General features: G+C 48.6%; 56 protein-coding genes, 4 tRNA genes and 1 pseudogene (2 of these 61 running past the window's edge). 39 read left to right on the plus strand and 22 right to left on the minus strand.

What is annotated here, in order from left to right; genetic code table 11:
- From EAO38_RS01015 to acnB, 4 genes are all read right to left on the minus strand, one after another.
- Positions 1–12: the 5' portion of an amino acid ABC transporter ATP-binding protein gene (locus EAO38_RS01015; protein ID WP_121020385.1), read on the minus strand. 732 nt of this gene lie to the left of the window's left edge; only the first 12 of its 744 coding nucleotides appear in the window; the start codon lies at positions 10–12; its stop codon lies off the left edge, out of view.
- Complete coding sequence (locus EAO38_RS01020) at positions 13–693, minus strand: amino acid ABC transporter permease (RefSeq protein WP_121020386.1); 681 nt, start codon at positions 691–693, stop codon at positions 13–15.
- Entirely contained in the window at positions 687–1,343 is a 657-nt protein-coding gene (locus tag EAO38_RS01025; protein WP_121020387.1) for an amino acid ABC transporter permease, read from the minus strand. Before EAO38_RS01025 ends, EAO38_RS01020 begins: the two co-directional genes overlap by 7 nt.
- Positions 1,344–1,409: 66 nt before the next feature.
- Entirely contained in the window at positions 1,410–3,968 is a 2,559-nt protein-coding gene (acnB, locus tag EAO38_RS01030; RefSeq protein ID WP_121020388.1) for a bifunctional aconitate hydratase 2/2-methylisocitrate dehydratase, read from the minus strand.
- An 83-nt stretch (positions 3,969–4,051) separates the two neighbouring features.
- On the opposite strand from acnB, the gene EAO38_RS01035 reads away from it, so the two are divergent.
- The 14 genes from EAO38_RS01035 to EAO38_RS01100 all read left to right on the plus strand — a co-directional run bounded on the left by EAO38_RS01035 (position 4,052) and on the right by EAO38_RS01100 (position 17,636).
- Positions 4,052–4,789 carry a hypothetical protein gene (locus EAO38_RS01035; protein ID WP_121020389.1) on the plus strand — a complete coding sequence of 246 codons (738 nt, stop codon included), beginning with the start codon at positions 4,052–4,054 and terminating at the stop codon, positions 4,787–4,789.
- Positions 4,790–4,798: 9 nt separating this feature from the next.
- Complete coding sequence (locus EAO38_RS01040; RefSeq protein WP_121020390.1) at positions 4,799–5,926, plus strand: hypothetical protein; 1,128 nt, start codon at positions 4,799–4,801, stop codon at positions 5,924–5,926.
- 49 nt (positions 5,927–5,975) lie between these two features.
- Positions 5,976–6,665: an MqnA/MqnD/SBP family protein gene (locus EAO38_RS01045; protein WP_121020391.1), complete on the plus strand. Its 690-nt coding sequence runs from the start codon at positions 5,976–5,978 to the stop codon at positions 6,663–6,665.
- Positions 6,666–6,836: 171 nt separating this feature from the next.
- Complete coding sequence (locus tag EAO38_RS01050; RefSeq protein WP_235852449.1) at positions 6,837–7,868, plus strand: SurA N-terminal domain-containing protein; 1,032 nt, start codon at positions 6,837–6,839, stop codon at positions 7,866–7,868.
- Positions 7,869–7,874: 6 nt separating this feature from the next.
- Positions 7,875–8,927, plus strand: a complete 1,053-nt coding sequence (locus EAO38_RS01055; RefSeq protein ID WP_121020392.1) for a tetratricopeptide repeat protein — start codon at positions 7,875–7,877, stop codon at positions 8,925–8,927.
- Positions 8,928–8,935: 8 nt separating this feature from the next.
- Complete coding sequence (gene rnhA, locus EAO38_RS01060) at positions 8,936–9,379, plus strand: ribonuclease HI (RefSeq protein WP_104752564.1); 444 nt, start codon at positions 8,936–8,938, stop codon at positions 9,377–9,379.
- Positions 9,373–10,050 (plus strand): ribonuclease III, encoded by a 678-nt coding sequence (rnc, locus tag EAO38_RS01065; RefSeq protein WP_121020393.1) that lies wholly within the window; start codon positions 9,373–9,375, stop codon positions 10,048–10,050. The genes rnhA and rnc overlap by 7 nt, the downstream gene beginning before the upstream one ends.
- A complete protein-coding gene (aroC, locus tag EAO38_RS01070) occupies positions 10,047–11,102 on the plus strand; it encodes a chorismate synthase (RefSeq protein WP_121020394.1) in 1,056 nt (351 codons plus the stop codon). Before rnc ends, aroC begins: the two co-directional genes overlap by 4 nt.
- Positions 11,092–11,646 carry a DUF2603 domain-containing protein gene (locus tag EAO38_RS01075; RefSeq protein ID WP_121020395.1) on the plus strand — a complete coding sequence of 185 codons (555 nt, stop codon included), beginning with the start codon at positions 11,092–11,094 and terminating at the stop codon, positions 11,644–11,646. Before aroC ends, EAO38_RS01075 begins: the two co-directional genes overlap by 11 nt.
- A gap of 2 nt (positions 11,647–11,648) precedes the next feature.
- Positions 11,649–13,016 carry an oxygen-independent coproporphyrinogen III oxidase gene (gene hemN, locus EAO38_RS01080; protein ID WP_121020396.1) on the plus strand — a complete coding sequence of 456 codons (1,368 nt, stop codon included), beginning with the start codon at positions 11,649–11,651 and terminating at the stop codon, positions 13,014–13,016.
- Entirely contained in the window at positions 12,985–14,337 is a 1,353-nt protein-coding gene (locus EAO38_RS01085; RefSeq protein WP_121020397.1) for a (Fe-S)-binding protein, read from the plus strand. Before hemN ends, EAO38_RS01085 begins: the two co-directional genes overlap by 32 nt.
- 57 nt (positions 14,338–14,394) lie before the next feature.
- Entirely contained in the window at positions 14,395–15,105 is a 711-nt protein-coding gene (locus EAO38_RS01090) for an outer membrane protein (protein WP_121020398.1), read from the plus strand.
- Between the two features lie 12 nt (positions 15,106–15,117).
- Entirely contained in the window at positions 15,118–16,176 is a 1,059-nt protein-coding gene (locus tag EAO38_RS01095) for an NAD(P)-dependent alcohol dehydrogenase (RefSeq protein WP_121020399.1), read from the plus strand.
- Positions 16,177–16,202: 26 nt separating this feature from the next.
- Positions 16,203–17,636, plus strand: a complete 1,434-nt coding sequence (locus tag EAO38_RS01100; RefSeq protein WP_121020400.1) for an outer membrane family protein — start codon at positions 16,203–16,205, stop codon at positions 17,634–17,636.
- On the opposite strand, the gene EAO38_RS01105 is transcribed toward EAO38_RS01100, so the two are convergent.
- The 8 genes and pseudogenes from EAO38_RS01105 to EAO38_RS01140 form a co-directional block, all read right to left on the minus strand.
- The gene (locus tag EAO38_RS01105; RefSeq protein WP_121020401.1) at positions 17,633–17,995 is read right to left on the minus strand and encodes a DUF779 domain-containing protein; all 363 of its coding nucleotides are present in this window, start codon (positions 17,993–17,995) and stop codon (positions 17,633–17,635) included. The two genes, EAO38_RS01100 and EAO38_RS01105, sit on opposite strands and share 4 nt — an antisense overlap.
- On the minus strand, positions 17,995–19,500 hold the full coding sequence (locus EAO38_RS01110; protein ID WP_121020402.1) for an aldehyde dehydrogenase family protein: 1,506 nt from the start codon (positions 19,498–19,500) through the stop codon (positions 17,995–17,997). The genes EAO38_RS01105 and EAO38_RS01110 overlap by 1 nt, the downstream gene beginning before the upstream one ends.
- A 112-nt stretch (positions 19,501–19,612) precedes the next feature.
- Positions 19,613–21,084, minus strand: a pseudogene (locus EAO38_RS01115) (Na+/H+ antiporter NhaC family protein).
- A gap of 29 nt (positions 21,085–21,113) precedes the next feature.
- A tRNA-Ser gene (locus EAO38_RS01120) sits at positions 21,114–21,201 on the minus strand.
- Between the two features lie 29 nt (positions 21,202–21,230).
- Positions 21,231–21,303 (minus strand) — tRNA-Cys (locus EAO38_RS01125).
- Position 21,304: 1 nt separating this feature from the next.
- Positions 21,305–21,391: transfer RNA gene (locus EAO38_RS01130), tRNA-Leu, on the minus strand.
- Between the two features lie 49 nt (positions 21,392–21,440).
- Complete coding sequence (locus EAO38_RS01135; protein ID WP_121020403.1) at positions 21,441–21,752, minus strand: TRL-like family protein; 312 nt, start codon at positions 21,750–21,752, stop codon at positions 21,441–21,443.
- A gap of 24 nt (positions 21,753–21,776) precedes the next feature.
- Positions 21,777–21,851 (minus strand) — tRNA-Gly (locus tag EAO38_RS01140).
- 167 nt (positions 21,852–22,018) lie between these two features.
- Here EAO38_RS01140 and EAO38_RS01145 point away from each other — a divergent pair.
- The 4 genes from EAO38_RS01145 to EAO38_RS01160 all read left to right on the plus strand — a co-directional run bounded on the left by EAO38_RS01145 (position 22,019) and on the right by EAO38_RS01160 (position 24,337).
- On the plus strand, positions 22,019–22,777 hold the full coding sequence (locus tag EAO38_RS01145) for a 3-hydroxybutyrate dehydrogenase (protein WP_121020404.1): 759 nt from the start codon (positions 22,019–22,021) through the stop codon (positions 22,775–22,777).
- Positions 22,778–22,785: 8 nt separating this feature from the next.
- On the plus strand, positions 22,786–23,241 hold the full coding sequence (locus EAO38_RS01150) for a GntT/GntP/DsdX family permease (protein WP_121020405.1): 456 nt from the start codon (positions 22,786–22,788) through the stop codon (positions 23,239–23,241).
- Positions 23,242–23,493: 252 nt separating this feature from the next.
- Positions 23,494–23,793, plus strand: coding sequence for a type II toxin-antitoxin system RelE/ParE family toxin (locus EAO38_RS01155; protein ID WP_121020406.1), 300 nt, complete (start codon positions 23,494–23,496; stop codon positions 23,791–23,793).
- Between the two features lie 76 nt (positions 23,794–23,869).
- Positions 23,870–24,337, plus strand: a complete 468-nt coding sequence (locus EAO38_RS01160) for a hypothetical protein (RefSeq protein ID WP_121020407.1) — start codon at positions 23,870–23,872, stop codon at positions 24,335–24,337.
- Positions 24,338–24,521: 184 nt separating this feature from the next.
- Here EAO38_RS01160 and EAO38_RS01165 read toward each other — a convergent pair whose 3' ends face one another.
- The 7 genes from EAO38_RS01165 to mraY all read right to left on the minus strand — a co-directional run bounded on the left by EAO38_RS01165 (position 24,522) and on the right by mraY (position 35,696).
- Positions 24,522–26,090, minus strand: a complete 1,569-nt coding sequence (locus EAO38_RS01165; RefSeq protein WP_121020408.1) for a dipeptide ABC transporter ATP-binding protein — start codon at positions 26,088–26,090, stop codon at positions 24,522–24,524.
- Complete coding sequence (locus EAO38_RS01170; protein WP_121020409.1) at positions 26,062–27,078, minus strand: ABC transporter permease; 1,017 nt, start codon at positions 27,076–27,078, stop codon at positions 26,062–26,064. Before EAO38_RS01170 ends, EAO38_RS01165 begins: the two co-directional genes overlap by 29 nt.
- An 83-nt stretch (positions 27,079–27,161) precedes the next feature.
- Positions 27,162–29,228: a methyl-accepting chemotaxis protein gene (locus EAO38_RS09390; RefSeq protein ID WP_121020410.1), complete on the minus strand. Its 2,067-nt coding sequence runs from the start codon at positions 29,226–29,228 to the stop codon at positions 27,162–27,164.
- 153 nt (positions 29,229–29,381) lie between these two features.
- Positions 29,382–31,439 (minus strand): methyl-accepting chemotaxis protein, encoded by a 2,058-nt coding sequence (locus EAO38_RS09395; protein WP_328588078.1) that lies wholly within the window; start codon positions 31,437–31,439, stop codon positions 29,382–29,384.
- Positions 31,440–31,448: 9 nt separating this feature from the next.
- Entirely contained in the window at positions 31,449–33,332 is a 1,884-nt protein-coding gene (locus tag EAO38_RS01185; RefSeq protein WP_205588318.1) for a mechanosensitive ion channel family protein, read from the minus strand.
- Complete coding sequence (murD, locus tag EAO38_RS01190) at positions 33,332–34,567, minus strand: UDP-N-acetylmuramoyl-L-alanine--D-glutamate ligase (RefSeq protein ID WP_121020411.1); 1,236 nt, start codon at positions 34,565–34,567, stop codon at positions 33,332–33,334. Before murD ends, EAO38_RS01185 begins: the two co-directional genes overlap by 1 nt.
- A 67-nt stretch (positions 34,568–34,634) precedes the next feature.
- The gene (gene mraY / locus EAO38_RS01195; protein WP_121020412.1) at positions 34,635–35,696 is read right to left on the minus strand and encodes a phospho-N-acetylmuramoyl-pentapeptide-transferase; all 1,062 of its coding nucleotides are present in this window, start codon (positions 35,694–35,696) and stop codon (positions 34,635–34,637) included.
- 157 nt (positions 35,697–35,853) lie between these two features.
- On the opposite strand from mraY, the gene EAO38_RS01200 reads away from it, so the two are divergent.
- The 8 genes from EAO38_RS01200 to asd all read left to right on the plus strand — a co-directional run bounded on the left by EAO38_RS01200 (position 35,854) and on the right by asd (position 43,650).
- The gene (locus EAO38_RS01200) at positions 35,854–36,807 is read left to right on the plus strand and encodes a TrbG/VirB9 family P-type conjugative transfer protein (protein WP_235852450.1); all 954 of its coding nucleotides are present in this window, start codon (positions 35,854–35,856) and stop codon (positions 36,805–36,807) included.
- The gene (locus EAO38_RS01205; RefSeq protein WP_121020413.1) at positions 36,804–37,910 is read left to right on the plus strand and encodes a DNA type IV secretion system protein ComB10; all 1,107 of its coding nucleotides are present in this window, start codon (positions 36,804–36,806) and stop codon (positions 37,908–37,910) included. The genes EAO38_RS01200 and EAO38_RS01205 overlap by 4 nt, the downstream gene beginning before the upstream one ends.
- Positions 37,911–37,960: 50 nt before the next feature.
- Positions 37,961–38,698, plus strand: a complete 738-nt coding sequence (locus EAO38_RS01210; RefSeq protein ID WP_121020414.1) for a (Fe-S)-binding protein — start codon at positions 37,961–37,963, stop codon at positions 38,696–38,698.
- Positions 38,695–40,146: a LutB/LldF family L-lactate oxidation iron-sulfur protein gene (locus EAO38_RS01215; protein WP_121020415.1), complete on the plus strand. Its 1,452-nt coding sequence runs from the start codon at positions 38,695–38,697 to the stop codon at positions 40,144–40,146. Before EAO38_RS01210 ends, EAO38_RS01215 begins: the two co-directional genes overlap by 4 nt.
- The gene (locus EAO38_RS01220; RefSeq protein WP_121020416.1) at positions 40,139–40,783 is read left to right on the plus strand and encodes a LutC/YkgG family protein; all 645 of its coding nucleotides are present in this window, start codon (positions 40,139–40,141) and stop codon (positions 40,781–40,783) included. The genes EAO38_RS01215 and EAO38_RS01220 overlap by 8 nt, the downstream gene beginning before the upstream one ends.
- Before the next feature lie 15 nt (positions 40,784–40,798).
- Positions 40,799–41,254: a peroxiredoxin gene (locus tag EAO38_RS01225; protein ID WP_121020417.1), complete on the plus strand. Its 456-nt coding sequence runs from the start codon at positions 40,799–40,801 to the stop codon at positions 41,252–41,254.
- Between the two features lie 90 nt (positions 41,255–41,344).
- A complete protein-coding gene (hisS, locus tag EAO38_RS01230; RefSeq protein ID WP_121020418.1) occupies positions 41,345–42,655 on the plus strand; it encodes a histidine--tRNA ligase in 1,311 nt (436 codons plus the stop codon).
- A complete protein-coding gene (asd, locus tag EAO38_RS01235) occupies positions 42,652–43,650 on the plus strand; it encodes an aspartate-semialdehyde dehydrogenase (protein ID WP_121020419.1) in 999 nt (332 codons plus the stop codon). The genes hisS and asd overlap by 4 nt, the downstream gene beginning before the upstream one ends.
- Here the strand turns inward: asd and EAO38_RS01240 are convergent.
- Positions 43,647–44,153 (minus strand): DUF2147 domain-containing protein, encoded by a 507-nt coding sequence (locus EAO38_RS01240; RefSeq protein ID WP_121020420.1) that lies wholly within the window; start codon positions 44,151–44,153, stop codon positions 43,647–43,649. The two genes, asd and EAO38_RS01240, sit on opposite strands and share 4 nt — an antisense overlap.
- A gap of 9 nt (positions 44,154–44,162) precedes the next feature.
- Positions 44,163–44,657: a YhcH/YjgK/YiaL family protein gene (locus EAO38_RS01245; RefSeq protein ID WP_121020421.1), complete on the minus strand. Its 495-nt coding sequence runs from the start codon at positions 44,655–44,657 to the stop codon at positions 44,163–44,165.
- A 127-nt stretch (positions 44,658–44,784) separates the two neighbouring features.
- Here EAO38_RS01245 and EAO38_RS01250 point away from each other — a divergent pair, with 127 nt between their 5' ends.
- The 8 genes from EAO38_RS01250 to EAO38_RS01285 are packed head-to-tail and all read left to right on the plus strand — an operon-like array spanning position 44,785 to position 50,566.
- Entirely contained in the window at positions 44,785–45,360 is a 576-nt protein-coding gene (locus EAO38_RS01250) for a DUF3943 domain-containing protein (RefSeq protein WP_121020422.1), read from the plus strand.
- 58 nt (positions 45,361–45,418) lie between these two features.
- Positions 45,419–46,009 carry a GTP cyclohydrolase II gene (gene ribA, locus EAO38_RS01255; protein ID WP_121020423.1) on the plus strand — a complete coding sequence of 197 codons (591 nt, stop codon included), beginning with the start codon at positions 45,419–45,421 and terminating at the stop codon, positions 46,007–46,009.
- A complete protein-coding gene (locus EAO38_RS01260) occupies positions 46,009–46,230 on the plus strand; it encodes a MoaD/ThiS family protein (RefSeq protein WP_121020424.1) in 222 nt (73 codons plus the stop codon). Before ribA ends, EAO38_RS01260 begins: the two co-directional genes overlap by 1 nt.
- Before the next feature lies 1 nt (position 46,231).
- Positions 46,232–46,672, plus strand: coding sequence for a molybdenum cofactor biosynthesis protein MoaE (locus tag EAO38_RS01265; protein ID WP_104752559.1), 441 nt, complete (start codon positions 46,232–46,234; stop codon positions 46,670–46,672).
- A gap of 9 nt (positions 46,673–46,681) precedes the next feature.
- The gene (gene mog, locus EAO38_RS01270; RefSeq protein ID WP_121020425.1) at positions 46,682–47,212 is read left to right on the plus strand and encodes a molybdopterin adenylyltransferase; all 531 of its coding nucleotides are present in this window, start codon (positions 46,682–46,684) and stop codon (positions 47,210–47,212) included.
- A complete protein-coding gene (moaC, locus tag EAO38_RS01275; RefSeq protein ID WP_121020426.1) occupies positions 47,209–47,688 on the plus strand; it encodes a cyclic pyranopterin monophosphate synthase MoaC in 480 nt (159 codons plus the stop codon). Before mog ends, moaC begins: the two co-directional genes overlap by 4 nt.
- Before the next feature lie 2 nt (positions 47,689–47,690).
- Complete coding sequence (locus tag EAO38_RS01280) at positions 47,691–48,443, plus strand: HpaA family protein (protein WP_121020427.1); 753 nt, start codon at positions 47,691–47,693, stop codon at positions 48,441–48,443.
- 5 nt (positions 48,444–48,448) lie between these two features.
- Entirely contained in the window at positions 48,449–50,566 is a 2,118-nt protein-coding gene (locus tag EAO38_RS01285) for an LTA synthase family protein (protein ID WP_235852451.1), read from the plus strand.
- Here EAO38_RS01285 and flgL read toward each other — a convergent pair.
- Positions 50,557–53,088 carry a flagellar hook-associated protein FlgL gene (gene flgL, locus EAO38_RS01290; RefSeq protein WP_121020429.1) on the minus strand — a complete coding sequence of 844 codons (2,532 nt, stop codon included), beginning with the start codon at positions 53,086–53,088 and terminating at the stop codon, positions 50,557–50,559. The genes EAO38_RS01285 and flgL overlap by 10 nt on opposite strands.
- 118 nt (positions 53,089–53,206) lie before the next feature.
- On the opposite strand from flgL, the gene rplU reads away from it, so the two are divergent.
- The 5 genes in view from rplU to EAO38_RS01315 are tightly spaced (at most 30 nt apart) and all read left to right on the plus strand, a layout consistent with a single transcriptional unit that may run on beyond the window.
- Positions 53,207–53,518 carry a 50S ribosomal protein L21 gene (gene rplU / locus EAO38_RS01295; RefSeq protein ID WP_121020430.1) on the plus strand — a complete coding sequence of 104 codons (312 nt, stop codon included), beginning with the start codon at positions 53,207–53,209 and terminating at the stop codon, positions 53,516–53,518.
- A 9-nt stretch (positions 53,519–53,527) separates the two neighbouring features.
- On the plus strand, positions 53,528–53,791 hold the full coding sequence (gene rpmA / locus EAO38_RS01300) for a 50S ribosomal protein L27 (RefSeq protein WP_121020431.1): 264 nt from the start codon (positions 53,528–53,530) through the stop codon (positions 53,789–53,791).
- A gap of 30 nt (positions 53,792–53,821) precedes the next feature.
- The gene (locus EAO38_RS01305; RefSeq protein WP_121020432.1) at positions 53,822–55,402 is read left to right on the plus strand and encodes an ABC transporter substrate-binding protein; all 1,581 of its coding nucleotides are present in this window, start codon (positions 53,822–53,824) and stop codon (positions 55,400–55,402) included.
- Between the two features lie 12 nt (positions 55,403–55,414).
- A complete protein-coding gene (locus EAO38_RS01310) occupies positions 55,415–56,419 on the plus strand; it encodes an ABC transporter permease (RefSeq protein WP_121020433.1) in 1,005 nt (334 codons plus the stop codon).
- A protein-coding gene (locus tag EAO38_RS01315; protein WP_121020434.1) for an ABC transporter permease crosses the window boundary here: on the plus strand, positions 56,419–56,695 show its start. It continues 581 nt past the right edge of the window; the window shows 277 of its 858 coding nt (coding positions 1–277); the start codon lies at positions 56,419–56,421; its stop codon lies off the right edge, out of view. The genes EAO38_RS01310 and EAO38_RS01315 overlap by 1 nt, the downstream gene beginning before the upstream one ends.

The raw sequence follows: 56,695 nt of genomic DNA on the forward strand, positions 1-56,695 counted from the left end.
CAAAATTGCCATTTAGCCTCGATGGTGTTGGTATTTTCTCTCTAGGCGTTGGCTCAAATAAGAGAGGGGATAGCAAAGCACAAAGTAGAGTACAAAGATCAAGCCATAGACATAAAAACTCGCGCTAGGGATTTTCAACAAATTGATCTCAATGAGCTGTTGGCCTACCTTGAGCAACTCCACTGCCCCAATGAGCGACATTAAGGCGGTGGTTTTGATGATACGGCTAAATAAGTTAATGCTAGCAGGCATTAGGGCTAAGAAAGCTTGGGGGAAGATAACTAGCCAAATTATCTGGGTTTGGCTTAAACCTAGTGCGCGCGCGCTCTGGATCTGGTGCATGCTTACAGAAGTGAGCGCGCCTCTGGTTAAATCCATCATCTCAGCCACTCCCCATGCCCCAAAGACAATAATACTTGCCCAAAGCGCATGTAAATGCCAGCCAAACAAAGTCGCCGATCCAAAAAAAACTAAGAAGAGCCACACCAAAAGCGGAACAACGCGCACACTCTCCAAGTACACCCGGCACAAGAATTTCACCCAACGCCCCCCAAAAGCCATCAACACCCCTAAAGCGACCCCTCCCACCATAGAAATCATAATGGAGATCAGCGCCACCTCTAAGGTGGTGAGCAACCCTGCGCCCAAGCGGGCTAGATTGTCTAAATCTAAAAGTATCAATCCCTCTAGCACACCCGCCTCTTATAATATTTCTCCAACCCCACAAAAAGCGCGCTCAAGGGCAAGATCGCGAGCAAATAAGCCAACACCAATAAGATCAACGCCTCATTGGTTTTATAATAAATGCCTATCACATCTTTAGCTACAAACATCACATCCACCAAAGCGATCGCGCTCACGACAGAACTTTCTTTGAGTAAAAAAATCACATTAGCCCCCAAAGAGGGCAAAGAGATCGCTAGACTTTGGGCAAAGAGCACATGTTTTAATGCCTGCAAACGGGTTAGCCCTAAACTGAGCGCGGATTCTAATTGTACTTTAGGCAGCGCCTTTAGCCCCAGTAAAAAGCTTTCTGCCATATACCCCCCGCCCAAAAACGCGATCCCTACCACCGCGCAAGTCTTCGCGCTTAAAGAAAAACCTATTTCATTGAGCCCATAATAAAGGAAGAAAAGTTGGATGAGTAAGGGTGTGTTGCGCGCGATCTGCACATACGCGCCCAAGGGTTTGCTCCAAAAACCCGGAAAGTAAAGCCCCAATGCGCTTAAAAAACCCACCCCCAGCGCGCCCACAATGCCAGCCAAAGAAATATACAAGGTGAGCCAAAGCCCCCACCCAAAGGCGGGCAGGACATGGTACATAAATTGCCAATCCAAATCCACAACGCAACCCTTTCATAAAAACCCCCTATCTTAGGGAAAATAGCTAAGGTTGCGCTTAAAGGCTCTTTAAAGTGCCATGGGCTCCATGAGGTGAAAATTCATATAGCGATAAATCTCCTCGCGGCGCGCTTCTAGCTTTTCAGCCACTAATCCTAGATACTCGCTAGGGGTAGGGATTTTACCCAAAAGCGCACACACCGCCCCCAGCTCCGCACTGCCCAAATACACCTGCGCGCCCTTGCCCATGCGGTTGTCAAAATTGCGCGTAGAAGTGGAGAACACCACGGCATTATCGCGCACCCGTGCTTGATTGCCCATGCACAAGCTACACCCCGGCACCTCTGTGCGCGCCCCAGCAGCCCCAAAGATGGAAAAATAGCCCTCTTTGATGAGTTGTTGCTCGTCCATCTTAGTGGGGGGCACCACCCAAAGGCGAATAGGGGATGCCCCTGCCCCCTTGACGATTTCGCCAAAGGCTCTAAAATGCCCAATATTGGTCATACAACTCCCAATAAAGACCTCATCAATCTTTTGGGGGCGTTTGGGGTTATTGAGCACTTCACTTAAAGTCGCCACATCGTCCGGGTCGTTAGGGCATGCCAAAATGGGCTCTGTGATCTCATTAAGATCGATCTCAATCACGGCGGCGTACTCCGCATCTGGATCGGGCTCTAATAACACGGGGTTATCAATCCACGCCTGCATTTTTTGCGCCCGCCTTTTGAGGGTTTCTTTGTGCTCGTAGCCACTGGCAATCATCTGCTCAATGAGCTGAATGTTTGAGCTCAAATACTCAATGATAGGCTCTTTATTGAGTCGCACGGTGCAGGCGGCAGCACTCCTCTCGGCGCTCGCATCGCTAAACTCAAAAGCCTGTTCAATCTTGATATTGCCCAAGCCCTCGATCTCTAAAATCTTGCCATTGAAGATATTTTTCTTGCCCTTTTTCTCCACAGTGAGTAAGCCCTGCTTAATGGCGTAGTAGGGGATGGCATTGACCAAGTCTCTTAGGGTGATGCCCGGTTGCATTTCTCCCTTAAAGCGCACCAACACGGATTGGGGCATATTCAAGGGCATGGTGCCTGTAACCGCAGCAAAAGCCACTAATCCACTCCCAGCAGGGAAACTAATCCCAATGGGGAAACGCGTATGGCTATCCCCCCCCGTGCCTAGTGTATCGGGCAAGCCCATGCGATTGAGCCAAGAGTGAATAATCCCATCTTTAGGCTTGAGCGCCACCCCGCCTCTACTGGTAAAAAACTCCGGCAAAGTGGCTTGCAAACTCACATCGGAGGGTTTAGGATAGGCAGCCGTGTGGCAGAAAGATTGCAAGACAAAATCGGCTTCAAAGCTAAGGCTGGCAAGTTCTTTAACCTCATCGCGAGTCATCGCCCCCGTGGTGTCTTGACTGCCCACAGTGGTGGTGATGGGCTCGCAATAAGCCCCGGGGCGCACACCCTCAAGGGCGCACGCACGCCCGACCATTTTTTGGGCTAGGGTGTAGCCTTTATGACTCTCTGCGGGTTGTTGGGGTTTGGCAAAGACTTCTGAGGGACCTAGCCCTAAGGATTTGCGCGCCTTGTTGGTCAAGCCCCGCCCAATGATCAAGGCGATACGCCCCCCGGCGCGGTATTCATCGGCTAGGGTGGTGGGCTCGAGTTTAAAGGTGCTCACCACCTGCCCCTGCTTGTAAATCTCACCCTTGTAAGGATACACCTCAATAATGTCGCCCTCATGCAAGTCTTTCACATCGGCAACTAGGGGCAGTGCGCCACTATCTTCACAAGTGGCAAAGAAAATCGGGGCAATGACCCCCCCAATCACCACGCTCCCCGTGCGCTTATTGGGCACATAGGGAATATCTTGTCCAAAATGCCACATGATGGAGTTAGTCGCGCTCTTGCGGGAGCTCCCCGTGCCCACCACATCGCCCACATACACTACCGGCACGCCCTTAGACTTGATATTGGCTAACCTCTCTTGGTAATTCTCTATGCGGTTTTTGAGCATGGCATTAGCGTGTAGGGGGATGTCGCTACGGGTAAAGGCATCGCTAGCCGGACTCAAATCGTCCGTATTGGTCTCCCCATCAATTTTAAGCACGCACAGCTCCAGCTTTTCAGGCAGGGCGGGTTTATTCAAAAACCACTCGGCATTTGCCCACGACTCTAAAACCTCTTTGGCTAGAGCGTTGCTCTTACTTAAGTTAGCGATGGTTTCAAAAGAGTTATAGACTAAAAGCGTGGATTTTAACGCCTTGCAGGCTTGCTTGGCGATTGCAACATCGCTACTTTGCAGGGCTTCTATTAGGGGCGCAACATTATAGCCCCCTAGCATGGTGCCTAGATACTCCACCGCCTCTAAGGGGCTAAAGTGCGCGCACTCTATTTTTTTAAGCGCAATCTGACCTAGAAACTGCGCCTTGACTTGTGCGCCCTCATCCACGCCCGGGCTCACGCGCTGAATCAATAAATCCTTAGCTAAGGCGCATTCTTGCATGTCTTTAGAGTGCAAAAGAATGTCTAGCACGCTTTTAACCTGTTTGGCATTCAAGGGTAGGGGGGGGATATTCTCTTGTGCGCGCTCCTGCTCGATGGTTTTGTATTCTTGGATGAATGTTTGCATACAACTCCTTGATAAAATAATGTCCGTCATAGTATATAATAATTTGAAACACTTGTAGAGTGCATGGCTTTAAGGATGATTTGATGTCTAATCTAGTTAAAATGCTCCCTCTAACTTGGCTAGCTTGCCAAATCCTCTTGGCTGACCCCCTAGATTTTAACACCCAATTTGAAATTCTAAAACAGGTGCGCTTGCACGCCCCCCTCCCCTTTCAAGCTCTCTTGGTGCAAGATCGCCACACAAAAATCCAGCAAGTGTTCTTAGCCGATTTGAAGAGCCCTTTAAAGGTGCAACTAAGCGAGGGCTTCATTTTGCCTAATAAAGAGGACAGCGCGCGGCTCAGGCAAATGCGCCGCCTAGCCATCAAACATAATTTTTTCACCAAACACAGCAAAGATTTTAAGACCTTGATCAAGACATTGCCCTATAACAATGTCATCACCCTAGAACCTCTATCCGAACATGCCTCTAAGGAGTTTGTCTTGATTGTGAAGGGAGGGTTAAATGAAAAGTTGGTTTCTAAGCTAGCAGATAGGCTTAAAAACGCGCGGGTGTATCTGGTGTTGTTGGGCGCATTTCCAAACGAGGAGGGGCAGGAGGACGACTCCTTTGATGCCGCCGCCTACCTCAAAGGCTTGCACATCACTGCTAGCACGCTAAAAAAACTCGCGCTCTTGAAGTTAGGTCTGCAAAATGTGAGTATAGACCCTCTAAAAGAGCCCTTTTTGGATCGCATCCAAGAGAATGTAGGTGTAGCGTCCGAACTGGGTTTGTTAGAGGGCATTGGTCCCTATTTGCCTTTATTTTATGAAATCCACTAAAGGAGTCTGATGCGTCTTGTCTGGTTATGCGTATGCGCTTTTGCTCTCTTAAGAAGTGCGGATTTAAGCGATGCACGCCTCTTAGAGATGACCCGTTTAGACAGCGCGTTTAATGTGCGTATTTTGCAAAACAAAGAGAAAATTTTCACCGTTGTAGCTAATAGCAAGAGCGACAAAGTTTATGCTGTTGAGGATTTTTTAAAGCGCGCCACACCCAAACAAAAAGCCTTTATCCAAGCGCGTATGCAAGAGGCGCGCGCTCTAGCTGCTACGCCCCCTAAAATCAAGCACCTCTTCAACGAAAGAATGAGTGAGAGTCAATATAATGATGAAGATGATGTGTTCATTCCTATGCATGTGGCTCTTTTATCCTTAAAGCCCCTACCCGGGACCAATTTTCAGATCGCCACCATCAAGGATTATGCACTAGCGCATAACGCTGAATTTTATGGGCAACAAACCCCCACCTACAGCACATGGCTTTTAGATCAAAACTTGAGTTTTGCCATCCGCCTTGAGCGCGCTTTTGGACCCAAGCAAGCCCTTGAAGAGATGACAAAAAGTATCCAATGGGCAAAAGAAGCCAGTGACCGCTATTACACCCATGATTTTAACACCCTCTTTGATCGCATCCCCAAGTCTAGTATCATCACTTTGCGCTCCAAAAACCCCCATGCTAAGCAACTCTACATCCTTTTAGCCACTGATAACGGCAAGAGTCTTAGCAGCGAAATGCGCGCCTACAAGCACAGCCTAGAGATCGTGAAGAACTTACCCCAAATGCTCAAAAACGCGACCCTCCACCTAGTGCCCACACAGAGCAAATGGACTTACGATACTCAGTACATAGAAGTTATGATTCAAAAAGCCCATTGTCTCAAGGACAACCACGCAAAAATCGCGTGGATTCAAGAGGTTTATAACGCCTTGACCCGTAGCGGTGAATACAGGGGTTGTTGGGACAGAGCAACTTATCTTGGAGACAAGTTTTGTAGCATTGCACCCAGTTGCCCCGCTTTAAAAGATTATGCAGAACAACAAGAATGGCTAGAGATCTTTTTTGGGCAGGGGGCTTGTGGGGATGGCGTGAAAGATTGGCATCCCCTGCCCATCGTCTATGAATACAAAGAGGATTGAGGGGTTTAAGCGTGGGCTTTTGGGGTAGAATAGGGTAAAAAGGTTTGGCATGCGTTTTGGTAAGATCGCGTATTTGAATCTACTCCCCTTTGATGTGTTCATCAAAGCCTATCCCCTCCCTCTCTCAGGCTTTAAAACCTTTTTGCACTTGAGAAAAACCTATCCTGCCAAACTCAACCGGGATTTTCTCTTTAGGCGCATTGATGCGGGCTTTATCTCTTCTATTGCCAGCTTGCGCGCCCCACACGCCCTAGATTGTGGGATCATCGCTTCTAAGCAGGTGCGCAGTGTGCTCTGTGTGCTAGAATCTAACACTCCCGATCATGAGTCGGCCACCTCTAACGCGCTCACGCAAGTTTTGGGGCTCAAGGGACGAGTTTTGATCGGAGATAAGGCTTTGCGCTTTTATCACCACAGCGCGCGTAAGGATTTTGTAGATTTGGCTTCGTTGTGGTGGGCTAAAACCCATCTCCCCTTTGTCTTTGGGCGGCTGTGTGCCAATCGCCACCGCGCCCTTTACCAGCGCATTGCCCGGGGGTTTGTGCGCCAAAAAGTCAAAATCCCCCACTACATCCTAGAACAACACGCCCTAAAAAGCGCGCTTTCTAGAGGACAAATTTTAGACTATCTCAAAGACATTAGCTACAAAATTGGGAGCAAAGAGAGGCGATCCCTCTTTTTATTTGGTCGCGCCCTGCGCTTTAAACACCTCAACCCTCCCCAACGATTCAAGGGCTAGTCTATAGAATCTTTCGGCCTTCTTTGGGCATTTGCTCTTGATAGCCACGTGAATCGCGTTCCCACGCCAAAAGCTAACTAGGACTTTATTGGTTTGAGGGATAACCTTGCTTAATCTTATTCTTAGGGCTATTATATTACACTGCTAGAAAATCCATATTAGAGAAAGAGATTGTTACAAACACGTTTTTCCCCCCTTGTGCTGTCTATGATGGTTGCGCTTATGTGTACCAGCATACAGGCAGCAGGTTCTAAAGTGGAGTCTGTGAGTGGCGAGCAGGGGTCTGGGAGCAAAAATCTAGACAAACAGATTCGCCAATCCATCAGCCAAACCCCCAACAACCCCAAAGAAGTACCTCCCAAAGAAGAAAATCCTCAAAGCAAGTCCCCCCAAACAGATGATTTTGTAGAAGATCGCAAAGATGGCATTGTGGGCGGGATTGCTATCACGGTCAATAACGCCCCCATCACTCTTTATCAAATCGAGATGCAGGAAAAAGAGCACCATGTCAGCCGCCAACAGGCCATTAACACGCTCATTTTGCAACGCATCCAAGCCCAAGAAATTAAGCGGCTTAAAATTGATATTGAGGACGATAAAATCGATGCCGAGATCGAGAACATCGCCAAACACAATGGCATGAGTGTGAATGACTTCATGCGCACCTTGGCAAGTGAGGGGATTAACCCAGTAACTTATAAGGAACAATTGAAAAAACAACTAGAAACTAGGGAATTGCTGAGGAATATCTTGCTCTTCAATGTCAATACCCGCAACGAGACAAAAATGCGCGAGTATTACAACTCCCATAAAAGTGAATTCAGCGTACCTAGTGAGATTCTCACCACACGCTACACCGCTCAAGACACCCAAACCCTCACCAAAGCTCTAGAAAATAGGGATTTAGATGTACCCGGGGTTACTAAAGTGGAAGAGAAGATCAATGTCAAGGCCTTAAACCCCCAAATCGCCCAAATGTTCTTGAGTACCAAGGAGCACACTTTTACGCCTATCTTGAACGCGGGAGGGGGGAATTTTGTCTCTTTCTACATCAAAGAAAAATTAGGAAAAGAGGAGGTTTCTTTCAATCAGGCGCGCAATTTCATCGCTAACAAGCTCATCGAAGAACAACAGGATAAAATCTTAGCGGAGTATTACGAAAAATTACGCGTCAAGGCAAAAATCAAATTTTTGCGCCAGTAGCCTCGCGTGGAGCAATTAGCCTATGTCTACAAGGATTCGCTCTTCAGTGTGGCGATTCTCATCGCTGTGATCGGGGCGGTGATCTTGATCGATCATTTCCGCTCTCTATTCAAGCATAAAAAGAATCTCAAGGCACTCAACGCCCTTTCTCTCTCTTATGCGCCCATTGATCTAGCCTTTGAGGTGCAACAACTTCTAGCCAAAGAACAAGAGAGCGCCTCAGAAGTGTTGGGGATCAAAACTTGGCTTTTTCTAGCCAAGCACTATAGCAGCCATGGCAGTGGGGAACAGGCCATCACCATTTACCTTGCCTTACTCTCCAAATACCCCAAAGATCGCGTCACGCTTTTAAAGAATTTAGCCCAGACTTATATTGCCATGGGCTATGTGCAAAAGGCGCATGACATTTTAATAGAGGTGTTGCGTATCGAGCCTAGAAATATCGACGCGCTTAAAGAGATGGTGCGCGTGTATGAGATGTTATGCGCGCCTCAAAAGGCCCTAGAAGTCTTAGAATGTCTGCATGAACTAGAGGCAGAAGGGCTGTTAGAAACCTATCACTACCTGCAAATGCAAATCTTGATGCAAGAGGATCTCGCCCTTGCCGATCGCAGTGGGCGTATCCTAGCCCTAGGGCACAAACACAAGAATCTCTACAAACTCGCCCTAGGGCATTGCAAGACCTACCATAGAGCCTTGTTTTTACAAGAATTGCCCCGCTTGCAAAGGGGCATGGAGTGCGTGGATTTGCTTTGGGATTTAGAATTTGCAGAAATCCAACCCCTATTAGCCCAACTTAGCCCGCAAGTGCGCGAAATTTTTGTGGCTAAGGGCTTTATAGAGGGCGCATGCGCGCATTTGCAATTGGAGGTCTTCCACACCTTTAAGGACAAATACCCCATCAATTTGAACTTTAGCTACCAGTGCAACGCGTGTAAAAATCTCTCTCCCTTTGAGAGTTACCGCTGTGTGATCTGTGGGGTGTTGGGGGTAAAAGAAGTCGTGCTCAATTTGAGTACCCAAGTTTCAGACTACAGCCAACAACTCAATCTCAATTAGGAGGAAGGATGAAGGCAGTAGAACTCTTTTGCGATGGATCGGCTTTGGGCAACCCGGGTGCGGGGGGTTATTGTGCGATCTTGCGCTATCAAGGTCAAGAAAAAATCATCACCGGGGGCGCGTCTTACACCACCAATAACCGCATGGAGTTAAGCGCGCTCAATGCGGGGCTCAAAGCCCTCAAAGAACCCTGTAAGATCGCACTTTATAGCGATTCTACTTATGTGTGTCATGGCATTGCCAAATGGCTAAAAGCATGGCAGGCTAGAAATTTTGCTAAGGTTAAGAATGTGGATTTATGGCAGGAGTTTTTAAAGGTGTCTGCCTCCCATCACATCACCCCCCATTGGATCAGAGGGCATAGCGGGCATCTAGAAAATGAACGCTGTGATGCCCTAGCCAAACAAGAGGCGTTGGCTTACCAAGCCCATAATAAAGGAGTTTCATGTTAAATCGCTTGCAAGAATTACTAGGGTATGTCTTTCAAAACCCCGCCTTATTACAGCAAGCCCTCACCCATAAGAGCACGAAGACGCACGCCAATAACGAGAGGCTAGAGTTTTTAGGCGATGCTGTACTAGACTTGGTGGTGGCAGAAATTTTATTTGCGCGCTTTGCAGACCTCCAAGAGGGCGATCTCTCTAAAATGCGCGCGGCATTGGTGAATGAAAAGGCGTTTTTCAAGCTCGCCTCTTACTTGCGCCTGCAAGATTATATTCTCATCTCTCCAGCAGAAGCCAATAACCACGGGCACACCAAACCCTCCATTCTAGCTAACGCCTTTGAAGCCTTGATGGGGGCGATCTATTTGGAGAGCGGGTTAGAGCCGGTGAAAACCTTGATGAGTCGTTTTTTAGACAGCCTCTATCCTGATCTCTCTTTGAAAAGCACTTTTATGGATTACAAAAGCGCGTTGCAAGAGCTCACCCAAGCGCGCTTTAAAGTCGTGCCCACCTACACACTCAAAAGCGAAAGCGGACCCGATCATGCCAAACAATTTGAAATGCAGATCTTCATTTTAGACAAACTCTATGGCACTTGCACCGCTAAGAGTAAGAAGGAAGCCCAACAACTTTGCGCCCAAATGGCGTATCAACAACTCCGCATGGAGGGGAGCGCATGAGCTTGGTACTGCGCACCTTTGGCGAATCGCATGGGGCGATGGTGGGGGGCGTGTTAGAGGGCGTGCCTGCCGGGCTAAAACTAGACTTGGATTTTATCCAAACAGAGGTCAATAGGCGTAAAAGCGTGAACGCCTTCACCACCCCCCGCCAAGAGGAGGACAAGATTGAGATTGTGAGTGGGGTCTTTGAGGGGGTGAGCACGGGCGCGCCCATCGGGCTCTTGGTGCACAATAAAAATGTGCGCTCTAAAGACTACGACACGCTCAAAGAAACTTTTCGCCCCGGGCACGCCGATTTTACCACCTTTGCCAAATACGGCATTCGCGATCATAGGGGCGGGGGGCGTAGCTCGGCTAGAGAGAGCGTGATCAAAGTGGGTGCAGGGGCGATTGCCAAATTGCTTTTAAAAGAAGTGGGCATAGAGGTGGCTAGCGGGGTCTTTGGTGTGGGGGGAGTGCAGGCTGAAGAGCTAGACTTTGAACACGCGCTAAGTAGCCCTATTTTCAGCCTAGATAAAAACGCCCAAGAAGCCCAACAAGAGGCGATCTTGCACGCCAAAAGGGCGGGGGATAGTTTGGGAGGGGTGGTGTTGGTGCGCGCGCACGGGCGCACCTTGCTGGGTTTGGGCGAATTTGCTGATCGCCTAGATGCGCGCATTGCCTATGCAATGATGGGGCTCAATGGGGTGAAGGGGGTTTTTATTGGCAAGCCCCAAGCTGCGAGCATGCAGGGGAGCGCGTATAATGACGCGCTAGGCTTGCATGGGTTTAAAAGCAATTCTTGCGGGGGGGTGCTAGGAGGGTTTGGCAATGGGTCGGATTTAGTGGTGTGGGTGCATTTCAAGCCCACTTCTAGCATCGCCCTGCCCCAAGAGAGCATCACCACCCAAGCAGAGCCCACGCAAATTACCCTTAAGGGCAGGCATGACCCCTGTATTGCCATTCGGGGGAGTGTGGTGTGTGCGAGTTTATTAGCCTTGATTTTGGGGGATTTTGTGTTGAGCAACACGCATGCGCGCCTCAATCAGATCAAGGCATGTTATGGCTATTAGGGATTTTGTGCTAAAATGGGGGCAAAAGGTGGCAGATATGAACAACACTTCTCAAACTAGATTGAATCCTAGCGACATGCAAGAAATTTATCAGAGTTTAGAATCGGGTAAAAACAAGGTGTGCGCCAAGCGCATCGCGCCTAACCAAATGCTCTTAGAATCCCAAGAGGGCACTTTGGACACCAAAGAGGCATGGTTTGTACAAGACGAGCAGGATCGCCGCTTTGTTGTGGTGCCTGAGGTTTTATTGCAATACATTGTACAGGTGATCCAGAGGGCGTATGAAGAGAAGGTCATGGTAGAGTTGGAGCGCGACATGGCCACGCTCACCCCCATAGACTTCAAGGACGCGATGGCGGTCGCGTTTAAAAAATTGGAGGCGATGCGCGGGAGCGATGGGAGCTTGCCTAAAATCTCTTCACTAGATTTCGTCAGACAGCTCAAAAGGCAACACCCCAATTTGTTTTTTAACTTGGCTGAGTTTTTGGAGTCCAAGCAGGACGATCCTCTAGATTTGGAAAATATAGAGAACATCCCCTTTTAGCCGTGGACACTCTAGACTTTGCGCGATTCGCCCGCCACTCTAAGCCCGGCCCTAGATACACGAGTTACCCCACGGCTGTGGAGTTTCATGCCGGCTTTCAAGAACGCGATTTGATCCAAGCTTTGGCACGCTCCCAAACAGAAGTCCCTCTCTCTTTGTATTTTCACCTGCCCTTTTGCAAAAGTCCTTGCTATTTTTGCGCCTGCAATGTGATTTATAGCAGTAGCGAGCGCAAGAAAGAACGCTACATTCTCTATTTGCAAAAAGAATTAGAGCTGTTAAAAGAGCATTTAGACACGGGGCGCGAGGTGGTACAATGGCATTTTGGCGGGGGCACGCCCACTTTTTTTAACGCAGAGCAACTAGAACGCATTATTAAGAGCATTAAAGCCGTGTTTTCTAATTTTGCTCCCGATGCCGAGTTGGCTTGTGAGATCGACCCACGCCACTTCAATTACGATCAAATGCGCGTCCTGAAAGAACATGGCTTTAATCGCCTGAGTTTTGGCGTGCAGGATTTTGAGCCAGTGGTGCAAAAGGCGGTCAATCGCCTGCAAAGTTTTGAGCTCGTGCGCGAGAAAGTAGAGTTAGCCCGCGCATTTGGAATCAATTCGCTCAATTTTGATCTCATCTATGGGTTGCCTTTTCAGAATGTAGAGAGTTTTCAACACACCTTAGAACAGGTGTTGCGCCTAGACCCCGATCGCTTGGCTGTGTTCAATTACGCCCATGTACCCTGGATCAAGCACACCATGAAAATAGACCCCGCCACCCTGCCCACCCCTAGCCAAAAATTAGAGATTTTGCGCTTTTTGATCGCTTTTCTCACCCAACATGGCTATGAAATGATTGGCATGGATCACTTTGCCAAAAAGGATAATGAGCTGTACTTAGCCTTGCAAAACAAGCAATTGCGGCGTAATTTTCAAGGCTACACCACGAAGAAATTCTCTCAAACCATCGGGGTGGGCGTTACAAGCATTGGGGAGGGGTTGGATTATTACACCCAGAATTTTAAGGATTTAAAAGCCTATGAGCGCGCGCTAGATGAGGGGCATTTGCCCGTAGAGCGAGGCATTGCTTTGAGTGCAGAGGATCGTTTGCGTAAAGAGGTCATCATGGCTTTGATGAATAATTTAGAGTTGGATTTTGGGGCGATTGAGCGCGCCTTTAGCATTGATTTTAAAGCCCATTTCAAGCAAGCCCTAGAGGCGTTAAAGCCTTACGAACAAGAGGGCTTGTTAAGCATGGACGCGCATGGTTTGAAAACCAGCCCCACAGGGGCGATGTTGGTGCGCAATATCGCGATGGTCTTTGATGCGTATTTGGACAAACACCATGGGGATCAAAAATTCAGTAAAACCCTCTAAATTAGGGGCGTGGCTCCATGAAGACATTGAGCGCACCACGCAGGCTTGTGTCAAGTGTGGCAAGTGCGTGCCTAGTTGCACGATTTATCGCATCCACAAAGACGAAACCACCTCTCCGCGCGGGTTTTTAGACCTCATCGCTTTGGTCAAACAAGAGAATTTAGAGCTCAACACCTCTTTAAAACATATTTTTGAGAGTTGTTTTCTGTGCACCACTTGCGTACAAGTCTGCCCCTTCCACTTGCCCATTGATAGCATGATTGAAAGAGTGCGTGTTTTGAGCGCGCACAAACATGGGATCGCTTGGCATAAAAAGCTTTACTTCTTTTTGCTCAAACACCCCCGCTTGATGGACTTTGTCTTTTCACTCTGCAGCGTGAGCGCGCCCTGTGCTTTTAAACAAGTGGGGGATAAAATCCATTGGCGCTTCCAACGCGTTAGCCCCAAAATCCTAGCCAAGCGCGCGCTTTTCCCCTTTGCACGCGCTAGCTTTTTGCGCACCCATCAGGGCGTGATCCCCCCCAAAGCCCCTTTAGAAAACATGCCCGCTCAAAGTGTGGGGATTTTTATTGGGTGTTTGGGCAATTACAACTACCCTAGCGTGGGCAAAAGTTTGCTCACCATTTTAGACAAGCTCAATATCAGTGCGCATATCCCCAAACAATTTTGTTGTGGCGCGAGCGCCTTTTTCACCGGGGACATAGACACCGCCCTTTTTTTGGCTAAAAAGAATGTGGATTTACTCACAGAAGTAGCCACACACACAGAGGCGATCTTAGTCCCAGAAGCCACTTGTATTAGCATGCTTAAAAAAGATTATGCCCATGTTTTTGAGAGTATCTCTGATACCCAAGAGCGGGAGGTGTGGTTAGAAAAATGGCGCAAGGTAGCAGACAAATTAGAATTTGCCTCTAGCTTTCTAACCCACCATAGCGCGCTTTTGCAGGTGCTCAAAACCTACCCCAAAAATCCCCTCACTCTGACCTACCACGACCCCTGCCATGCTAAGAAAGTCTTAGGGGTTTATCAAGAACCCCGCGCGCTACTAGGGGCGAATTTTAGCCTCACTGAAATGCCAGAGAGCGATCGTTGCTGTGGTTTTGGGGGGGTGAGCATGCAAAGCGATCATTACGCCTTGAGTGTGCAAGCAGGCTTGCCCAAAGCCCAGCACATCGCCAACACCAAAGCCCAAGTGGTGAGCGCGGAGTGTTCGGCTTGCCGTGTCCAGCTCAATAACGCCCTGCACCAAATTGACGCGCCCACGCAATTTTTACACCCCCTAGAGCTCATCGCGCGCGTTTTACAGACCCCGCACGCCTAGATTTAAAAAAAATATGCTAGAATAAAACGACATCATCAATATTAATAGAGAGGACGCATGAGCAAGACATTTTCTAATTTACTCAAGGGTGTGGCTGTTTTGGGCGCGCTTTCTGTTCCCCTGTGTGCAGAAAGGAATGCATGGTTTTTAGGGGCGAGCTACCAAGTGGGGCAGGTGGGGCAGATGATCAAGAACCCTCCCCCCGGTAATCCGCTCAACTATGCTAAGTTTCCCAGCGGTCGCTACAGTTATTTAGCCGTCATGCAAGGGCTTGGCATCAGCGTGGGGTATAAGCATTTTGTAGGCAAAAAGAAATGGTTTGGGTTTCGTTACTACGGTTTCTTTGACTATGGGCATGCGGTGTTTGGGGCTAATGCGTTAACCAATCTTGGGACACAAGCAAATCCCAGTTACAGCACTGTAGCCAATCTCACCGACATGTTCACCTATGGGGGTGGGATTGATACTCTGTATGATGTGATCAACAAAGACAGCGCGACTTTCGGGTTCTTTTTTGGGGTGGCTATTGCGGGCAACTCTTGGGGGAACACCACGAGGGCGTTCTTAAAAACTAAGGGGCATGTCGATCCGGCCATTTTCCAGTTCTTGTTCAACGCGGGTTTGCGTACCACCATTGCCAAACATCAAGAGTTTGACTTTGGGGTCAAGATTCCCACCATCAACGACTATTACTTCCACAATGGGCCCTTGACTTTCACCTACCGCCGGCAATACAGCCTGTATGTGGGTTATCGCTTTAACTTTTAAGGAAGGGTTGTTATGGCAGCGCGCATTCCGGCTAAGGGTTTTGCGATCCACTCTAGGGAGGGCAAATTTCAAAGGCATGACTTCACCCGCCACGCTTTGGGCGAAAAAGATGTCTTGATCGACATCCATTACTGCGGGATTTGCCATAGCGACATCCACTCAGCTTATAGCGAGTGGCATGATGGCATTTACCCCATGATCCCCGGGCATGAAATTGCCGGGGTGGTCAAGGAAGTCGGCGCGCATGCGCGCAAATTCAAGGTGGGCGATAAGGTCGGAGTGGGTTGTTTTGTCAACTCTTGCAAAGAGTGCGCGCCATGTACCCATCACCACGAGCAATTTTGCCCCAAAGTGGTCTTTACTTATGATTGTCCCGATCACTTCCACAACAACGAGCCCCACATGGGGGGCTATTCTAATTGCATGGTGGTTGATGAAGATTACATTATCCGCATCCCTCATGACGCGCCCTTAGAAAAAATCGCTCCGCTCTTTTGTGCGGGCATCACTACCTACTCTCCCTTAAAATTTTCTCAAGTCAAAGAAGGTTCTAAAGTGGGCATCGCTGGCTTTGGCGGGTTGGGGCATATGGGTTTGAAATACGCCCTAGCCATGGGGGCGCAGGTGAGTGTGATTGGACGCAGTGAGGCCAAGAGGGAGCAAGCCCTGAAAATGGGCGCAAAGCATTATTACAGCAGTGTTGAGGACGCTAAGGGGGCTGATTTGGATCTCATTCTCTCCACCATCCCCACCCCCTACAACATGACCGACTATTTAGACGCGCTGCGCTATGGGGGTGAATTGGCCATTGTGGGCAACCCACCAAAAGATGTGTTGCCCAGCGTGAATGTTGCTGAGTTGATCATGCACGGGAATAAAAAAGTCTATGGTTCTCTAATTGGGGGGATTGAAGAAACCCAAGAAATGTTAGATTTTTCTATCTTACACCATATCTACCCAGAGATTGAGCTTGTAACCGGTGAGGACATCGACCAGGTTTATTACAATCTCACTCATTCTAATGCGCCCTTTAGATATGTCATTGACATGAAAAAATCCTTAGGGAGTTGATAGGGCTTGTGCCTAAGAGAGATCGCATGCCTGCTGGCCGTCTTTTTACGCTCAAGCTGTGTTGCGCCCCTTTAATACTAGCCCCTCTGCAAGCCTTTGATTATAAATTAAGCGGTTTTGCTAACCAAGCCGCCACGATTGGATTTAACGAGCACCCCGTAGAAAAAAGTAGGGGGGTTTACCCCATGCAACAATACGCCACCATTGCGGGTTATCTCTCCCTTACCTTCAATCTCTTGCCCAAAACCCTAGCCGGGCATAGCCTCAATGGGCGCATTGGAGGGATGGTCGGTGGGGTGCTTTACGATGGCACAAAAAAGTTCTACGGGGGCTCTGTGGTCTATCAAAACTTCGCCTACTACGATGGGTATTTAGGCGGGGCTGCTGATGTCGTACAAAGCGATGATGTTTGGGCTAAAAATCGTAAACTCAGCCAGTACAGCCATTTCTATGTCTTTAGCGATGCGTATTTAGAATACGATTACAAGCATTACTTTGGGATCAAGGCGGGGCGTTATCTCTCCCAAGCTGCCTATAAGAGCGGACAAACACAGGGGTTTGAAGTTTACACCCAATTAAAGCATGTGCGTCTGTGGTGGTTTAGTTCTTGGGGGCGCGCTTATGCCACTGGGGTGCAGTTGAGGGATTGGTATGCTCCTAGAGTGGTGTACAGTGGCGAGTACCACAGGAACGCCCAAGGGGGTTATACCCCCAGTGGACATAAGGTCGCCTATGGCACGCATGCGATCCAGCTCACTTACCAGAAACACCATTTTCTAGCCGAGGGGTTTTTTTACTTTTCGCCCAAGATGTTCAACGCCCCGGGCTTAAAAATCGGTTGGGATAGCGATCCTAATTTCGACGGCAAGGGATGGCGTTCCAACACCCAAATTAGTGCTTTTTTCCCTCTTTATTACCCTTGGATGGTGCGCAACGCCACAGGGAAGCCCATCTATCGCTACGACAATCCGGTAACACCCAATGGCCAGAGTCTGATTATCCGCCAGCGCTTTGACATCAACCAATTCTTTGTCATGGGGACTTTTTATAAGAATTTTGGCAACACGAACGCGTGGGTGGGCAACACAGGTAACCCAGCCGGTGTAGAACTCTATGGCAATAGTCTTTGGGCGGGTTATGCAGGCACCGCCCTTAAGGCCAATGCGATCACGGGCACATTCATGTATGGGGGTACACATTTTAAAAAGGCCTTTGCATGGCGGATGACTTGGCAGTGGAGCAGCGCGCCGGTGTCCTATGAGGGACGCGTGATTCTCTCCTTGAGCTATCAATTCACCCCCTATTTAAAAGGCCTAGTGGACTTAGTCTACTATGGAATCCACACCAATAAGGGCTATCAAGCGGGTTTAAACGCCTACTGTAACCCTAGCATCACCTACTGTGGAGGCGGGTATCAGGATCGCAGCGCGCTCTACACCCAACTCATTGCTTCTTTTTAACCCTCTTGTAATTGGGCTAATTCTTGAGGGCTAAATAGGCGGCTTGCTAAGGAAAAACTCTTGCCCGTCCCATAGGCCAGAGAAAACTCACTCCCTTCTATGGGCTGGACATCTAAAATAAGCTGGGTGTGTTGTTGGTAATGGTATTGTTCTTGGTGCATGTAAAAGGCAATCCCCTCTATTTCCCCCAAGCACACATCGTTTTGCCCGAGTTTGAAGTCTTGTTTGGCGTAGGCATAGACCACGCTCCCCTCACAGCAACCACAGGACTGGTAAAAAATGAACCCCTCAGGCACCATCTCTTTGAGTTGCGCGATCAGGGTGCGGGCCTCCTTAGTGGCGATGACGCGCTGTGGCATCAGAAAAAACCTAATTTGTGGGGGCTATAGCTCACCAACAGATTTTTAGTTTGCTGGTAGTGTTCTAACATCATCTTATGCCCCTCGCGCCCGATCCCACTTTGCTTATACCCCCCAAAGGCAGCATGGGCGGGGTACATGTGGTAGCAATTGGTCCACACACGCCCGGCCTTGATCGCGCGCCCAAAATGGTAAGCCCGGTTGATGTCGCGCGTCCACACTCCTGCCCCCAACCCAAACATGGTGTCATTGGCGATCTCTAGGGCTTCTTTTTCGTCTTTAAAGGTGGTGAGGGCTAGTACGGGGCCAAAGATCTCTTCTTGAAAGATACGCATTTTATTATGCCCCTTGAAGATGGTAGGCTGGACATAGCACCCTTTTTCTAAGCCAGCAATCTGGTTTCTAGCCCCTCCGATGAGACATTGCGCCCCCTCTTGATGGGCTAGCTGGATGTAGTTCAAAATGGTGTTGACTTGGTTCTCATCCACCTGCGCGCCTATCATGGTTTCTAGGTCCAACGGATTGCCCGTCTTGATCGCCTTGACCCTCTCTAACACCTTGCCTATAAAGTCCTCATAAATGCTCTCATGTACCAACGCACGCGAAGGGCAGGTACAAACCTCACCCTGATTGAGCGCAAAGAGCACCAGCCCTTCGATGGCTTTGTCTAAAAACGCATCTTCATGCTCGTAAATATCAGAGAAGAAGATGTTAGGACTCTTGCCCCCCAGCTCAAGCGTGCAGGGAATGATATTTTCAGTGGCAAATTGCATGATTTGTCGCCCCACTGCAGTGGACCCGGTGAAAGCCACTTTAGAGATTTTAGGGCTAGTGGCTAGATGTTTGCCAATGAGCCCCCCGCTCCCGTTGACCACATTCACCACCCCAGCGGGCAGGAGATCCCCGATGAGCTCTAACAAAACCAGCGCGCTAGCTGGGGTGGGCGATGCGGGTTTGAGCACCACCGCATTGCCTGCTGCTAACGCTGGGGCGAGTTTCCATGCGCACATCAAAATGGGGAAATTCCAAGGGATGATCTGCCCCACCACACCCAGGGGCTCGTGAAAATGGTAAGCGACTAAATTCTCTTCAATGTCGCTAATGCTTCCCTCTTGGGCACGGATACAGCTCGCAAAATAGCGGAAATGATCGATGGCTAGGGGAATGTCCGCGGCTAGAGTTTCGCGAATGGGCTTGCCATTGTCCCAAGTCTCTGCGTAGGCGAGTTTTTCTAGGTTTGCCTCCATGCGATCAGCAATCTGGAATAACAGGCGGGATCGTGCCTCAATGGGGGTTTTTGCCCAAGCGTCCTTGGCTTTGTGCGCGCTATCCAGGGCTTTATCAATGTCTTTAGGGCTAGATAGGGGCACTTCGCACAGCACTTCTCCATTAATGGAACTCTTATTGGCTTTATACTTCCCCTCCACAGGTTTCACCCACTCTCCGCCGATGTAGTTTTCATAGCGGGACTTAAAAATCTTTTGGCTGTCTTTATAAACACTCATGCTCTCTCCTCAAGAAATGTGCCCAGATTCTAACGCCCAAATATTAACGCGCCCGATCCTAGATTTTTGGCAACCCTCAAAAGGGTGTTGGTGTTACTAATGGTGATATGGCCTAGTACCTTTGTTTGCACAGAAAAAACAAGCCCACCAACAACCCCAAGCCCACCCCAAAGCCCAGCAGTTTAGACAGGCTCATACTGGCCACCAAAAAAGCCACCAAAGCGCATAGCGCGCTCAAGGTGGCATAAGGCAACTGGGTTAAAAAATGGCTCTGCACACTGCAACCCGCCCCAGTGGCTGATAAAATTGTGGTGTCAGAGATGGGCGAGGCGTGATCGCCATAGACCGCCCCAGAGAGAATGGCCGCCACCATTAAGACTAGATCGCTCCCCAACTGCGCGCTCATACTAACCCCAATGGGCAACATGATCGCAAACGCCCCCCAACTAGTGCCCGTACTAAAGGCGATAAAACCCGAGATCACAAACAACACCGCGCTAATCCATACCCCCACCCCCTGAAAATGCCCCACCAAACTGGCCAAGTACAAACCGGTTTGTAAATCATCGCGAATCAAAGGCCCAATTGCCCATGCTAAGATGAGCACTAAAATCGCGCCCTGCATGCTCTTAAACCCGCAAATCAGCAAGGGCATGAGTGTGGCAGTGGCTAGGTATTTTTGGCCAAAAGCAAGGTGATCCCCAAAGAAATAAACCCCCCCACAAAGAGGGCAAAACTGGTTTGGGTGTTTTTGAGGATGTCTAATAAATTTAAACTTTGGGCATGGGCGTATCCGGTGTAGAAAATGAGCGCGCAGGTGCTAAGAATCAAAATGGCGATGCTGCTTATCAAGAGCCACACCGGGGCCCTGCCCCCTGGAGTTGGGCGCAGATCCCCCACCCCAACATTTCTATGGCGCGCCATAGCGGGCAAATTGATCTGCCATAGGATCGTTAAAAACACCGCAACAAGCGCAAACCACGCGTAATAATTGCTCGTGATACTGCTAAGCAAGAGCGCAAAGCTATTTTCAATCCCCTCATTTTGCATCACCCCCACAATGTAAGCCCCCCAGCTAGAAATGGGCATGAGCATGCACACGGGCGCAGAGGTGGAGTCGATGATGTAGGCTAGCCTCTCGCGGCTGCTTTGGTGGGCATCGTTGAGCGACTTGCTAATTTGCCCGACAATGAGAGCATTGAAATAATCATCAATAAAGATCACCAACCCCGCAAAGAGGGCGACAAATTCGGACTGCCGCGCGTTCTTGACGAGTTTGCGCGCCTTGAGCACAAAGGACGCGCTCGCTCCTGAAGCGCTGATCACTTGGGTTAATATCCCCAAGATCACCAAAAAGGCAAAAATGTAAAGACTATTGGTGTTGAGCGCAAAGCTGGGAGTGCTGGTGTAAAACACCGCGCTCAATTTGGCATAAGTGAGCTGGAGCGTGCTCACAAGGCCATCGCTCACCAGCCACGCCCCGAGCACAATCCCGCAAAAGAGCGAGAGCGCAACGCGTTTAGTGAACACCACCATGGCAATGACCACCACGGGCACTAACAAACTCAAAATAGAATGGCCCATAAAAACCTTAATATGTCAAGAGGCTATGCTGGCCGGGAGAGAGGGATTCGAACCCCCGGAGGCTCTCACCTCAACGGTTTTCAAGACCGCCGCTTTCAACCACTCAGCCATCTCCCGTCAATGTAGAAAAGTTAAATCGCAAATATTGGAGGCGACGCCGGATTTGAACCGGGGATCAAGGTTTTGCAGACCCATGCCTTACCACTTGGCTACGTCGCCATGGTGCCCAAAGCCGGACTTGAACCGGCACGGTATTGCTACCGAGGGATTTTAAGTCCCTTGTGTCTACCTATTCCACCACCTGGGCAAACGAACGCGTGGCGTTCGAAGACACCAAGCGTTTTCAAGGTGGACGATCAATCGCCTTTGACGACGGTCGTGTACCTGCCGTAGATTCCCAAATAATTAACTACTTTACGATCCACGGATTTAATATTACTCACGCCCCCCGCTTTAGCGGCTGCTTCTACGGAGCAATCGCCAATAGCAATGAGGCTGAGAATGCTGGTACAACTTGCCTCTCCAGTCTTAGAATGGTGCTTTCCATTACCCGAAACCGGAACTTTCACATCTGTATAAAGAGCGCCCACAGGGATAGAAGTACCACAACCCGCCATCAAAATTCCCGCGCACGCACCCACACCCGCAAGCTTAACCACACGCAACATCAACTGCCCCTCTAAAATCAAAAATGGAGCGGGAAACGGGGATCGAACCCGCGGCCCCGACCTTGGCAAGGTCGTGCTCTACCACTGAGCTATTCCCGCAAAAGTCGCAATTCTAGCACGAATTTTTTAAGAAGTCAATAGTTTAAAATGGCCCTCCTATACAAAAGCAATACCCCCACGCTCAAACGCCTAAAACTGCACTCCCATTACTAAAACCCATACCAAAATATGCTAGCATAAATCTATCCTAGGATTAGAGAGTTGCCATGGTTGTTGTCATTACTGGGAGTGCTAGTGGGATTGGGCTAGGCGTAGCGCAAGCCTTTTTACAAGAAGGGCACAAGGTGGTTTTTTCGGATTTGAATCAAGAAGCTTTAAAACAAGTGGCCACCGCCACACCCTCCAAAAATGCGATCTTTATCCCCTGTGATGTGGCCAGCGAGGACTCTTGTTTGAATCTCATCGCACAAACCCAAAAAACTTTTGGTTCTGTGGATGTGCTCATCAATAATGCCGGCTTCCAACATGTCGCCTTGCTTGAAGACTTCCCTACAGCAGTGTTTAATAAAATGTTGCAGGTGGAGTTAGTGGGGCCTTTCATGCTCACCAAATATGCTTTTCCTTCAATGAAGGCGCAAAAATTCGGGCGTATCCTCAACATGGCATCCATCAATGGCCTGATAGGCTTTGTAGGCAAGGCCGCTTACAATAGTGCTAAACACGGACTTATTGGGCTGACTAAAGTTTGCGCTCTAGAGGGTGCGCTTTTCAATATCACGGCTAATGCCATTTGCCCGGGCTATGTGGATACCCCCTTAGTGCGCAACCAGTTGGCCGACTTGGCCAAAACCCGCCAAATGAGCGCACAAGAAGCTCTAGAAAAGATCCTCTACCCACTCATCCCTCAAAAGTGCTTGATCGCCATTGAAGACATCGCTAAACTCGCCCTTTTTCTAGTGAGCGATGCAGCCAAGAACATCACGGGGCAGTCCTTTGTGATTGATGGTGGCTACACCGCACAATAGGAGCGCATGTGTTAGGCATTCTCTTAGGCTTAGGGGTGTTGATGGTCTTAGCGTATTTGGGCTGGTCAATTGTGTGGGTTGCGCCCATTGCCGCCGGAGTGGTGGCTATTTGTGGTGGGCTAGATTGGCTAAACACTTACACGCATACCTATATGGGCGGGTTTTGCGCCTTTGCTAAGGTGTGGTTTCCTATCTTTATGCTCGGGGCTATTTTTGGCAAGTTAATGGAGATGAGCGGTATGGCTAGTGCGATTGCTAAACTCATCGCCCAAACTTTAGGGCAAAAGCGCGCCATTTTAGGGGTGGTTTTAGCCTGTGCCGCGCCTACCACCACACAGCCCACCCCAAAGGCGACTTCTCTCAAAGCCACCATGCCATTTAAGCAGAAACTCAGCGCGGCAGTGAAACTCCCAAACTACTTTGTAATTTATTGGTGGCTAGCACCATATGGGGGGGATTCCTAATGCCATCAAGTCCACCAGCCCCGCGCTGAACGCCGCCACAAAAAAAGATCCCATAGACATACCGTTCTAACTCCATCGTACACTCCTCATCGATTCGCATCCATTGTAACAAAGCTATATTTTAGGTTTATATCGCTAGAATCCGATCTCCAAAACTCCTGTAGTTGGAGCTTTGGTTTTATCCCGGGTTAGAGGAGTATTTTTTTGGGCCTTGGTTTTCAAGCATATTTTGACGCAAGAAAGGATATCAACATGCGTTCGCAATATCGTTTAGTTTTGTTGAAAATTATGGAAATGGGCTGTCGCGTTTCTAGTTCTTTCAAACGCGCCCTCAAAAAACTGAGTAATAACGATCTATTTGAGCTATTATCTACAATTTATATTCTACAATCGCAAAGAGTAATCCCTATTAAATATGCTAATCATAGAGTGAAAGGTAATTTAAGTTATCAAGATTGTCATGTAAAACCTGATTTAGTATTGATTTATCGCTCGGTGGGTGCGTCTTTAGAATTAGCGCGCTTGGGCAAGCATAATAAGGTATTCAAGTAGTTTTTAGTATTGCTCTACATTATTATAGACGTGTGGGGCTATTTTATTAGCCGCCTTAAGCCCCAACACCCCGCCCGTGTGGCTTGCGCTTTTGCCCCTTTTATGCGTGGTGTGCGCCTTGAATGTCTTTAAACTCTCTGTCATTTACGCCCTCTTAGGTGGGATTATTTTAATTTTGCTCTTGAGCATGCGGCACTATAAGGCCTTCGTAGGGGCGATCAATGCAGGGGCAAAGGATTCGATTCTAGCCCTCATCAACACCTGTGCGGCGGTGGGCTTTGGCTCCGTGGTGAAAGTGATGCCTAGCTTCCAAACTTTAGCCAATCACTTTTTAAGTACCAAGTTCAATCCCCTCATCACAGAAGCCATCACAATTAATATTCTAGCGGGGGCGACTGGCTCGGCCTCAGGGGGCATGGGCATCGCCCTAGAAAGCCCTAGGGGCAAAATACGCCGCTCTTGCCACAAGCGCACACATCCCCCTGGAGTTGTTCCACAGGGTCGCCTCTATTTCTTCAGGTGGGCTAGATGCCCTGCCCCATAATGGGGCGGTGCTCACCTTGCTCACCATCACAGGGATGACTCACAAGCAAAGCTATAAGGACATTGCTGTTGTGGCGGTGATCATCCCCATTTTGCCCTAGTGGTGGGGATGCTCTTGGCTAGTGTGGGGATTTATTAAGACATGATTGTCCAATCTTTGTTTTCTAGGCAAAAACTGAGGGCGATTAAAGCTTGGTTTCTAACAGCCTTTTGGTATAGGGGTTTTTGGGCGCGCTAAAGACGCTCTCTACACTCCCGCTCTCCACCACCCGCCCCTTTTCTACGACCAAGACAAAATCACAAATGCTCTCGATCACATCTAAATCATGGCTAATAAAAAGATAGCTTAGATCGAGCTTTTCTTGCAATTCTAATAACAAACCCAGCACCACCTTTTGCATGCTCTTATCCAGCGCTGAGGTGGGTTCATCCATCACCACCACTTGGGGGTGCAAGAGGATCGCCCGGGCGATCGCCACGCGTTGGCGTTGCCCCCCGCTGAGCTCAAAGGGGTAGTAAGTGAGATATTTTGCCTCCAAGCCCACCGCCTCTAAGCTAGCTTGCGCGGCTTGTATACTCCCCTTACCCCCCACTCCATGAAACGCCTCTAGTAAGATTTCTTGCACACTCCAACGCGGGTTTAAGGAGGCATAGGGGTTTTGAAACACCATTTGTAAAGACTTGCGGTAGGGCTTAAAACTCTTGCGATTGAGCTGACTCACACTCTGCCCTAAGACAAATTGCTCCCCTACTGAGGCGATGAGCTTTAAAATCCCTAGAGCGAGCGAACTCTTCCCGCTCCCGCTCTCCCCGATAATCCCCAAAGTTTGGCGCGCATGCAGGCATAAATTCACCCCCTGGATGGCGATGCGCACCTTATTAGCCCCTAAAAAGCGTTTTTGCACATAATGCACCCCAAAATCTTGTAATCTTAGGGTTTCTTGCCCCTGTTGTAGGGGTTTTTTGTGCGGGAGATGGCGCGCTTCTAAGAGTAGCCTTGTTGTGGGGTGGGCGGGGTGTTTGAATAAAGTGTCAATCGCGTTGTGTTCGCACAGCTGCCCGCCCTGCAAGACATAGACATATTCAGCCAACCACTGCACCGCGCCTAGATCATGGCTGATGAGCAAGATCGCCATGTGGTTTTGTATGCTTAGAGTTTTAAGCAATTCTAAAATCTGCATTTGTACCTGTGCGTCTAGGGCGGTGGTGGGTTCATCACAGATCAAGAGCTTGGGGCGGTTGATAATGCTCATCGCGATCGCCACACGCTGGTTTTGCCCCCCACTGAGTTGGTAAGGGTAACGCTCTAGCAAGTCCATCCCCAAGCCCACTTGATTCATCGCCTCTTCAAGACGGGTGGCAAACTCTTGTTTGGGGCAGCTTTGGTGCAGGCGCAAGCTCTCAGTAATTTGGGTTTTGATCTTGTGGAGGGGGTTGAGTGCGCTTAGGGGCTCTTGAGCGATGTAGGCGATGTCCTTACCCCTGATGGCGCGCAATTGCGCGGGCTTTAAGCCCAAGAGGTCTTGATCTTCAAAGAGAATCTTACCCCTTAGGGGGCGCACAAGGGGGGTGAGTTGCAAAATCAAACGGGCTAGTGAGCTCTTCCCGCTCCCACTCTCCCCCACTAGAGCCACTCTTTGTGCCTTCTCTATTTTAATGCTAATGTCTTGTAATAAGAAATCCTGCCCCACGCGCGCGCTCACGCGATCCAAGCGCAACAACGGGCTATTTGAAATTGGTGGCATCAAAGGCATCGCGCACTCCTTCCCCGATAAAAACTAGAATAGACAATAATAGCGCGATCGCAAAAAAGCCCACTAAGGCTAAATGCGGGGCGTAAAGATTGTTCTTGCCCTGTTCTAAAAGTTCCCCTAAAGACGCGCTCCCAATGGGCATGCCAAAGCCCAAGAAATCTAAACTTGCCAACGCCCCTATACTGCCGGCCATGATAAAGGGGATGTAGGTCGTGGTCGCCACCATCGCATTGGGCAGAATATGATAGAAAATCACGCGCGCATCGCTCACCCCTAAAGCATAAGAAGCGCGCACATAGTCCATATTGCGCCCCCTGAAAAACTCGGTGCGCACCACTTGGGCTAAACCCATCCAAGAAAAGGCTAGCACCAAAGCTAAGAGCCACCAAAAGCTAGGGGTGAACATGCTTGAAAGAATGATGAGTAAAAATAACATGGGGATTCCGCTCCAGATCTCTATAAAGCGTTGCCCTAAGAGGTCTAAAAGCCCCCCATAATAGCCTTGAAACGCCCCCACCCCCACGCCTACCACCACGCTAAAAGCACTCAATAACAGCGCAAAGAGGATAGAAACCCGGTAGCCATAGACAAGCCTTGCCAACACATCGCGGGCTTGATCGTCTGTGCCCAGCCAATGTTGCCAACTAGGCGGGGTGGGCGCGCTCTGCTTTAAATCCATCACAATGGTGTCGTAAGAATAGGGGATCAGAGGGCGAATCACAAACGCGTCTTTGAGGAGGTGGTTTTTGACATAGGGGTCGTTATAATCCGCGCTGGTGTAAAAGTCCCCCCCAAAAGCGGTTTCTGGGTAATCTTTAAAGATGGGGAAATACGCTTTGTGATCCTTATAGATGAATAAGGGCTTGTCATTCACCCACAACTCCGCGCCCAAGCAGAGCACGAACAAAACAAGGAAGAGCACCAACGCCCACAACGCCCGCCTATTCTCCTTAAACGCCCGCCAACGCCTCGCATGTACACTCACCACAACAACCCCTTTTAGCGATGCGTTATTCTAGCGCAAACAAACACCAAAAGGGCTGAGTCAAGTGTGTTTAGAACTTTTTTTATTTAGAACTTTTTCTTATTGGTGTCCTCTAAGATGTTGCTAGCAATGTGTTCTACATCTTGGCTAATGTTCAGGCATTCGTTGGCAATCTGCATATTGCGAGTCAGGTTCGTATCAAAACGCGCGATGATTTGGTTAATACTGAGCACCGCATCGGCCTGTTCTTTGATCGCGTTGGAATTATCTGCGATGCTTTGTACCAAGACATTAATATTAGACTCAATTTCGCCCAAAGACTTTTGGGTGCGCTCGGCCAGTTTGCGCACTTCATCAGCCACCACGGCAAAGCCACGCCCATGTTCGCCCGCTCTAGCCGCTTCAATAGCCGCATTGAGGGCTAGCAAATTGGTTTGATCGGCGATGTCGCGAATCACATCCACCACGCTTTTGATCTCTTCGCTTTGGGCGATCATGCTATCACTCTTATCGCTCACATCGCTAATACGCTGGGTGATCACTTCGATGTTTTGGGTGGTGTGCTTGACTTCGGCAGATTGTTGGGCGGAGTTTTCCATGAGTTTGTCCATGCTCTCCTTGAGGCCTGAGGCTTTGGCCCCCAAGCTGTTGGCGAAGTCTAAAGAAATTTGTAACATCCTGGTGATCTCTGCGCCTAGGCGGTTGATGGCCAGTTCCACGTCCCCGTGCGCGGGCTCGATCTTATGGGTGAAATCCAAGTTTTGATACGCGCGCACCACGTCTAAAATCTTATTGATGTCCGCGCCAATGTTCTTTTCTAAACCCGTGATCATGGAATGCAAGGTGAAGAGGAGATCGCACAGTTGGGGGGTACACCCCTGTTTGCATTCCAAATTCTTAGAGACGATGATCCCTTTTTCCACATTGGTGGCGTTCAAAGTCGCGTGCGCCACCATGGCGTTGTCCGCTTCAAAAGTGGCTTGGACACGCTTGATATTGGCAATGATCTGCTGGGCCATTAAGCCGATCTCATCGTTGTAGCGCACGGGATAGGTGGGGATTTTGGTCTCTTGTTCGTGTTGGATGAGCTTGAAAAAGGCGCGCAACATAGTAAACATGCGCTCTAAACGCTTGATGACTTGGCTATAGACAAAGAAAGAAATCGCCAGCCCTACAAAGGCTAATGTCAACAACCCGCCCACGATGATGACCTTGCGCATGGTGTAGAGATCCTTTAAAACCTCGTCTTTGGCTATGCTCGCGCCCACAACCCAATTATAATTGGCATTGGGTAGGATCGAATTATAGGGCTTAAGGGCATAAAGAACCACCAGCATCTCTTTTTGGGTAACATCGCTGTACCAATTGAGTATTTTGGTAGTTTTGGATTGGGCGTGCTCTCTAAAATCTAAAATCTCTTGGGTGCGCGCATCGCGCATGATGTCCTTGAACTGCTTGCCTTGTAGACTATGATTGGCTTGCAGGGCTAGGATGTCGTTGGTGCGTCCGATCAAAAACCCGTTTTGGCCATTGTTGGGGAAAAACTGGTTTTGGAGACGCTCAAAATCTGTAAAAACCCCCACCACGGCGACCATCTTGCCACGGATTTTAACCGGGACCGCGATGATATTGCCAAAGATCCTATTCCCGCCTAATAGGGGTGTAAAGTAGGTTTTGCTTCTAGCGTTTTCTTGGGTTTTCAAGACCGCTTGCACGGGCTCATAACTTAAAATATTGGGGTCATCGTGGTAGAACTGGATCTTTTCATTCTTGCCTTTAAACGCCCCAACACTACTGGTTGGTTGCCACTTTGCATCCAGCGTTACTAAGAAGGCTTCGCGAATATGCCCTCTTTCATCAGTTTGGATGAGATTTACGAGCATGTCCTGTATTTTGGTGTCTTCTTTTAAAATTTGGGGGGCAGAGGCGACATAACCGGCAAAATTGGAAATAGCATGCGCGATAGAACCCAAGGCGTGGACCACATTATTGGCCTTGATGATGGTCTGTTCTTTGAGAATGGCGCGCGCATTGCGATTCATCGTGATGTTGGCGTTGGTGAGCAAAACAAACCCCAGCACCCCAAAGAGCACAAAGAGGACCACGGAAATGACTAAAACAATCTTAGTGCCTAATTTTAGATTCGTAAACATGCCATCTCTCCTTAAAGACTGTTGGGCGCTTCAAACACCCCGAAGGGTTCAATCTCTAACAGGGACAAAAACACAGGTGAGCTGGTGAGCTGGTGAGCTGGTGAGCTGGTGAGCTGGTGAGCTGGTGAGCTGGTGGGTGTAGCATATTTTACCTTAAAATTTCTTTTTACTGGTGTCATCTAGGATATCCGTGGCAATGGTTTCGATGTCCTTGCTAATCAAGAGGCATTTGTTGGCAATGTCTACATTATGGCTTAAATTTACATCAAATTGGGTGATGAATTTATTGATGCCCAACACTGCGTCTGCCTGCTCCTTGATCGCGCTGGAGTTCTCTGCGATGCTTTGTACCAAGACATTAATATTAGACTCAATTTCGCCCAAAGACTTTTGGGTGCGCTCGGCCAGTTTGCGCACCTCATCAGCCACCACGGCAAAGCCACGCCCATGTTCGCCCGCGCGCGCGGCTTCGATAGAGGCGTTCAGGGCTAATAAATTGGTTTGATCGGCAATCTCTGAGATCATTTCTACAACATTTTTGATCTCATGACTTTGGGCGATCATGCTATCGCTCTTATTGCTCACATCGCTAATACGCTGGGTGATCGCCTCGATGCTGTGGGTGGTGTGCTTGATCTCTGCGGACTGCTGGGTGGACTTAGCGACCAATGTCTCCATGCTGTGATTCAAGCCTAGACATTTGTCATTGAGAATCTTGGCAAAGTCTGAAGACGTGCGCAACATTCTAATGATCTCCGTGCCTAGCTGGTTGGTGGCGATTTCAAAATCCCCTTTGGCACGCTGGAGTTTGGACGTGAAGTCCAAATCTTGATAGGCGCGCACCACTTCTAAGATATGGTTTAAATCCGCGCCCACGCGTTTCTCTAAGAAATCTATCATGGTGTTGATGGTCTGTATCAGCTTGGCGACATTGGGGGTGCTAGCTCTAGCATGGATGCGCTGGGTGATGCGGCCCTGTTCTACTGCGGAGGCCACAGAGATCACATCGGCTAAGATTTCGTTATCGCTTTGAAAATTCGTCTGAATTCTCAAGACATTCTCATTAATGCTAGCGAGCATGTGGCCTATTTCGTCATGATAGCCAGATTCATGAAAGGTGATGGACACCTCTTTGTGGCTGAGTAATTGGAAAAAGCGATCTAAAGTGCCAGAAACGCATTGTATGCGCTTAACGATGCTGTAATGGATGTATAAAAAGACCGCGCTCATCGTGAGGGCGAGCATGATCGCGATGATGATGACGATCTCCCAGCGCATTTTATCGATGTGTTTTTGTAAATCTTTTTTGGAAATCACTGCCCCAATCATCCAATTATGCCCCTGTTTGATCGTTTTAAAGGGGTGGAATGTGTACAGAGCAAAGATCGCCTCTGATTTGAGGACATCAGAATAAAAGATGTTATGGGTCATGGTATTTTCTTGAGCTTTTTCTCTAAACTCTTCAATTGCCTTAGCTTCGCGGGTCTTCATCACGTCATGGAAGGTCTTGCCCTGCAAGCTGTGATCACGATTGATCGCCAAGATGCGATTCCCCCCTCCCATGAAAAATCCATTATCACTCGTACTGGTAGGAAAATACGTATCCTGCAACATTTCCATGTTGATGAAAATCCCAGCCACCGCCACCAAGTTTTTTTTAGAATCAAAGATAGGCATGGCAATGGTTGTCCCAAAACGCGTTGTACCATTGACAAGGGGGGTAAAATCCACTCGAGAGCGGATGGGTTTGGGGTCTTGTATAACCTGAGCCACTAGGGGGGATTGCAAAATCAAGGGAGCATTGTGGAAAAATTCGACCGTTTCATCGGGTTCTTCAAATGCCGTATAGCTCTTGATGGGCTGTTTATTTTGCAAAAACACCAGCCACGCTTCGCGTACAAAATGCTTGTTCAACACAAGCTTTTCGACATTGTGTGAGAGCGCTTGATCAGAAGCCTTTTGCAATAAAGAAAACCCGTCATCAGAAAAATAAGCGACATAATGCGCCAAAGACTGGGCAAGGCTATTGAGCTCTAAGACGATCATTTTAGCCCTGTTTAGAGCTTGGCTCTGCACTGTCTTATCTGCATCATTGACGAGCATTTCTGTTGTTTCGTGAATGAAATACGCCCCCACGAGGGCGAAAGAAATGACCAAGATGATGGAGTTCATCAAAACGCTTCTGACCCCTAGCTTGAGATTTTTAAACACAACTCTCCTTTACCAACTCCGCTTCAAATCGCTAGGCACACTCTCTAAATACACACTCTGAGAGGGGAAAGCAAAACTCAAGCCCAATTCTTCGACAATGCGCATGATCTCTAGCATGACATTTTCTTTCACCGCCAACCACTCTCCCCACACCACAGTTTTAGAAAAACAATATACTAAAATATTGATGGAGCTGTCCCCAAAATTGTCCACATAGACAAAGAGATTAGATTTATAGCCCATCAAATCGTCCATAGACACGATGTGTTCGCGATCCATGATGTAGTCATGCTGGGCGTTGAGCTCGCGCTTGGCAGACGCGTCTAAATCGGCGTATCGAGCGATGTGGGGGTGTTGTTCTAACATGGTGCGGATCGCCAACACGCATTTAGCTAAGTTCTCGCGCGAAGACCCATAAGTCAACCCGATATTCATTTTAATGCGCCGCCCCACTTTGCGCCGATTCCAGTTGCGAATCGATTTGCCCGCAAGCTCAGAATTGGGCACGAACAATAGCGCGTTGTCAAAGCCCCTTACTGTAGTGCGTCTAAGCCCCATCTCTACTACAGTGCCTTCTACTTCTCCGCACACAATCCAATCCCCCTGCCCAAAGGAATTATCCAAGAGCAAGATCACGGAGGCGAAGAAATTAGCCAACAAGTCCTTCACGGCTAACGCCACAGCCAAGCCGCCAATGCCCAGCGAAGCGATGATGGCCGAGATATTAAAGCCTAGTTGCTTCAACACGGCTAAGATGATGATGATCACAATGAAGAAATAGGCCACTTTTAAAATCAAATTCACCACCTCGCGTCTAAAACCATTGCGTTTAGAAGCCAAGCTTGCCAAAAGAGCTGCCCCATAGGCTTTAAACAGGGCAATTCCTAGCCAACCTAGCAAGCAGATGTAGATCACTCCTAAATACATGTTGAATTTGAGGGGGGCGGGCTGGGGGTAGTATAAAATATCTATGGAGATGTCAAAGCTGTAAATGAGTAAGAAAGTAGAGATGGGGGCTAGAATGCTGTCGCGGACTTTCTGCTGGACTTGTTGATCCTTGCGGCTGAAGCGCACGAAGAGATCGAGCACCTTCATAAAAAGCGCGGTGGCGAGCTTTCTAAATGTGAGTAAGATCAACAAGAGCGCTAGGGAGAGAAAAATCTTTGCGCTTTGGAGTCCATGCGAACTTGGAAAAATGGCGTTGATGACCCCGGCAATGCGATCCAAGATCCAATGCATGTCGATGTTGAATAGCACATTTTTAGAGAGCACCTGGGAGGGGTGGGCTTGGATATAGTGGAGCACCTCTAGATAGGTTTTGAGTTTGAGCTTGTAATTATTGAGGCTTTCTTGAAGCTGGTGCAACTTGAGCGCGTCTAAGTCAGGGGGGAGGACATAACTTTTAGCCGCCGCGCTCTCTAATTTGAGCAAGATCACCATGCTAAGGTTTTTGACATCTTTTTCTTGGCTAAAGAAGTCTAAAGAGGTGCGCAATTTTTCCAAGAAATCATAAATCTGTTGATCAGCTTCTAGGCTCTTGAGCTCTAGGGTGCTCAATACATATGTGTACAGATCGTTATTTTTACTGCTTTTGAGCAACACCTGCTTGAGATGCGCCTGCTGCTTTAAATTCTGGTCGATATCAATGCCGATATGTTCTTGGCTATTGAGCAGGCGCAGAGCAAAGGTGTGGATGAGATCGTTTTTTTGATCGCTATAAAGGGGGACTTCTGAGCGTTTGATGGGGTCTTTTTCATAGCGCGCGATCACCTGGTTAAGCTGGCTGATCTGCTTTAAAAGCAAGTAGAGATCGATAGTATCGGGATCGCTTTCAGCCCGCACAACCCCCAACAAGCACAGACAGCAGAGTAAAAACGCGCGCACAATTGCCATCAGGACTCCAAGACACAGGCTTTAAAGAGATCGCCGCGTTCTTGATAAGATTTGAATTGATCTAAGCTAGCCGCGCTAGGCGAGAGCAAAGCCACTTGGTCGGGCTTTAAACACGCCTTGATCGCGCGCACCGCGCTGGCCACATCCCCACAACGCAGAGCCGACACCCCATATTCCCTAGCCATCTGGGACATTTGTTGCGCGCTGGCCCCAATGGTATAAATGCGCGTTTGCATGCGCGCCAAGACTTCAAAGAGGGGGGTTAAATCCACTTGCTTGGTATCCCCGCCCACAATCAAATGCACAAAGCGGTCTTGAAAACGGGCTAAAGCCTTTAAAGTGGCATCCACATTAGTCGCCTTGCTGTCATTAACCCATGTGCGCGCCAGCGCGTCTTGAAAGATCTCCAGGCGGTGGGGTTGCAGGGTGTAGGTGTTGAGACGATCGTAATCCACTTCCCCACACGCTGCTTTGGCTGCGCTCAAAGCCAGCAACGCGTCTAGTAAAAAGGGTTCTTCAAAGCGCACCTTAGAAATTTCCAAGCCCATGCGATCAGCCAAATGCGCGGAGTTTTCATAAAAGATAAAATCGGGCTTGTCAGGCTTTTGGGAAACTTGGCGCACGAGGGGGTGATCTTGCAAGCGCGCCTCTAGCCACACGGGGCTAGAAGGGGCCATTAGGCAGAGGGGTTTGAGCTTGGCGCGTACATAGTTGCCATAACTCCCATGCCAACTTACATGATCTTGAGCTAAGGGCAATAGCACATAAAAATCAGGGGCGTAATGCTTGGTGTAGTGCAAACTAAAGGAGCTGGTTTCTAAAATCCACAAGGGCGCGTCTTCAAGCTCGATTAGGGGCGTGCCGATATTCCCGCCCACTTGGGCCCCATAGGGCGCACAGAGCAAGCCCAACATCTCGGTAGTGGTGCTCTTCCCATTGGTGCCGCTCACAAAACAGCTAGGCGGGGGGGTTTTGATCTGGGCGATGTAATCATATTCGCTACACAAGTGGTGGCTAGCCAACACTAGAGGGTGGTGGGGGGGAATCCCGGGGCTGATAATCTCTAAAGACGAGTGGGCGGGGTTAAAAGCACTGGAGGGGAGCAGGGGCTGGTTGTGGGACGTGGTGGCTGGGGTGTGGATCGCATCGTCATAGATGGCGCAGGACAAACCCTGCTGGGCAAAATAAACGGCAAAAGCCTGATTAGTGCGTCCATATCCAAGTAAAGAGATCATCTACCCACCGCCTGACTTATTACACTTGGGCAAGTCTAGCACACAAAAACCCAAAAAGTACTTAGTATCAACGCACTTTGAGGCTGAGCAGGGCCACAAGATTGCTTAAGATCGCCACAATCCAAAAGCGCAAGATGATCTTATTTTCAGGCCAGCCCTTGGATTCAAAATGGTGGTGCAAAGGGGCCATGGCAAAAATGCGCTTTTTGCGTACCTTATAACTGCTAATTTGCAAGATCACCGACAGGGCTTCTAGCACAAAAACCGACCCCATCAACACTAATAAAATTTCATTATTGGTGATAATGGCCATGTAGGCAATAAACCCCCCAATCCCCAAGCTCCCGCTATCTCCCATGAACACTTCAGCAGGAAAGGCATTAAACCACAAAAAGCCCAGCAAGGCCCCCATGAGCGCAGCAGAGACCACCACCACCTCCCCGCTGTGGATCACTTTGGGGTAGAGCAAATACTTGCTAAATTCCGCATTGCCCACCACATAAATAAACACACTCAAGCTCAATAACACGCAAATACTAGGCACGGTGGCCAAGCCATCTAGCCCATCAGTGAGATTGACGGCGTTACTGGTGGAGAGAAAGACCAGTACCCAAAAACCTAGCAGTAAAATTGGGTGATTTTTGAAGGAGAAGAGGGGGGTTTTCAAAAAGGGCACATAGAGGTTTTTCTCATCGATCAATGTGTAGAGCGCGTAGGCGATGCACAAAGAGACCAAAAAGAGCAAACCCATTTTCCAGCGCGCAGAAATGCCCGCATTCTTTTTTTGTGTGATTTTGGTGTAATCATCTTGCATGCCAATCCCCCCAAAGGCCAGCAGGCTAAACAACCCCAACAACACAAAGGGGTTATCTAGGCGCGCGCTCAAGCAGGAAGCTCCGATGGTTGTCCCCAAAAACACCACCCCGCCCATCGTGGGGGTGTCTTTTTTGTTTTGGTGAGGAATGAATTCAGAAATGGGTTGGCTGGCTTTTGTGGCCTTAGCCCACTTGATAAAAGCGGGCATGAGATACACGCAGGCAAAGAAACTCATAAAAAAGGCCAGCCCTGCTCGAAAGGTCAAGTATTGGAAAATATTGATATTGAAGTAGGCATAAAGATAGTACAACATGGCGAATCTTTCAATGGAATCAAGGGGGTATTATGCTTAATTTTACTTAATCCTTGTCTTCATTCTCTCATTTCTAGCCAGTGTGGCAAAAAGGGAGGGCTACAGGCAGGAGAGCGGCTTAATGGCGATCCGCAGTATTTTGTGTTAGCATGCACTCATGAAGTTTTCAAAATTAGTGATGGTCGCTGTGCTGTCTGCGGGGCTTTGGGGGGTTGAGAGTCCCGGGGTGGTGGCACAGCCCTCCCAAGAAGAGGAAGAAGAAGCCCCCCTCCATCCCATGCAAGATCTCAACGCCATTCAGAAGAGTTTTTTCTATAAGAAACGCCAAGACCTAGACAACACTTTATTCATTGACTACCATTTAGGCGAAACCCACAGGATTCGCCTGCGCTACGCTATGGTAACCATGTTTGTCTTTGAAGAACCCATTTTAGAAGTGATCTTGGGCGATTCGGTGGGTTTTAGCAGTAAGGTATTGAACACGGACGCGCACCAAAATAGCAATATACTCTTAGTCAAACCTTTACAAATTGGCATCGATTCGAATCTAGATGTCATTGGCAAGAGTGGCAAGATTTATGCCTTCTACATCTTTTCGACCACCTTCACTAGTTCGAAAAACCCCACTCTAAGCGTCTATGTCTCCCAGCGGCATTTTTTTGCCCACCAAGAACAACCCCAAGCCCTTTTGCAATCTCCTCTTGAAGAAGCCCCGCCCAGCGAGCAGACCCAAGACGACTCACATTATCTTAAGATTGGAGATGCCACCAATGTGATGTTGGTAGAAAAGAGTCAGATTCAAAGGGGGTACCGCCTTTTGCAGGAGAGAAAACGCGCGTGGTTCTGTCTGTGGCTGTGTAAGGTTGGCTTTAAACGCAAAAATGCCATCACCCCCCTAGATATTTTCAATGACGCGCATTTTACTTATTTCAAATTCAACCGCCAGCACTCCCAAGTCAAATTCCCCGTGCTCTATAAAGTCGTGGATGGTTATGATAATCCTATCAATACGCGTATTGTGGGGGATTATTTGATCGCCGAAGACATCGCAGACAAATGGACGCTTAGAGAAGGCAAACAACACGCCTGTGTGCGCCGCACCAAGCCATGAACAAATGGGGGCGCAAAATTCTTATTACTTTGGGCGCGATGGGGGGTATTATCGCTCTTTCTTTATGGGTACACCGCCCCACTCCACCCACCCCAACTCCCCAGTTAGAAGAACCCAATTACCCCCTTTCTGACTATCTCTTTGAAGCCCCTCAAGAACCCCAAACACCCACTCCCACCCCCCAGGATTACGCCCAACTCCAAGCAAAAATCCAAGCAGACGCGCGCTATATAGAAACCCTGCAAACCCAACTCCAGCAAGCCAAACAACACCCCCCACCCCCACCCCCCACCCCCCCAGTACAAGACACTTTAGAACAAGAACAAGAAGTGCAACGCCTAGACATGCTCGCTACGCGCATCCAAGCCTTTGAAATAGAACCGCCCTTAGACATTCCAGAGGGGGGGTTAGAAATAGATTATGGCTCTAAGGGTTTTGACAATCTCAAAAGTAAGGATATTGCCACCCATGAAAACAAACTCTTGCGTACCCTAACTCCAGACAAGCTCATTCCGGCCTTTTTGATCACCCCCATTAGTTCGCAATTGGCTGGCAAAGTCATTGCCCAAGTGGAGAGCGATGTCTTTGCCAACATGGGAAAAGCGGTCTTGATCCCCAAGGGCTCTAAGGTGATTGGTTACTACAATAATGACAATAAGATCGGGGATTACCGCTTAAATATTGTATGGACGCGCATCATCACCCCGCATGGGGTCAATATCATGCTCACCAATGCTAAGGGGGCTGATGTCAAGGGTTATAGCGGGCTAGTGGGTGAAGTCATCACACATAATTTCCAACGCTATGGCATGCCCTTGCTTGTCTCCACCCTTTCCAATGGGTTGTTGATCGCCCTCACATCAGCCATCGCTAATAAAACCGGCAAGAATAATTTGTTTGGGGATTTTTTATTGATGCAATTGACACGCCAAACAGGCATGGGTTTAAACCAAATCATCGCCCAAATCCTCAAAGATAAGGGTAAGTTACACCCCATCATCATCATCAAAGAGGGGAGTCGAGTTTTCATTTCACCTAATTTGGACATCTTTTTCCCCATTCCTAAAGAGGGCGAAGTGATGGCCGAGTTTTTCCAACATTAATTGGCTTTGGCTATAATGGCCCGATTGAATTACTGAATGAGGAAGTTTGGATGAGAGTGTATTTTTTTGCGACTTGTTTAGGAGGAGGCGTTTATAGCCATACGGCCTTGAATTGTATCAAACTCCTCCAAAAAGAGGGGGTTGAGGTGGTTTTTAAGAAAGATCAAACCTGTTGCGCGCAACCTAGCTATAACTCCGGCTACTACGATCAAAGCCGCCAAGTCGCTTTGCACAATATTCGACTCTTCACACAAGATCACCCCATCATCGTGCCTAGCGGGTCTTGCGTGGGCATGATGTCCCATGACTATTTGGAACTCTTTGAGGGGCATCCAGACTATGAAGAAGTCAGGCACTTTTGTGCGCGAGTCTTTGAACTCTCTGAATTCTTGGACAAACAATTAGGGGTGTGCTATGAGGACAAGGGCGCGCCCATTAAGGTTACTTGGCACTCCAACTGCCATGCCTTGCGGGTCTCTAAAGTGGTTGCGAGCGCTAAGAAGCTCATCGCCCAATTGGATAATGTGGAGCTAGTGGAACTAGAGCGCGAGGAGGAGTGTTGCGGGTTTGGGGGAACTTTTGCAATCAAAGAGCCCGAGATTTCCTATGCCATGGTGCAGGATAAAATCAAGGACATCGAGAGTCGCCAAGTGGAGTATGTGTTGTCTGCAGATGCGGGTTGTTTGTTAAACATTAGCGGAGCGATGGCTAAAATGCACAGCAACACGAAGGCGATGCACTTCTATGACTTTTTAGCCCAAAGAGTGGGCATTGGAGGCCCTGCATGACACACACCACAACCCATAGCGATCAGGATTATGAAAAAGTCATTACTGAAAAACTAGGGGACGCGCAGCTGCGCACTAATTTACGATCGGCGATGGACACTTTGATTCACAAGCGCAGGGATTTACTGAGTAGCCGTTACCCGCAATGGGAGCGTTTGCGCGAGATGGGCAAGAACGCCAAGCTCAAAGTCTTAGCCCAACTGGACATGTACTTGCAACGCTTTGAGGAAAACGCCACGAGGAACGGCTTTGTTGTGCACTATGCTAGCACCGCCAAAGAGGCTAATGACATTATCTACGATCTGGCCAAGCAAAAGGGCGTAGACCGCATTTTAAAGGGTAAGTCCATGGCCAGCGAGGAAATCGGGCTAAACCAATACATGCATGAAAAAGGCATCGTGGCTAAGGAAACCGATCTAGGCGAGCTCATCATCCAACTCATTGACGAACACCCGGTACATATTGTGGTCCCAGCGATCCACAAGAACCGCCACCAAGTGGGGCAGATTTTTCAAGAGAAATTAGGCGCACCTTTGGAAAGCGAGCCAGAAAAGCTTAATGGCATCGCTAGAAAGCACATGCGCGGGGAGTTTGAAGGCTTCAAAATGGGGCTCTCTGGAGTGAATTTTGCGATCGCTAATGAGGGGGCGATTTGGCTGGTAGAAAATGAGGGTAATGGACGCATGTGCACCACTGCATGCGACATCCATGTGGCTATCTGTGGGATTGAAAAAATGGTGGAGAGCTTTGAAGATGCGGCGATTCTCAATAATCTACTCTGCCCCAGCGCGGTGGGTGTGCCCATTACCTGTTATCAAAACATTATCACAGGCCCCAGACAGGAAGACGAGTTAGATGGCCCTAAGGAAGTGCATATTATTCTATTGGATCACAACCGTAGCAATATTTTGGCCGATGAAAAGTATTACCGCGCGCTCTCTTGTATCCGCTGTGGGACTTGTTTAAACCATTGCCCTGTTTATGACAAAATCGGCGGGCATGCCTACTTAGCCACTTACCCTGGACCTATTGGCGTGGTGATCACCCCCCAACTCTTTGGGTTGGACAATTACGCCCACATCGCCAATCTGTGCAGTTTATGCGGGCGTTGTGGGGAGGTGTGCCCGGTCAAAATTCCCCTTCCTGAGCTCATTAGGGATTTGCGTGCAGAGAAAAGCCACGAGGGGCGGGGTGTGGTGCGGGGCTATAAAGACACCCAACATAGCAAGCTAGAGGAATTGAGCATGAGAGCCTTTGCGAAGTTGGCCTGTAATGGGGGTTTGTGGCGTACGTTTTTAAAGCTTAGTGGCTGGGTTGCGCCGCTGGGCAAGTGGGTGGGGGTTTATACGCCCGTGCTCAAACACTGGCTCAAGCATCGCGAAATGCCCGTAGTGCATGCCAATTTGCACGCCCAAGTCAAGGCCTTAGAAGGGGTGGTTTATGAGTAGCAAACAGGTTATCTTTGAGCGTGTCCAAAGCGCGCTCAAACGCCACACGATCGCCTCTGAAGCCATGCCCTTTGAAAACCTAATTTTGGACACTAAGGAGGATCTGCTAGAAGAGTACAAGCACTTCCAAGCACTTAACCGCGCTGAGGTGATTAATTCCAGTCCTGAGAGTTTGGCCACGGACATACAGGCGGCTCTGAAGGCCTTTGAGAGTCAAAAGGTGTTGCACGCCACCAATTTGCCCTGCGCCTTAGAAGCGATCGACCCTGAAAACCACTACCAAAAAATCCCCTATGACAGGCCTGTGGAGGATTTCAGAGAGGAGATTTTTAGTATAGACACGGCCATTTTAAAGGGCGCGTGTGGGGTGGCTAATTTGGGGATGGTGGGCGTGGTCTCCTCTCCGCTTGCCCCTCGCCTCACTTCGCTCATCACGCTCAAGTGCGTTCTCTTATTGGAAAAAACAGCCATTGTGCGCGACTTGGCACAGGGACTGGCCACTTTAAAGGCCCAAAAGGCAGATAGACTGCCCACAAACCTACTCTTTATTGGCGGACCCAGCCGTACGGCCGATATTGAGTTACAAACCGTCTTTGGTGTACATGGCCCTATGGCCGTGTGCGTCATTTTATACTAATACAAAGGAGAAACAATGCAATTACAACAAAATACCCCCGCCCCCGCTTTCACTCTGAAGAGTGCCCATGGCAAAGACGTGAGCTTGAAAGACTTTTTAGGGAAAAGCGTGGTGCTTTACTTCTACCCTAAGGACAATACCCCCGGTTGCACCATAGAGGCGCAGGACTTCACCAAACTAAGAGCAGAGTTTGAGGCTAAGGGCGCGGTGATTTTGGGTGTAAGCCCTGATGATGCTAAGAGTCATTGCCACTTTATCGAGTCTGAGGGACTCAATATTGAACTCTTGAGCGATCCGCATTTAGAGGTGTTAAAGGCCTATGGGGCTTATGGCACTAAAAACGTGTATGGCAAGGAAGTAGAGGGCGTGATTCGATCCACCTTTGTGATCGACAAGGAGGGCAAGATCGCCCATGCGCTTTACGATGTGCAGGCCAAGGGGCATGCCCAAAGGGTTCTAGGATTGCTTTAAGCGGAGATCGTTCTCATTGGAAAACCGCTCACTTAAAAGCGCGCCTTTGGTTAAATGGTTATAATTAGGGTATCTCAATAAAGGATCGCCATGATCACCCCCAAAACCCTGAGTGGCTTTAGAGACAGACTGCCCAGAGAGGCGATGGCTAAGGGCGCGGTGTTGGACAAGCTAGCCAGCGTCTTTAGAAGTTTTGGCTTTGTGCCCATTGAAACCCCTCATTTAGAATACGCCTCGATTCTCACTCAAGAAGCTGGAGATATTCAAAAAGAGATTTATCGCTTTAAAGACCATGGCAAGCGCGAGGTGGGTTTGCGCTTTGATCAAACTTTACCCCTAGCGCGTTTTGTTGCCCAACACCACCATACTTTGGGCTTGCCTTTCAAGCGTTATGCGATTGGCAATGTCTTTAGGGGGGAGAGGGCGCAAAAGGGGCGTTACCGGGAATTTACCCAATGCGATTTTGACTTCATCGGGAGCGCGAGTCTGTTATGCGATAGCGAGATCATCCAAGTGATCATCGCCAGTCTCAAGGCTCTAGGCTTGGAGGAGTTTAGCGTGTGGATCAACCACCGCAAAATCCTAAATGGGCTCTGTAGACATTTTGGCGTGCATGCCAAAGAGGATATCCGCGCGCTTTTACGGGTGGTGGACAAATTAAGCAAAATCGGGCAGGAGGGGGTGCTTTTAGAGCTTAAGACCCTCTTCCCTAATTTAGACTTTACAGATTTTTTACGCATTGTCAACACAAAACAAAATGGCGACCCCATAGAGTTTTTCAAAGATGTGGCGTATCTAAAAACTTTTGACACCACTCTCAAAGAGGGCTTAGAAGAGTTAGAACGTCTCTTTGATCTCTTGCTCTGCTTAGAGATCAATCCGGAGCATTTCAAGGTAGATTTTTCTATTGCAAGGGGCTTGGGCTATTACACTGGGATCGTCTATGAAACCACGTTGAATTCTCTTGCCACTTTGGGGAGCGTGTGCTCTGGTGGGCGCTATGACAATCTTTCTAAGAGCTTTAGCGCGCAGAACTTCCCGGGTGTAGGCGCATCCATTGGGTTAGATAGGCTTTTAGTGGGGCTAGAGGAACTCGAGCTAGTGGAAAGCAAGTCCACAAGCGCGCGGGTGTTGGTAGTATGCATGGACGCTAAAGATTTTGCCTATGCGTCCCAGGTGGCACAGAAATTTCGCCAAAGCGATGTGAATGCCGAATTGTACCCTGAAATTGAGAAACTCAAAAAACCTTTTAGTTATGCTAATCATAAAGGGCATGAGTTCGTGGTAGTGCTAGGAGAGGAAGAAGTGCGTACGCGCAGTTTGACTCTTAAGAATATGACAACGGGTGTACAAGTGAATCATTTGAGTTTTTTAAAGGCCTTAGCGATGGTGAGCGAATGAAGGGCTATAATATCGCCCTAGTAGGGGCAAGCGGAGCGGTGGGCGCGCAAATCATTGCGTTGTTAGAGGAGTGGGATTTTCCTGTAGCGCATTTTGTGCCCTTAGCCAGCCAAAGAAGCGCGGGTACGCCCCTTAGTGCCTTTGGGCGTGCTTACCACATTTTAGAAACCACTCATGAGGTCTTTGCTCAAGAGAAAATAGACATTGCTTTTTTCAGCGCGGGGGGGAAGGTGAGCGCAGAGTTTGCGCCCAGTGCAGCGCGTGCTGGGGCGTTGGTGGTGGACAACACGAGTTATTTTCGCTTGGATGAAGATGTCCCCCTAGTTGTGCCAGAAGTCAATCCTAGCGATTTGCATATCTGCCCTAAAAATATCATCGCTAACCCCAATTGTTCTACCATCCAGATGGTACAACTCCTAAACCCCCTGCATCAAGTCTTGGGTATCACGCGCGTTGATGTCAGTACGTATCAGGCAGTGAGCGGGGCAGGCAATAGAGGTATGGCGGAGTTGCGTGCCCAGATGCAAGGCGATCTCACTTGCGCTATTTTCCCCCACCCCATTGCGCTCAATGTGATCCCCCACATCGACGCATTCTTGCCTTCCGGCTACACTAAAGAAGAGATGAAAATGGTACAAGAGACTCATAAGATCATGCATGCCAATTTTCCCATCAGCGCGACCTGTGTGCGTGTGCCCGTCCTCAGAAGCCATAGCGAGAGCTTGAGTGTGCATTGCGCGCGCCCCACTAGCGCGCGCGAAGTTAGAGAGATTTTGAGCAACGCGCCCAGCGTGATCGTGCAGGACGACCCTACCCAAGCCCTTTACCCCATGCCCATTCTAGCCAGCCACACCGATCAAAGCTTTGTAGGACGAATCCGATCCGATCTCTTTGATCCTAAGATCGTGCATCTGTGGTGCGTGGCCGATCAGCTCCGCGTGGGCGCGGCCACCAACGCGCTCCGGATCGCTCTGAAATACTTAGAGATGCATTAGTCTTCTCTTTGGATTTCCTTTAGGGTTTCTAACACCCTAGAGAAGTCCGGTTTGACAATGCCATGTTCTGTCAAGTAGGCGTTGTTAAGCTTTTTCCAAATAAAGGTTTTGCCAAAGAAACCACGTCGATCGAAGCTGGGCAGGAATTTCAAATCTCCGTTTTTCTTTTGGCGCACCTGCACGTAGTAAGTGCGCCCATCGTAGAAATTATAAGCCCGCCCGTTTTTATAGGTGTCCTTATCCACACAGGTTAAGTCGTACAAAAACACCACCCCCTTATCGCTACGACCACGCAAGGCCGGATTTTTATTGTAAACATCTCTCCTAGCTTGCGAGCCATCTACATTGGCGATCCCATAGGCGTAATACTTCCCTTTGTATTTGAAAAATTCCACATAGGAACTTTTCATGTAAAGAAAAGACTGGGTTTCATAAACCCCCTCTAGCGTGCTGGCCCCCAGTACCCCACACAAAAACCCCAATACGATGTAAAAATACCTCACCTAACACTCTTATAGTTTTAACTTGATTAAATTCTTAGGCACTTTCACCACCACTTTACGCACCAAATCATCGCTAATAGGGCGTGTGGTGTGCGCGTCATAATCTAAAAACACGCCCAGCATGCCCGCATGCATGCACACCGCAGAAAGCAAAGGGCTATCCGCATAGGTTTCTTGATCGCGCTTGGGATCATAGGGGGTTTGTACGCACAGATCCGCACGATCCCCAAAGACGACTTGTTCCTTGCCCTGCACCACTAGCAAAAAATCTATGTACTGGCGGTGGGTTTCTAAGAGCCCATGCGTGGGGTGATAGACGATCTGCATGGCATGTATGCCATGATCTAAATCGCGCTTCACAGACTCCACCGCCTGTTCCATAAGGCTTTGGTGGTGGGGGTGCGCCTTGTCTAACACGCTTTGCAAATAGGCACAAAGAAACTCTAACTCTACCGTCTTGCCAAAAAGAGGCGCAAGCGAACTCAATTTACCAAAAATTGCCATATACACTCCATCATGAGATGGATTTATAGCAAGAAAACCCTAATGATTTTTAAAGTTGTGTTGTGCGACAATGCCCGCCTAGATCATTGCAGAAAGGTGATTTTCAAGATTGTTGCCATCCATTGTCATGTGCCATTATGTTCCTAACCACCGCTCCAGATACCTAGGTGCTAGTGTGGGGATTCTAGGTGTGAGTTTTGTGCTGGGCATTGTGGGGCTGTATTTGATGCCCGAGAGTGTAACACATTGGACTAAGGAAAAATTTGGCTGGCTCAGTTGGTGTCAAAATGTACTCTTAGGCCCCCAGTTTGATCACGATCTCTTTATCTTCAATGGAGTGTTGCACCCCTATTTTGGTGCGATCTACTACATGCAAGCCAGAGTGGCCGGGTATAACAGATATGTCTGTGTGTTCTTCACCTTCATGGTTTCTACTTTTTTTTGGGAATACGGGTTAGAAGCTTTTGTAGAGATTCCTAGTTGGCAGGATTTAATTTGCACACCCACCATGGGACCTTTGCTCGGTGAACTCTTTTTCCGTTGGACTCAGTGCATTCAAGACCGCCAAAAGAGATTATGGGGTTCTAAGGTTTTAGGAACGCTCGCTCTTTTTGGCATGGATTTTATCGGCTTTGTGATTCAAAATCTAGGTCTTGCTAGAGCCTTGGGAATTCATAATAAGAATACTTTCAAGCAAAGTTAAGTCTTTTCACCATAATATTACTTTCGAGTGCTAGAATGCCATTTTTAAAAGGCGGTTTATGCGGCGTAGTGTCCAGATTTCCAACCAAGCCAAGCTACCCACTAAGTTTGGGGAGTTTTTGATTCAGTCCTTTAGAGAGAACAAGGGGGGTTTTAGCTGGGATCACCTCGTGGTCTTCACCCCGCACTTATCCAGTAGCCCTTTGGTGCGTTTGCACTCGGAATGCTTGACTGGGGATGTTTTTGGGTCGCAAAAATGTGATTGCGGGGGGGAGTTAGAGTTGGCCTTGCAAAGGATTGCACACGCGCACGCACAGGGGGGCATGCTCATTTATTTGCGTCAAGAGGGGCGGGGCATTGGGTTATTTAACAAGATCAATGCCTACGCCCTGCAAGATCAGGGCTATGATACTATTGAGGCTAATCGCGCTATCGGTTTTAAGGATGATGAGCGCGATTATGGCATTGTCAAGGATATTCTAGAGTACTATGGTGTTACACATATTCACCTCCTCACCAATAACCCCCAGAAAGTGCAGGCTTTGAGCGCTTTTGTTAAGGTGGAACGCTGTAGTATCATTGTACCTAGCAATTGCCATAACCAGCAGTATTTGGAAACCAAAAAAAATAGAATGGGGCATTTACTCTAATGATCAGTGTAGAATTTTTAGGACCTATCCCAGAAGAGAGCATGCAACTTGATATTAGCGATCTAAGCGCGTTAAAGACTGTTTTAGCGCAAAAAGAGAGCTTGAAATCTTGGCTACCCTTGAGCGCGATTGCGATCAATGGTGTTCTAGTGGACAATATCCACACACCTCTAAAGCATGGAGATCGGGTGGTGCTGATGCCTCCGGTGTGTGGGGGGTAGTTTGCTAGAGGTCGTTGAGGGCGCGCTGGACACGGCTAGGTTTTACACCCAATGGGAACGCGAGTGCGTGGCGCATAATTGCGGGGCGTTCTGTGTTTTTACCGGCGTGGTGCGCGCTCAAGAATCAGAATTTGAAGGCTTGAGTTTTGATGTGCACATGCCCTTATTGCAGGCATGGTTTCAAGATTGGCAAACAAAGGCGCAGGCGCGCGGTGTGGTGCTCAAAATGGCGCACTCTAGGGGTGATGTACTCGTATCGCAGAGCTCTTACATGGTGGGGCTGATGTCTGAGCACCGCCAAGCCCCCCTAGAGCTGTATGGCGCGTTCATTGAGGATTTTAAGCATAACGCCCCCATTTGGAAGTATTATTTGCAAAATAAGCAGAGGGTGTATGCTAAAGATCAAAGCCACCCTTTGAAGGGCAGCGGTTTATTGGCGTGAAAGGGACGCATGGAATGTATTAAGATCGGCATTGTTGTGACCAGCGATCGCGCTTCTTTGGGGGTGTATGCGGATTTGGGCGGGCCGGCGATTAAAGAGGTTTTAGGGCGTTATATTTGCAACCCCTTAGAATTTGAATACGCCTTGATCGCTGACGATCAAGAGAGTATTGTACAAACACTCATAGACTTGAGCGATGCCAAAGGTTGCGATCTCATTGTTACCACAGGGGGTACGGGGCCAGCCCCTAGAGATGTAACCCCTGAGGCCACGCAAGCGGTGTGTTCTAAGATGTTGCCTGGCTTTGGGGAGCTGATGCGCATGGCTAGCTTGAAGTATGTACCCACGGCGATTCTCTCGCGTCAGAGCGCGGGCATTAGAGGCTCAAGTCTCATTGTCAATTTGCCCGGCAAACCCAAAAGCATTCAAGAATGCTTAGAAGTGGTTTTCCCTGCCATTCCCTATTGTATTGATTTGATTGGGGGGCGTTATATTGAAGGCAACCCGGAGCATATCCAAGTGTTCCGCCCTAAAAAATGACATTCAGCCATCTAGACGCACAAAACCAGCCCACCATGGTCGATGTGAGCGCTAAAGAATCCACCCATAGGGTGGCGATCGCCAGTGGCAAAATTCGCATGGGCGCACAGGCGTACCAAGCCATTTCAGACAACACGCTTAAAAAGGGCCCCGTGATTCAAACCGCTATCGTTGCTGCTATCATGGGGGCTAAACAGACGAGTACACTCATTCCCATGTGCCACCCGCTCAACTTAAGCGGAGTGCATGTACAGGTGCTAGAATGTCCTCAGGAGAGCGCGTTTTTGGTGCGCGTGCGCGTGCAGTGTCAAGGGCAAACAGGGGTAGAAATGGAAGCACTCACAGGGGTGAGCGTGGGGCTTTTAACCATTTATGACATGGCTAAGAGCTTGGATAAAAGCATGGTGATGGGAGAGATTCAGCTAGAACAGAAAAGCGGGGGTAAGAGTGGGGATTATACAATTCAAAGGAGTTAAACATGTGGAAATACAGATTACTGGGTGTGGGTTTATGCGTGGCGCTGGTGGGATGTGGGCCTGAGATCACCGTAACCAATGAAGTACCTCTGCGCTTGGCCTATCAAACCAGCGCGCACAAAGCCCCAGCAGCCCACGAACAGATCATTTTGTTAAAACCCGTATTGCAATACAGCGATAATATCGCCAAAGAATACGAAACGAAGTTCAGACAGCAGCTCACGCTCAAGATCCAAGACCTGCTTAAGAACCAGGGCTATAAAGTCGAGTCCTTAGATCTGAGCGACAAAAACGATTTGACCTTTGCCCAAAAACGCGATGGTTATTTAGCCTTAGAGATCAGAGGGGAGATCGTACTCAGGCCCGATCCCAAAACCACAGAGCAAAAAAAATCTAGTCCCGGGCTCATTTTCTCCAGCGGTATGGATGTGATGAAGGGAACACTGTTGACCATGGGCTATGTGAAAATCGTGTTTGTAGAGCCTATGAGTGGGGAGTCTGTGGATTCTTTTATGGTGGACTTGAGCGAACTTGATGTTAAAGAACCCTTTGTCAAATCTACCAAATCTGAACACACCGGCGGGTTGTTAAGCTCCATGTATAAAGGCAAGGACAATTCCAACGATGCGGTCAAAAAAGCTTTGAACACGATCTTTAAGGCTGTGATGCAACGCGTGGATCTCAAGCTTACCCAAGAGAAAATTAAGGCTTATGCCAAAGACATTGCAGAGTTAAAGGCGCGCAAACCAGAGTGATAGCCTTGCGCACACGCCCCCCCTTTGCCCAGCAACTCTTGTTGCTATTGGTTCAGGCGTTGTGCTTTAGCTTATTTGTCAGCGCGTTTTTTGTCTGTTTGCGGTTGGGCTTTTTGGCTTACACGGGGGTGTATAAGGGCGCGCTAAACCAGCCTTTGGGCACGCTTTTAACCCCCATCTGGCAAGTGCTAGGCGATGGGATCAAATACGACAACCGCATTGTTGCGATTTTTGGCTTGCTCTTTTTGCTTCTAGGACTCATCACGCCCAATCGCCTGCGCTATAAGGCGCTCGCCTACTACGCCCTCTTTGTCCTTGCGCTCTGTTTATTCTTGCAAATTGCCAACATGACCTACTATAGCATTTATGGGAATGTCTTTGATAGCAATTTGCTAGAGGTGTTTGAGGAAAGCCCCAAAACACTGTTGAGCATGGCGCTCACGGGGGAGTATTTTATTGGCACGAAACTCTTGATTTGGCTCTTCTTAAGCGCGCTAGGGTTTTTTCTCTACCGCAAAGTGGCGCGTTGGGGAGTGTGCTTTTATGATCTGCTCAAAGACCTCCCTTTAAAATTTGCCCTGGGAGGGGCCATCTTATGCCTAGCCTTATTTATGTTGGTGTCCATTAATTCGCGCTTTGCACTCAGTGGCGTGTCGCTAGATTTCATCATCCAACCTGTGGAGAATGTCTTCTTGCGCAAGATCACCCCTGGGGCATTCCGCAATCTCTATCTAGTCTTTAGAGACTACTCTAAAAGTCAAAAAATCCGTTTTGCCAACTTTAGCTCTAAACCGCTTTTAGAAGCCACCATGGCGTACTTCAATCTCCCCAAAGACACGTGCTTCCCCCTGGACTTGAGAAAGTTATTGCAGCACCAAAGCACCAATTCCCTAGAACCTAAGATCACCCATGTGTTTTACATTGTCTCAGAATCGCTCTCCAGTTGGCATTTTGATCCCAAATTCGATTCCATCCACCTTGTGAGCGCCTTGAAGAGCTTGGACGATCAAAAGCATGGTTTTATCTTTCCTCTATTCCTAGAAAACGCCCGCCGTACGGTCAAAAGTCTAGATGTGCAGATCACCGGGCTTTTTAACATTAACGATACCAATTTTGTCAATATGGGCGTGAAGATTCCCAGTCTCCCTACAGCGATTGGCAACCAAATGAAAGGGCTAGGGTTTCACAATCTCTTTTACTATGGGGGGAGTGGGATTTGGAATCGTTTGGATAGTTTTACCAAAACTCAGGGCTTTGATGACCTAATCTTCAATACCCGCCTGTTAGAATTTGCCCACCAAAAGCTAGCCACAAACCCTAAAGCCTACCCACAACCCTTAGAGAGCAATTGGGGCGTGCATGACAATATTCTCTTTGATTACATTTTACAAACCACACCCCCCGATCGCAAAACCTTTAGCATGGTGATGACTTTGAGCAACCACACCACTAGAAATGTGAATTTAAAAGCCTTTGGCGTGCCTTTGGAGCAAATACAAGCCCTTGTGGATCGCACCCCTGCTTCTACCAATCTCCCCGATGCGAATTTTCTAGGGCATGTCTATTGGTATGACAAAATTTTAGTGGACTTCATCAAAAAAGCGCGCGCCAAATTCCCTAACTCCCTTTTCATCATCACCGGGGATCATTTTGATCGCAGTTTTGATTACGCCAAAGACGATTTTTACATGACAAAAAGCGTGCCCCTGATTGTCTATGCCCCCTCTTTAGAGCCCAAACGGATTCGCTGTATCGGGGCACATATAGACATCGCCCCTACAATCATGGAGTTGATCGCCCCTAAGGGCTATGCGTATGCGAGCTTTGGTAACCCTCTCTTTAGCAACGCCAATATTCCTTCAAGTTGTGTGCACGATCACGCGCTGGGTTTTGATGTGGTGGGGGCTAAGGGGGTGGATGGAGTGGATTTTGTCTATGGAGGCGGGGGAGCCAAGGGGTTGCGCTATGTGCGCGAACACCAATGGATCAAACACCCCCCCAACCCTCAAGATTTAGAACTTGCTAAAGCACTCATGGAAAAAGAGAAAATCGCCAATGGACTAAGCTGGTATTATCTCTTCAAAGGTCCTATCTTAAAGTCCCCTTTAACGCCTCATAAATAATTGCTCAAACTCATTTGGTTGATCTTGCTGCTAGAGGAGAGCACCGCATCATAATTGTTGCGCAACTGAGAGAACTTATTGTAAGTCTCTGCGATGTCTGTACCCACGGTGTCGCCCCGAATGGCTTGTACTTGGGATTTGAGTACTTCATTGCGTCTTAACATATGTGCAAAACTGCGCCCATGCGCTCCATTAGCTGCGATCACCTTTTCAATGTGATCGCTCAAGTGATCCACCAATGCAATATTGTTTTGAATCCCCAAGTTGCGCATCTGTTCGCTGTAATTATCCTGTAGCGCATCGGGGCGATAAATCCCCCTGCGCACCGAGTCGATCACCCCGTCTAATTGTTTGAAAAAATTGATATGGGGCTGATCGATGGTGAGGGCGTTGTTGGCGTTCAAGCGGATGGAGGGCGCGTCTTTTTTCAAGACATCGGGCGAGAAATCATCAGAGTGGCTATCAAAAAACATGAACTGCATGGGGGTTTTGGAGTGGATTTTATCATGGATGACCACCTGTCCATTTTCATTTAAATTGACATCTACGCGCGTATCTGCTTGCTGGAGCAAGGCTAAAAACGCCTCTTTGCTCTCCTGGGAGGGCACATGCGCTTGGGCGCGCTCATAAACCTTGGTGTCTTGATTGCTGTAATTCATCGCTAAGGCGATCGCGTCCATTAACTGGCGATAGGTAACCTCATTGGGCTTGGTGAGAGCAGGGGGGTTTTGGTTACGGTTATACAAGGGGATTTGATAGGGCGCGCCCCCTCCTTTATGGGGCAACTCTAAGAACGCCCCTTGATCCTGCAAGGACAAGCGCGCTTGCACCGGTACGCCATTGTGATCGCGTAATTTGAACACATAACTCTGCGCGCCAATTTGAGAACCCATCACCTCAGCAAGCTTAGTCGCCCCTGTAGCATAGTCCATGCTCTTGGGCACGACTTGAGAAACATTGCCCACAAGACGCGCGCCGGTGTGGGTGAAATAGGTTTTTTGATACTCACTGGCGTAATCTGTGGGCAGGGCTTTGACCTCTTGCCCCTTAGCATCTAGGGTTCTCAAGCTCAAGCTCAAGCCATGAGGTCCATCAAAAGGGGGTGTTTTACTGTCGTGAGCGGTGTTTTTGACATTGTGATCGATGAGGCGCAATCTCCCATCTTCAGAAATCTCCACATCTAAATCCCCTTGAAAATGTTCTTTGATGGCGTTCATCACATCTTGCAAGGTGGAGTCCACGCTTAAGACAAGGGGTTCTAGGGGTGTGGTGTTGAGAGTGCCATCTTGATGATTGGGGCGCGTACCGCTAATCTCTAAAGAGACAGCCTTGGGACCTAAGATCGCGCTAAGTTTGGTGTTTCTATTAGCCGGGGTGTTGTCTTGAGTGATGAACGCGCTAGAGAGATCCACAATGCGGTGATCGTAGGGGTTGTTGACTCCATGCAAGACAGAAAGCCCGCGATCGGTTAAAAAGGGGCTTTTGACATAGCTAGTGATGCGCGCATCACTAGCGCGGAGTTGGTTAAGATTGTCTACATCTTTGTCGCTAGAGACCATGTGAAAATCAATGGTAGCGTTACCGGTGGTGAGGTCTTTAATCTCAATCTCTCCCCATGCGTTCAAGCTCACCTCCACCACTTTATTGCTAGAGGTGTTGCCATAGGCACGCCCGATCTGTTCTAGCAAATCGGCAATGGTGGCCGCGTCCTCTTTTTTCGTGTAAGCTTTATCTAGGGCGAATTTGGCTTTAAAGGCGTTGCCATCAGGGCGCACCCCCTGCAAATAGAAATACTCCTTGGGATCGTTGCTAGGGTCGTCATCCGTATCGCCGATGAGATCGCGCAAGGTGTCGTTGGATTGTACAAAAACTTCTTGAGGTTCTGCGGTTTTGTTCAGCGCGTCCATGATGTCTGGGTGTAACTTGCTTTGGTTGAGCATGCGGATATTGGTGGTGATGCGTTTTTGTTTGTCCAAATCCTTGCCCAAGAACAAATTATGCCCCGTGATATTGTAGGGCACAAGATTGTTCGCGCTCACTAACGCGTTGAGGTCTTCATTATTGCCATAGTAATTGCCCGCGCTATCAAAGGGTCTACGATCGACCTTGCTCCCCCCAAAGAGGTATTCTCCTCCAATAGAAGTGTTTGCCACGTTGATCATATGGGCTTTGAGTTTTTCTAAATCTAGGGCGATGGCTTGTCTAGAAGTGGTGGAGTGCACATCGCTAGCCGCTTGAATCAATTTGGTTTTAAATTGCTCCATGGTGGTGGAGAGCTCGCTTAACGCCTTATCGGTGTTAAGAGTGGCTGTGTGGGCGCTGTTGGCAACATCAATGCCTTGATCAAGGGTGTTTTCTTCAAAGCCGTATTTGAGATTTTGGTTATTGACATTGCTGTCCTGATAGCCATGCTGAATCTTCAAACCCGAAGCGATCTTGGTATTAGCGGTGTTGAGCTTGTTTTGTAAAGTATTTTGGTAATAATTCATCTGGTTATAGCGACCGCTATCACTGATACGCATAGGATTCCCCTTACATGTAAACTTTTGTAATCATGCAAGATGTATACCATGTTGCGCAGTCTCATCTTTAAGCTTTTATGTGTTAGAGTAAGGTCTAATTTTTTCTCAGGATTTTAGTATGTACGCAGTGTTCAAAAATGGGGGTAAGCAATACAAGGTGCAAGAGGGCGATGTGATCTTGCTGGATAAAATGGGTTTAGAATCCAAAGCGCACGTGGAGCTAGAGATGGTCTTAGCGGTGATCAAAGAGGGCACGCCTGTGTATGGAACGCCTTTTGTGCAGGGGGCCAAGATTGAGGCGGAAGTCATCAACGAAGGGCGGGGTAAGAAGGTGGTGATCTTTAAAAAACGCCGCCGTAAAGACAGTAAAACTAAAAGAGGTTTTAGGCGCGACTTTACCCGTGTCAAAATTTCTAAAATTGTCGCATAAGGAGTAGAAATGGCACACAAGAAAGGTCAGGGGAGTACCCAGAATAATCGCGATTCGGCCGGGAGGCGTTTAGGGGTTAAAAAATTCGGCTCGGAGTTCGTGCGTGCGGGCAATATTATCGTGCGCCAAAGGGGCACTAAGGTGCACCCGGGCAAGAATGTAGGCATGGGCAAGGATCACACTCTATTTGCTTTGATAGACGGGTTTGTGTGCTTTAGTTACAAAGACAAACACCGCAAGAAAGTGAGTGTCCTAGAAACACAAAAAACGTAGATCATTAAAAGGAGGGGAGGAGGAGTTGCGATGAAAAAATGGTTGGTCGGCTTTTTGGGGTTTTGTTTGTTGTGGGGGGTTTTGGGCGCGCAGGGTAAGCCCGGGGGGACCTTGATTTATGCGCGGGGTGCGGATGGCTCGAGCATGGATCCAGCCTTGGTAACTGATGGGGAAAGCTATGTTGCCACTAGCAATATTTACGAAACCTTGGTGCGCTTTAAATATGGAACCACAGAGATCGAGCCGGGTTTAGCTAGCAGTTGGGAGATTTCTCAAGATGGCTTGAGTTACACTTTCCATCTGCGTAAGGGGGTTTATTTCCACACCACTAAGTATTGGACTAAAAAGGTAGAGTTTACATCTAAGGATGTGCTCTTTTCTTTCAAACGCCAGATGGCCGGGGGTGATCCCTATTACAAAGGGCGTAGTTACATCTACTGGGAAAGCATGGCGATGTCCCACATTATCAAAAGCATAGAGGCACCGGACAAATACACAATCAAAATCACGCTTAAAAAGCCAGAAGCTCCTTTTTTGGCAGATTTGGGCATGGATTTTCTCTCAATTTTGAGTCAGGATTATGCGCAGTATTTGGCCAGTCAGGGCAAACAAGATGAACTTTCTAGGAAGCCTATTGGCACGGGACCTTTTAAGTTTTTACTGTGGCTTAAGGACGATAAAATCCGCCTGGTTAGAAACCCCAACTACTGGGGGCATAAAGCCTTCTTGGATCAGGTGGTGATTCGCGTGATTCCCAACCCCTCTTCTCGGGCTCTAGCCCTAGAAAAGGGCGAGGTTTCTTTGATCAGTGCGCCTAACCGCAATGAGATTCCCCATCTGGAGGGTTTGCCCGGAATTGTGGTAGACAAAGCTCCCTCTTTGAGTACGGCGTGGGTTAGCCTCAACACCCAAAAGAAGCCCTTTGACAACCGTCTCGTGCGTTTGGCTCTCAATTATGCCATCAACGTAGACGACTATATCAAGGTGGTTTATGAAGGTTATGCCCAAAGGGCGATCAACCCCATACCTCCGGGCATGTGGGGGTATAACACCAAGATTAAACCCTATCCTTATGACCCGGCTAAAGCCAAACAACTCTTAAAGCAAGCCGGTTACCCAGATGGGTTTGAAACCACACTTTTTACCGCTGCTAGACACAATAAAAAAGGTGCGGAGTTCATCCAAGCCCAGTTGGCTAAGATAGGCGTAAAGGTCAAGATCGAGTTCTTTGAGTGGGGGGCTTATTTGAAAAAGACGGGCATGGGTGAGCATGAGATGGCGTTTAGTGGTTGGTTGGCGGACACGGGCGACCCGGACAATTTCCTTTACATCTTGTGGAGTAAACATGCTGCCTTGCAAATACCTACACAGAATCATTCGTTCTACAAAAGCGATGCTTATTCTGATTTGGTAACCCGCGCTAAGGAAATTACAGATGAAAAAGAGCGTACCAAGCTCTACGAGAAAGCCCAGGTCATCTTCCACGATGATGCGCCCTGTGTTCTCTTGGCCTATCCCGATGAAGTAGCGCCCCATTTAGCAAGTTTAAAGGGTTATAAAGTAACGGGAGTGCAACGCAATCGTTTTGCCTCTGTGTATTTCGAGCGATGATTCCAGCGCGCTATGTTTAGCTTTATCCTCAAGCGAGTCTTATGGACTATCCCCACTCTCTTTGGGGTAACAGTCATCGTCTTTGCCATGGTGCACTTGGTACCGGGCGATCCGGCTTTAGTGATTTTAGGCGAACATGCGAGCAAAGAATCTGTAGAAGCCTTGCGCGAGCAAATGGGTTTAAACAAGCCCTTGCTAGAACAATATTTTTTATATATCAACCACATTTTTCATGGGGATTTTGGTAAGTCTTTGATGTCGGGCGAGCCGGTGATCAGCGAGTTTTTACAACGCTTTCCGGCCACGATTGAGCTCTCTTTAAGCGCGCTTGTCATTTCCATTGTACTGGGGTTGTTTGCAGGCATATTAGCCGCCATCAAGCGTTATAGTTTCTTTGACTACACGAGCATGAGCGTGGCTTTAGCTGGGGTCTCCATGCCCGTTTTTTGGTTGGGTTTAATGCTTGTCTATGTCTTTAGCGTCAAGCTAGGGTGGTTTCCCTCCTATGGGCGTTTGAGCGATGACTTTTATTTAGACGGACCTACCGGGTTTTACCTCATTGATAGCTTACTAGCCCACGATTATGGTGCCTTTATCGATGCGCTCAAACATCTGGTGTTGCCCAGTATCGCGCTAGCGACCATCCCTACAGCCATCATCGCGCGCATGACTAGAGCTAGCATGCTAGAGGTAGCCAAAGAGGACTATGTACGCACCGCTAAGGCGAAGGGCTGTTCGCCCTTTAGGGTGGTGGTGATTCACACTTTGCGCAACGCACTCATTCCCGTTACCACCCTTGTGGGCTTAATGCTGGCCGGCTTACTAGGAGGGAGCATTCTCACTGAGACTACTTTTGCATGGCCGGGGGTAGGCAAGTGGATGGTCAACGCCCTTAACCAGCGCGATTTTCCCATTATTCAAACTTCTAGTCTGATTGTAGCGGTGATCTTCATTGGGGCAAATTTGGTAGTAGATATTCTATACGCCTTTATCAACCCTAGAATAAGGCTCTCATGATGGAACGCTTCAAGGAATTTTGGGGGCAGTTTAAAAAGAATAAGGCGGCGGTGGTGGGGGCATGGATTGTACTTTTTTTGATCTTGTGCGCCTTGCTAGCCCCTGTGATCAGCCATCATGACCCCTATGTCCAAAACACCCAAGAGAGATTAGCCTTGCCCGCTTGGGAACATGGAGGGAGCAGCAAACACCTCTTAGGTACAGATGATTTGGGGCGCGATACTTTCACGCGCTTGCTCTATGGCGCGCGCATTTCTTTAACCATTGGCATTATCT

The organism is Helicobacter vulpis (assembly GCF_003660395.1).
Classification (GTDB): Bacteria; Campylobacterota; Campylobacteria; order Campylobacterales; family Helicobacteraceae; genus Helicobacter; species Helicobacter vulpis.

What these genes read in the sequence shown, in the direction of transcription:
- rnhA (WP_104752564.1), top strand. Translation starts at nt 8,936, where the DNA reads ATGAAGGCAGTAGAACTCTTTTGCGATGGATCGGCTTTGGGCAACCCG.
- EAO38_RS01225 (WP_121020417.1), top strand. Translation starts at nt 40,799, where the DNA reads ATGCAATTACAACAAAATACCCCCGCCCCCGCTTTCACTCTGAAGAGT.
- murD (WP_121020411.1), bottom strand. Translation starts at nt 34,567, where the DNA reads ATGATCTCTTTACTTGGATATGGACGCACTAATCAGGCTTTTGCCGTT.
- EAO38_RS01100 (WP_121020400.1), top strand. Translation starts at nt 16,203, where the DNA reads ATGCCTGCTGGCCGTCTTTTTACGCTCAAGCTGTGTTGCGCCCCTTTA.
- hisS (WP_121020418.1), top strand. Translation starts at nt 41,345, where the DNA reads ATGATCACCCCCAAAACCCTGAGTGGCTTTAGAGACAGACTGCCCAGA.
- EAO38_RS01105 (WP_121020401.1), bottom strand. Translation starts at nt 17,995, where the DNA reads ATGCCACAGCGCGTCATCGCCACTAAGGAGGCCCGCACCCTGATCGCG.
- EAO38_RS01165 (WP_121020408.1), bottom strand. Translation starts at nt 26,090, where the DNA reads ATGCCTTTGATGCCACCAATTTCAAATAGCCCGTTGTTGCGCTTGGAT.
- EAO38_RS01205 (WP_121020413.1), top strand. Translation starts at nt 36,804, where the DNA reads ATGAACAAATGGGGGCGCAAAATTCTTATTACTTTGGGCGCGATGGGG.
- acnB (WP_121020388.1), bottom strand. Translation starts at nt 3,968, where the DNA reads ATGCAAACATTCATCCAAGAATACAAAACCATCGAGCAGGAGCGCGCA.
- EAO38_RS01090 (WP_121020398.1), top strand. Translation starts at nt 14,395, where the DNA reads ATGAGCAAGACATTTTCTAATTTACTCAAGGGTGTGGCTGTTTTGGGC.
- ribA (WP_121020423.1), top strand. Translation starts at nt 45,419, where the DNA reads ATGCGGCGTAGTGTCCAGATTTCCAACCAAGCCAAGCTACCCACTAAG.
- EAO38_RS09390 (WP_121020410.1), bottom strand. Translation starts at nt 29,228, where the DNA reads ATGTTTACGAATCTAAAATTAGGCACTAAGATTGTTTTAGTCATTTCC.
- EAO38_RS01095 (WP_121020399.1), top strand. Translation starts at nt 15,118, where the DNA reads ATGGCAGCGCGCATTCCGGCTAAGGGTTTTGCGATCCACTCTAGGGAG.
- EAO38_RS01215 (WP_121020415.1), top strand. Translation starts at nt 38,695, where the DNA reads ATGACACACACCACAACCCATAGCGATCAGGATTATGAAAAAGTCATT.
- asd (WP_121020419.1), top strand. Translation starts at nt 42,652, where the DNA reads ATGAAGGGCTATAATATCGCCCTAGTAGGGGCAAGCGGAGCGGTGGGC.
- EAO38_RS01280 (WP_121020427.1), top strand. Translation starts at nt 47,691, where the DNA reads ATGTGGAAATACAGATTACTGGGTGTGGGTTTATGCGTGGCGCTGGTG.
- aroC (WP_121020394.1), top strand. Translation starts at nt 10,047, where the DNA reads ATGAGCTTGGTACTGCGCACCTTTGGCGAATCGCATGGGGCGATGGTG.
- mraY (WP_121020412.1), bottom strand. Translation starts at nt 35,696, where the DNA reads ATGTTGTACTATCTTTATGCCTACTTCAATATCAATATTTTCCAATAC.
- flgL (WP_121020429.1), bottom strand. Translation starts at nt 53,088, where the DNA reads ATGCGTATCAGTGATAGCGGTCGCTATAACCAGATGAATTATTACCAA.
- EAO38_RS01260 (WP_121020424.1), top strand. Translation starts at nt 46,009, where the DNA reads ATGATCAGTGTAGAATTTTTAGGACCTATCCCAGAAGAGAGCATGCAA.
- EAO38_RS01045 (WP_121020391.1), top strand. Translation starts at nt 5,976, where the DNA reads ATGCGTTTTGGTAAGATCGCGTATTTGAATCTACTCCCCTTTGATGTG.
- EAO38_RS01220 (WP_121020416.1), top strand. Translation starts at nt 40,139, where the DNA reads ATGAGTAGCAAACAGGTTATCTTTGAGCGTGTCCAAAGCGCGCTCAAA.
- rplU (WP_121020430.1), top strand. Translation starts at nt 53,207, where the DNA reads ATGTACGCAGTGTTCAAAAATGGGGGTAAGCAATACAAGGTGCAAGAG.
- moaC (WP_121020426.1), top strand. Translation starts at nt 47,209, where the DNA reads ATGACATTCAGCCATCTAGACGCACAAAACCAGCCCACCATGGTCGAT.
- EAO38_RS01245 (WP_121020421.1), bottom strand. Translation starts at nt 44,657, where the DNA reads ATGGCAATTTTTGGTAAATTGAGTTCGCTTGCGCCTCTTTTTGGCAAG.
- EAO38_RS01075 (WP_121020395.1), top strand. Translation starts at nt 11,092, where the DNA reads ATGGCTATTAGGGATTTTGTGCTAAAATGGGGGCAAAAGGTGGCAGAT.
- EAO38_RS01250 (WP_121020422.1), top strand. Translation starts at nt 44,785, where the DNA reads ATGTGCCATTATGTTCCTAACCACCGCTCCAGATACCTAGGTGCTAGT.
- mog (WP_121020425.1), top strand. Translation starts at nt 46,682, where the DNA reads ATGGAATGTATTAAGATCGGCATTGTTGTGACCAGCGATCGCGCTTCT.
- EAO38_RS01305 (WP_121020432.1), top strand. Translation starts at nt 53,822, where the DNA reads ATGAAAAAATGGTTGGTCGGCTTTTTGGGGTTTTGTTTGTTGTGGGGG.
- EAO38_RS01310 (WP_121020433.1), top strand. Translation starts at nt 55,415, where the DNA reads ATGTTTAGCTTTATCCTCAAGCGAGTCTTATGGACTATCCCCACTCTC.
- EAO38_RS01210 (WP_121020414.1), top strand. Translation starts at nt 37,961, where the DNA reads ATGAGAGTGTATTTTTTTGCGACTTGTTTAGGAGGAGGCGTTTATAGC.
- rnc (WP_121020393.1), top strand. Translation starts at nt 9,373, where the DNA reads ATGTTAAATCGCTTGCAAGAATTACTAGGGTATGTCTTTCAAAACCCC.
- EAO38_RS01185 (WP_205588318.1), bottom strand. Translation starts at nt 33,332, where the DNA reads ATGGCAATTGTGCGCGCGTTTTTACTCTGCTGTCTGTGCTTGTTGGGG.
- EAO38_RS01200 (WP_235852450.1), top strand. Translation starts at nt 35,854, where the DNA reads ATGAAGTTTTCAAAATTAGTGATGGTCGCTGTGCTGTCTGCGGGGCTT.
- rpmA (WP_121020431.1), top strand. Translation starts at nt 53,528, where the DNA reads ATGGCACACAAGAAAGGTCAGGGGAGTACCCAGAATAATCGCGATTCG.
- EAO38_RS01035 (WP_121020389.1), top strand. Translation starts at nt 4,052, where the DNA reads ATGTCTAATCTAGTTAAAATGCTCCCTCTAACTTGGCTAGCTTGCCAA.
- EAO38_RS01145 (WP_121020404.1), top strand. Translation starts at nt 22,019, where the DNA reads ATGGTTGTTGTCATTACTGGGAGTGCTAGTGGGATTGGGCTAGGCGTA.
- EAO38_RS01155 (WP_121020406.1), top strand. Translation starts at nt 23,494, where the DNA reads ATGCGTTCGCAATATCGTTTAGTTTTGTTGAAAATTATGGAAATGGGC.
- EAO38_RS01135 (WP_121020403.1), bottom strand. Translation starts at nt 21,752, where the DNA reads ATGTTGCGTGTGGTTAAGCTTGCGGGTGTGGGTGCGTGCGCGGGAATT.
- EAO38_RS01110 (WP_121020402.1), bottom strand. Translation starts at nt 19,500, where the DNA reads ATGAGTGTTTATAAAGACAGCCAAAAGATTTTTAAGTCCCGCTATGAA.
- EAO38_RS01040 (WP_121020390.1), top strand. Translation starts at nt 4,799, where the DNA reads ATGCGTCTTGTCTGGTTATGCGTATGCGCTTTTGCTCTCTTAAGAAGT.
- EAO38_RS01085 (WP_121020397.1), top strand. Translation starts at nt 12,985, where the DNA reads ATGGGGATCAAAAATTCAGTAAAACCCTCTAAATTAGGGGCGTGGCTC.